The organism is Stenotrophomonas sp. P5_A8 (assembly GCF_056400545.1).
In genome coordinates, this window is sequence record NZ_JBFULB010000003.1 from 1 (window position 1) to 45,096 (window position 45,096).

The window sequence follows — 45,096 nt, forward strand, 5'->3', positions numbered from 1 at the left end:
TCGCCGGAAAGGGCATGGGCGCCCAGCGCCCGATCCACCGACCACCGCGCCTGGGAAGGGTCAAAGCGCGCTTCATGCTCGCCACGCGGAGGGCAGAAGAGCCATTCCATTGACCCCGCAGCCGAACAACCGTCGCTGCTACCCGGGCGCGTGGTGTCGTATGGTTGGGTCAGGTCTTTGATGGGTCTGCCTGCATGCGTAGTGCCGATTGCGATGCTCGAGTGCTGGCGGAACTCATCCGCGACGGATTCGAGGCCTACCATGCGCGCTTTGCGGCGGTGACGCGGCGGGCGCGGGTGCGCTTTGAAACGCGTGACTGGGCCGGCGCGCGCGGTGACGCGGTGGAGCGGATCGGGCTGTATGACCACTGTATCGCGCAGACCGTGGATGCGTTGCGGCGCGCCGCCGGCGATGCCATTGGTACGCGCGCGTTGTGGCTGCAGATACGTCAGGCCTACGCCGTGCTGCTCGATGCCCTGATCGATGCCGAGCTATACAAGACCTTCTACAACACCCTGGCGCGGCGGTTGTTCGCCACGAAGGGCGTGGATGCGGCGATCGAGTTCATGGCGATGGACGTGGAGCCCTCCGACGCGATTACCCATCCGGTGGCGCGGCACAGCTATACCGTGTCGGCCAGCCGCCCCGCCGAAGCGCTGCTGCGGGTGCTGGGCGACTATCGCTTCGATGTCCCCTATGCGCACCAGTTGCGCTGCGCGGCGGCGATCGCGGTGCGGCTGCAGGATGACCTGGCCCATTGGGGTGACTATCCGGTGCGCAGCATCGAGCTGCTGGACACGGTGTTCTACCGCGAACGTCGCGCCTATCTGGTCGGCCGGGTATTTGGCGAGCACCGTTTTTCCCCGTGCGTGATCGTGCTGGTCAACGATGGGCAGGGCCTGCGCGCGGAAGCGGTATTGACTGGCCGCCGCGATGTGGCGCATCTGTTCGGGGTCTCGCGCAGCTACTTCCAGGCCGACCTGGCCACGGTCGGCGACGCGGTGGTGTTCCTGCGCAGCCTGCTGCCGGCCAAGCCCATCGATGAGATCTACACCGTGCTGGGCCGCGCCAAGCAGGGCAAGACCGAGCGCTACCGCACTTTCTTCCGGCACTTCCAGGATCATCCGGGCGAGCAGCTGGTGCACGCCGATGGCACGCCCGGCATGGTCATGGCGGTGTTCACCCTGCCCAGTTATCCGCTGGTGTTCAAGCTGATCCGCGACCGGTTCGCCTGGCCCAAGACGATGACCCGCCACCAGGTCGAAGAGAAGTACGCCCTGGTGTTCAACCTGGATCGCGTCGGGCGCCTGCTCGATGCGCAGCCTTATCGCTACCTGCGCTTCCCGCGCGCGCGCTTTGCCCCGGCGCTGCTGGAGGAACTGCTGCACCAGTGCAGCGCCAGCGTCAGCGAAGACGGCGATGAGCTGGTGATCGCGCTGTGCTACGTGCAGCGCCGCTTCCGTCCGCTCAACCTGTACCTGCGCGAGCAGGGCGGCGATGGCCGGCGCAACGCCGCGCTGGACTATGCGCAGGCCATTACCGACATGGCGCGCAACAACATTTTCCCCGGCGACATGCTGCCCAAGAACTTCGGCGTGTCGCGCCATGGGCGCGCGGTGTTCTACGACTACGACGAGCTGTGCCTGGTCAGCGACTGCAACTTCCGCGCGTGGCCGACGCCGCGCAACGAAGAAGACGCCTTGGCCGACGAGCCGTGGTTCCAGATCGGGCCGCGGGATGTCTTCCCCGAGCGCTTCTGGATGTTCATGGGCTTGCCGGCAGCCGAGCTGGCCGCCGTGCGCGAGCGCTTCGGGCATCTGTTCGACCCGGCGTGGTGGCAGGGCCTGCAGGCGCGCTTCGCGACGGGCGATTTTCCCGATACCCCGCCTTATGCGGCCAGCCATAGGTTGGCATGATTGGCCGGCAGTGCCTGCCTGCGCTACGCTTCGGTGCATCCACAAGGAGCAGGTGCGATGCGTTCATTCCATATTCTTGCGCTGGCCCTCGCCGTCGGCGGTGTCGGTATGTCCATGGTCCCCGATGCAGCCTCGCAATCGCGGCGGGAGGTGCGTCAGCAAGCCGAGGCCAGCATGGTGCTCACTGGCCAGATCGATATCGGCACGGATGGCCAGGTCGAGGCGTTCCAGATCGACAAGCGCGGCCAGGTCAACGATGCCATCGCCCGGTTTGTCGAGGGCGCGGTGCAGGCCTGGCGGTTCCAGCCGGTGCTGGTCGATGGGCAGGCGGTCAAGGCGCGCAGCCCGGTCAGTCTTCGCCTGGGCGGCAGGATCAATCCCGATGGCGGCCAGCAGGTGACGCTGCTTGCCGCCAGTTTCCAGCAGTACGACCCCACCGCCACAGACGACGTGACCCGGCTGAAGATGCCCCCGCCGGCGTATCCGGAAGACGTCTATCGTGCCGGCGGACGCGGCGACGTTCTGTTGCTGGTACAGGTGGGCCGCGATGGCAAGGTCATGGACGTGGCGACAGAGCAGGTCAACCTGCGCGTGATTGCCAATGAGGCCGCCATGCGCCAGATGCGCGACAAGCTGTCCCGGGTCTCGATGGCGGCCGCGCGCAAATGGACCTTCAAGGCACCCACCACCGGGGAGCACAAGGAGGACGCGAGCTGGACCGTACGCGTGCCGGTCACCTTCGCCTTCCATGGTGAAGAGATGCGCTACGGCAAGTGGGATGCCTATATCCCTGGACCGCGCCAGCAGGCCCAGTGGCGCGCGGACAAGGCGCTGGGCGCCGATGCCAATGCCGATCTGCTGCCGGCCGGCGGCGTTTTCATGGCCGATGCCGCAAGCAAGGGCCCGCAACTGCTGACCCCGCTCGGCGGCTGATCCGACGGGATGCGGTCGGCATACGCATCGACTGGCGCCGCGTCGCTGTCGCAGAATTGACCGGCACGCTTTGCTAGGCTGGCCGTCCCATCAGGACAAGGAGTCATGAAGATGCAGTCATCATTGCGTTGGATGTTGGCCTTCGGGCTGGGCGTGGCGAGCGTGGCCGGCATGGTCGAGGGGGTCGTGGCAGCGCCAAGCATGCGGGCGCTGCAGGACCAGGTGGAATCGAGCATGCGCATCAAGGGCAGCCTGGACATCGGTGCCGACGGCCGGGTAGTTGCGGTGCGTCTGGACCAGCAGGACGCGATCCCCGCCGGCGTGGTCGGCTTCGTCAAGGAATCGATGGCCGGCTGGGAATTCGAGCCGACGCTGCAGGATGGAAAGGCGGTGCCCATCACCACGCCGGTCTCGCTGCGCGTGGTCGGCAAGGTCCAGGGCGATGGCAGTGCACGGATCGAGATCCGCAGCGCCAGTTTCATGGACTATCGGGAAGACGACCTGACCCGGCCGGCGCGGCTGAGCGGTTCGGTGCCGACCTATCCGGTGCGCACCGCCGGTCGCGGTGCCGCCGCCGACGTGTTCCTGCTGATCCAGGTGGGCCGCGATGGCAAGGTGCGCAATGTCGCCGCCGAGCAGGTCAACCTGCGCGTGCTGGTGCCACCGCGCCAGCTCGACACGGTCCGCACTGCATTTGCCAACAGTGCCATCCAGGCCGTCCGTGACTGGCAGTTCCGCATCCCCACGCAGGGCCCATTGGCCGATCGCGAGACCTGGGTGGTGCGGTTCCCGGTGCGCTACGCCGACCAGCGTCCCTCGGGTGACGTTCCCGCATGGGAACCGTACCTGCCCGGCCCGCGCCAGCGGGCGGCGTGGCAGCAGCCCGAGCGCGTGACGGTAGCGCCGGACGCGCTGGGTGACGGCGTGTATGTGGCCGGCGACACCCGCGGCCCGGTACTCAAGACGGTGCTCGGCCAGGGCTGAGCCGCCGTCGTCGGCGTCGCTGTGGATCAGCGGCGCCGAGGTGGCCCCGGCGCCGCCCGCATCCTCACGCTTGCGGGTACACCACCGTGCGGTTGCGGCCCTGTTCCTTGGCCATGTACAGCGCCTTGTCGGCAAGTCGCAGCGCCTGCAGCGGGTCGTCGTGGTAGCTGGGGTAGTGAGCCACGCCGAGTGACACCGTGACCGAGCCGACCTCTTCGAACACCTCGGCCGCCACCTGCCGGCGCAGGCGCTCGGCGATGCGTACCGAGGCCTCGGTGTCGATGCCCGGCAGCAGGATCAGGAATTCCTCGCCGCCGTTGCGGCACAGCAGGTCGGTATCGCGCGAATCGTCGCGCATCAGCTGCGCGATGCGCAGGATCACCGCGTCGCCCACCGCATGCCCGAAGCGGTCGTTGATGGTCTTGAAGCGGTCGATGTCCAGCGCGATGATCCCGAACGGCTGCCCGCGCGCCTGCCAGTCCTCCAGCCCCTGCTGCAGCCCGCGCCGGTTCTGCAGGCCGGTGAGCGGGTCGGTCATGCTGGCACGGTTGAGCTTGCCGATACGGTCCTGCAGCAGGTTGAAGCTGTACAGCAGCGCCTGCTTGAGCTGTGCCACTTCGTAGTACCAGGCGCGGATGCTGCTGACATGGCGGATGGCGATGCCGGTGTCGCGGTTCTGCACGTTGCGCGCCAGCTGCCACAGCGGCAGYGAGATGCGCCGGGCAAACCACCAGGTGATCAGCAGCGACAGCACGCCCAGCGGTATGGCGTTCCAGATCACCGCTGCCATCAGCGTGGACAGCGCCGACAGCGTCGCCTCGGTCGGACGCTGGGCAACCACACCCCAGCCGACGATCGGCACCGGCGCATAGCCGGCCAGCATCTGCACGCCGTGGCTGTTGCGCACATGCTGGGCGCCGGAGTGGCCCTTGCTGACCGCCTGCACCACCGGGTTTTCCATCGCGACCTGACCGACCCGGGCCGGCTCGATGTGGTACAGGATGCGGCCGTTGCGGTCGACCACGTACAGGTAGGAGCCATCGCGGTAGTAGTGCTTGCCCAGCAGCGTCTGCAGGATGCTGCGCTCGCGCAGGTAGATGGTGCCGCTGACGTAGCCCTTGTACTGGCCCTGCGCGCTGAAGATCGGGTGCGAGATCGCCACCAGCAGCCGTCCCGTGGCGGACTGGTAGGGATCGCTGATGAACGGCATGCGCCGCGCCAGCGCTTCCTTGTTGCCGCGGCTGTTGAGCACCACGCCCTGCAGGGCCAGGCTCTGCGGCGAGGTAGCCAGCACGGTGCCGGCCGGGTCCACGATCAGCACCGAATTGAAACTGTTGGTCTGCAGCTGCAGGCGCGCCGCCTCGGCTTCAAGTTCGCTGCGGTCGTGCGCGCGCTGGCCCAGCGTGGTGGCGCTGTAGGCCAGCTGCTGCTGCGCGGACTGGATGAAGTTCTGGGTGGTCTCGGCCAGCTTGCTGGCATACACCCGATTGGCTTCCAGGGTATTGCCGATCAACTGCTCGCGCTGCACCCGGTAACTGGCGTGCAGCGTGTTGGCCAGCGCGATCAGGGCACTGAGCAGGGCCAGGGCAAGGATCAGCTTGCCGAGGTTGAGGCGGGTCGAAAACGGGCGCATGGGGGCGTTCAGACTGGCAGGGTGCAGCGCCAGCCGAGGGACGGATGGAACGGCAACGGTGGAGCAATCAGGAGCGCACGATTTCCCCGCTCCCGGGCGGACTACGGTCACGGCGCGGATTATTGCGGATTCCGCAGCCGCGTGGGTGAAGCGGTTGCGTGTCGCAGCACTCAGCGCTCCAGGCGCTTGCGCAGCACGCTGCGCACGTTGCCGGCCGTGCTGGCATCCAGCGGTGCCAGCACGCCGCGCACGTGTGCGGGAATATGCGCGCGGGTTCCCTCGTCGGCCTCGAACACGTAGTGATCGAACATCTCCCGCCAGTGCGCGCGTTGCGTGGGTGGCAGCTCGCGCAGGGCCAACATCGCCAGCATCAGGGCATTCATCGGTGCATCCATCCACGCCGGTACCGGTCGCCACCAGGTGTTGACCAGAACGTTGAACGCCTCCAGGCCTTCCATGTGGTGCCACCACAACGAGGGAATGAACACCGCATCGCCCGGGCCCAGCTCGGCGACCTGGGCCTGTGCGAGCGCCTGGGGGAAGCGCGGGAAGCGCTGCAGGTCCGGCGCGGCGAAGTCGACCAGGCTGACCGCCTGGCCGGCCGGGGTGAAGTCCAGCGGCCCGATGTACAGGTTGTCGATCTGCCCGGGTGGGAACAGCGTCACCCGGCGCCGCCCGGCCGCCACGCAGGCCAGGTTGTCCGGCACGTCCTGGTGGGCGGCGATGCGCGAGCGGTTGCCGATCCAGATGCTGGTCAATGGATCGTGCACGCCGAGCGCGAGCGGATTGGCCGCCGCGAAGCCGGGCAGGAAACTGTCGAGCGTGGTGGAGGCGACGTAGATGGTGGGCGGGGCCGCTTCGCCCTGGTATTTGAGCAGCGTGTCCAGCACTACCTTCAGCGCGATCTGCTCGCGGCGGAAGTTGAAGCCGCTCATGTCCGCGTTGTAGAAGATCCGGCCCTGCGCCTGCGGTGCGGCCGTGGTGGCGGTGACCGGCATCTGGCCATGGTCGAACTGCTTGAGATGGCCCACCGCGGACGCCGCCGAGTCACGCGCGGCGGCCACCATCGGCCAGTGGGCGACCAGTCCGCGCAGCACCTTCGGGGTGGTCCACGACGGCAGCAGCGCGGGCAGTTGCGCCGGATCCAGATCCGGGATCTCGTCGATCGGGCCGGGCAGGGTGGACATGGACATCCTCGGGGGATGGAGGGGATGGCGCCCACCGTAGCGCACGGCAGGCGCGTGAAGCGACCGATCGCAAGGCGGAGCGGCCGCTCGTATGGAGCGGCCGACCGACGGGCGGCCCGGGTGGGATCAGAACTTGTAGCGCACGCCGAACATGTAACGCGGGCCGGTCTGGGTGGCGTAGCGCAGCATGTTGGTGTGGCGCGAGTAAGTGCGCATGGTTTCGTCGGTGAGGTTGATCGCTTCCACGCTCAGGGTGAGCTGGTCGCTGACCGCGTAGCTGATGTTCAGATCCAGCTGGCCATAGGCATCTGTGTAGTTGGGGTTCGGGCCCTGGCCACCGATGCCGTTGAGGAACGTGTCGCGCCAGTTGTAGGCCGCACGCACCTGCCAGTTGTACTTCTCGTAGAACAGCACCAGGTTGGCCGAATCGCTCAGGCCGATCATCGGGTACTGGTCGCCCAGGCTCAGGTTGTCGAAGGTCAGCCCGGACTTCACCTTGGTGTAGTTGGCGGCCAGGCCGAAACCGGTCTGCCCGAACAACTGCTGCACGCTGAGTTCCCAGCCGTCCAGGTGGTCCGAACGCTGGTTGGCCGGCACGGTGATGTCGAACCCGGCCACCGGGTCGCCGGGCTGGCCGACGATGGTGCCGGTGCGCTGCCCGGCCGAGTTGGTGCCGGTGGCAGTCACGCCCGGATCGCCGTCGTGGTTGGCAAAGATGTAATCGCGGATGCACGGCATGTCGGTGACGCCGCAGCCCGATGCCAATGCCTCGTTCCAGTAGGTGCCGCCCACCGGCGTATGCAGCCCGGCGCTGTTGTCGCGCACGATGGTGTTGCTGATGAAGTTCTTGATGTTCTTGCGGAAGAAGCCGACCGAGGCGTAACTGGATTGGCCGTAGTACCACTCCAGCGACAGGTCGAAGTTGTCCGACAGCAGCGGCTCCAGGGCCGGGTTGCCGCGTGAGCCGGTGCCGCCCTGGGTGCGCACGATGTTGTCGAAGCGCCGACCGCTGTCGATCTGGGTCCAGCCGGGCCGGCCGATGCTGCGGCTGTAGCTGCCGCGCAGCGCGAGTGTTTCGGACAGGTCCAGCTTCAGGTCCACGTTGGGCAGCACGTAGTCGTACTTGCCCTTGCCGCCGATGAAGGTGCCCTCGGCGGCGTAGCCCAGGTTGAACTCATTGGCCGAGCCCCAGTTGATGCTGGTCGGTACGCGCACCAGCGCGGTCGATTCCACCTCGGTCTGCTCGTAGCGCACGCCGGCGGCCACATGCAGCGGCATCGACCCGTCGACGGTGGTGCGGTACTGCAGGTAGGCGCTCTTGGAGGTTTCGGTGGTGCGGATGTCTTCGGTGTACTCGGTGGGCGCCAGGTAGCAGGTGGGGCAGGGCGGCTCGCCGTTGGCGGCGACCTGGCCGGCGCGCTCGCGCAGGCGGTCGAAGTCGAATACCAGGAACTGCCCGGTCAGGCGCGGATCGCTGTGGCCGGAGAACGCATCGAAGTACCTGGCCATGTCATCGGCGTACAAGATGTTGTCATCGTAGTCGGCCGGACTGCCCAGGCCGCCCCACGTGTCGCGCTGCATGATCGCCGAGGCCGAGCGGTTTTCCACCTTGGTGTGGCCTACGCCGAAGTCCAGCGCGGAATAGTCGGCGAACTTGAACGTACCGCGGCCCTGGTACTGCTGCACCTTGGATTTGTTGTAGCTGTTCTGGAACACCGAACCGGTGACCAGCGCATCGGCGGCCTGCACGCCGCCCGGCGGCAGCGCGATGTTGATGATCGGCAGGTCGCCGCTGTAATCCACCGTGGTCTTGCCGCGCACGAAGGCGGCCACGCCGAGTACGCCAGCAGAGCCGTACGGGCCGTCCGGCTGGGATTCGGCGGTGGAGTTGTGGACGTCGAAGGACAGGTCCAGCGCGTCGTTCACTTCCCAGTCCACGTTGAAGCCGAGCGAGTCCATGGTGTTCTTGGTGGCCAGCTTCATGCCGCCCATCGACACGTCCGAGTTGGTCATGTCCTCGCTGTAGATGATCGGCGCCGATATCGGGCCGTTGGTCCAGGTGCTGTCGCCGGGCCCGTAGTTGAACCACACCGAGAGTTCGCTGCGCTGCTGCTGCACCTTGTTTTCCACGTAGGTGTAATCGAGCGTGGTGGTGATGTTGTCCGCTGGCTTCCACTGCAAGGTTGCCTGGCCGTTGGTGCGCTGGCGCTGCACGCCATTGACGTTGTAGGCGGTGTTCTGCGGGCGCGCGTACACATCGGTGGGGCCGGGGCGGTTCTGGATGCGGTCCGCGTAGCCTTGGCCCGGCTGCGGCAGGGCGCGCCAGTCGCTGCTTTCATTGCCGTAGAAGGTGGCCCAGCCTTCGGCCACGGTGGCCTGGTTGAAGCCGGAGTCGCGCTCCTGGTAGCTACCGCTCAGGGTCACGCCGAAGCGGTCGTCGGCGTAGCGCTGGCTGAAGATGCCCGACAGTTCGCCGGTGACGCTGGAGCCCTGCAGGGTACGCGGCAGGTTGTCGTTGGAGCTGTCGTTGACCGCCTTCAGGCCGAGGCTGATCACCGGCTCGGATTCCAGCGGACGCATCGTCTTGATGTCGATGGTGGCGCCGATGCCGCCGGTGGGATTGTCGGCGCAGGTGGTCTTGTACACCTCCACCGCCGAGATCGACTCGGAGGCGATGTTGGCGAAGTCGAACGAGCGCGAGCCGGACAGTCCGCCACCGCCGTTGCCGAGGTTGGAGGACGGCATCTGGCGGCCGTTGAGCAGCACCAGGTTGAAGTCCGGGCCGATGCCGCGCACGGTCACCTTGGAGCCTTCGCCGCTGGAGGTGCGGTCGATCGATACGCCGCTGATGCGCTGCAGCGATTCGGCCAGGTTGGTATCGGGGAACTTGCCGATGTCTTCGGCGACGATACCGTCGACCACGCCCTGGCTGTCGCGCTTGAGGTTCATCGACGAGGTGAGGCTGCCGCGGATGCCGGTGACCTGCACCGCGTCCAGCGTGGCCGGGTCGGGCGCCTCCCCCGTGGCCGGGCGGGTCGGATCCTGCGCCCAGGCAGGGCTGGCCAGCACGGCCAGCAGCGCGGAAGTGAGCATCGCCTTGCGGGGTACGACCTTGTACGTCTTCATGAAAGCTCCCTCCCCAGGGAAATCGATAATGGCGTCCTACGGCGTGATGGCACGGTTCAACCGCACACGGGCCGGATTGGGGGCCATCGTTGACAGCGTTGTCAACAAACGACCCTGCCATTGCGGATCCGCCCGGCACGGGCGCCACGTCCAGCGCTGTCATCCGGGCCGTATCGACCACCGGTAAAGCACCGTGGCGCAGGGCCTGCGGTGTGTTTCCTGCGGTATCCCGTGCGGCCGCTGCAGCATGCAGGCCGCGTTGTGCAGTGCAGAACGAAACTGCGCGGATGCCCGAAGCAGGCCGCCTTTGCCGCCCATGTCCCGTCCGGTGACAGCGCTGGACAATCGATGACGAAGCGGGTTCCATGTGTGGCCGCCGAATGGCTGGCATACCCTTCAACAAGGACATGCAATGGACAACCCTGCTGCAGTGCGTGGGCAACACGTGCAAAGCAACCGCGTGGCGCTGACGGTGGTCACCGCGATCTTCTTCATGTGGGGCTTCCTGACCTGCCTCAACGACATCCTCATTCCGCACCTCAAGGCCGCCTTCGCGCTCACCTGGGTGCAGGCGATGCTGGTGCAGTTCACGTTCTTTGGTGCGTACTTCCTGATGTCGCTGCCGGCAGGGCGGTTGGTCGCGGCGGTGGGCTACAAGCGCGGCATCGTGGCCGGGCTGGCCATTGCCGGCGTGGGCGCGCTGCTGTTCTGGCCGGCTGCGCATGCGCATGTGTACGGGTTGTTCCTGGCGGCGTTGTTCGTGCTCGCCACCGGCATCACCGTGCTGCAGGTAGCGGCCAACCCGTACGTGGCGCTGCTGGGACCGGAGCAGACCGCGTCCAGCCGGCTGACGCTGGCGCAGTCGATGAATGCACTGGGCACCACGCTGGCGCCGCTGTTTGGCGGTCTGCTGATCCTGTCGGCCGAACCGCGCACCGATGAAGCCCTGGCGCTGCTGCCGCAGGCAGAGGCGCTGGCTTACCGCGCCGCCGAAGCGCAGTCGGTGCAACTGCCGTACTTCGGCCTGGCGGTGGCGCTGTTCGTGCTGGCCGCAGCCATCTGGATGTTCCGCCTGCCGGCCATCCCGGGCGTGGAAGAAGGCGCCACCGGYGGGCGCATCCGCGACGCGCTGCGGCATCCGCACCTGCGCTACGGCGTGCTGGCGATCTTCTTCTACGTGGGCGCCGAGGTATCCATCGGCAGCGTGCTGGTCAACTTCCTGTCGATGCCGGGCATCGGCGAAGGGCTCACCGAACAGGAAGCCACCCGGTATGTGTCGTTGTACTGGGGCGGTGCGCTGGTGGGGCGCCTGGTCGGCACCGTGCTGCTGGCACGGCTCGACCCGCGCCGCCTGCTGGGCATCTTCGCGCTGGTGGTGATGGCGCTGCTGGCGGTCACCATGCTGGCCGGTGGCGGGTTGGCCAAGTGGGCGGTGGTCAGCATCGGGCTGTTCAACTCGATCATGTTCCCGACCATCTTCGCGCTCGCCATCGCGCGGCTGGGCGCGTTGACCGGCAAGGGCTCCAGCCTGCTGGTGATGGCCATCGTGGGCGGTGCGGTGGTTCCGCTGGCGATGGGCTGGGTGGCCGACCACCACGGCCTGCAGCTGTCGTTCCTGCTGCCGATGCTGTGCTACCTGTACATCGTCTTTTACGCGTGGCGGGGTTCGCGCCTTTCCCCCTAGCGGTGCCGCACTGCTCAGCGGCGGCGCGGTGCGTGGGTGGATTCACGCACGAGCACCGCATGGTCCACGGTGACCATGCGGCCGCCGTCCGGGCTGCGGATGCGCTCGATCAGCTGCTCGGTAGCCAGCGTGCCCATGCGTGAGGTGGGCTGCCGCACGGTGGTCAGCGCCGGGTAGATGTGCCCGGCAATGGGCGTGTCGTCGAAGCCGCAGACCGACAGGTCCCTGGGGACGCGCAGGCCCCGTTGGCCGGCCACGCGATAGACCGCGGCCGCCATGTCGTCGTTGGCGGCGAAGATCGCCGTCGGTGGTTGCGGCAGGTCGAGCAGCGCGTTGGCCGCCTCGATGCCGGATTCGAACGAGAACTGCCCGCTGGCCACCAGCGCCGGGTCGTAGGCGATGCCATGTTCGCGCAGTGCCTGGCGATAGCCGGCCAGGCGCCACTGGCAGGCGCCGTGCGCGCGCGGCCCCTTGATATGCGCAATGCGGCGGTGGCCTTGTGCAACCAGATGGCCGATCAGCTCGACCACGGCGGTGGTCTCGTCCATGCGCACGCCGATGCGGCCTTCCGGATGGCGCGGGGCAATGCTGGCGAACGGGATCTCGTGCTCTTCCAGGTAGGCCAGCACCACCGCATCGTCGGTCAGCGGCGGGATCAGCACCACGCCATCGGGACGCGAGTTCTCGAACAGCGCCGCCAGGTCGGGCAGGGTGCTGCGGCCGACGCCCACCGGCCCCAGTATCAGGTTGTAGTGGCTGGCGTGGCAGGCTTCCAGCATGCCGTTCTGGATTTCCATCAGGTAATTGCGCGAGGGATTGTTGTAAACCAGCGCCAATGCGTAGGAGCGCTGCCCGGCCAGGCTGCGCGCGGACAGGTTGGGCTTGTAGCCCAACCGCGCCACTGCCGCGGCCACGCGCTCGCGGGTTTCGGTGCGCACGTTGGGCTCGTTGTTGAGCACGCGGGACACGGTCTTGATCGAAACGCCCGCAACCGCGGCGACATCCTCGATTCGACTACGCATGGTGCGGTGGATCCTATGTGGGAGCAGGTCGGCAGAGGCCGATGGTAGTGCGGCGGTGTCGAAACGGTGTTGCCGATGCAGGCGGATGTTGCCATGCCGCGATGGCTTGTGGCGCACCCGTCGATTTCGTGCGGCATCGCAACACTGACAGCCTGATCCACGCATGCGTTTGAGCGCCAGCCCCTGCTGGTGCGGGACCGACGTCGCCATGGCGACGCTGCGCGGTTGACAGCAATGGCCGTGCTTTGTATGACAGCGCTGTCAGCCAGGGGCGTTGAACCGATCCAAATGTTGTCGACACGACGTGCTGCGCGCCGCGCAGCGCGGCCGACGGCGGCAGCGCCGACCCCGATCGCGCGTCATTCCCACCGGAGGTAGATGTCAGTGAACAGCCCCAACAAGACCATCCTTGGTACCTGCCTGCTGTTGGCCCTGGCCGCATCGGTCGCCGCCGCGCCTGCCACTGGCGAGACGCTCAAGGACTGGCCGCGGGTGACCAGCGCGATCACGCCGGATGCCGCCATCGAAGCGCGCGTGCAGCAGATCCTGGCGCAGATGACCCTGGCGCAGAAGATCGGGCAGATGACCCAGGCCGAGATCAAGACCATCACCCCCGAGCAGGTCCGCCAGTACTACATCGGCTCGGTGCTCAACGGCGGCGGCTCGTGGCCGGGCATGGACAAGCACGCCACGGTGGCGCAGTGGCTGCAGCTGGCCGATGCCTACCGCGCGGCCTCGCTGGCCACCGACGCACGCACGCCGGTTCCGGTGATCTGGGGCACCGATGCGGTGCATGGGCACAACAACGTCTACGGCGCGACGCTGTTCCCGCACAACATCGGCCTGGGCGCGGCCGGCGATGCCGAGCTGGTCGAGCGCATCGGCCAGGCCACCGCACGCGCCACCCGCGCCACCGGCATCGACTGGGTGTTCGCGCCCACCCTGGCCGTGGCCCACGACCCACGCTGGGGCCGCACCTACGAGAGCTTCTCCTCCGATCCCGCCGTGGTGCGCGAGTACGCGCGTGCCTACGTCAAGGGCGCGCAGGGTCGCTTCGCCGACGATGCCAACGTAGTGGCGACGGCCAAGCATTACATCGGCGATGGCGCCACCGACAACGGCCGCGACCAGGGCGAAGCACTGCTCGACAAGGCGGCCATGATCAACGTGCACGGCCAGGGGTATTACGGTGCGCTCGGTGAAGGCGTGCAGACGGTGATGGCCTCGTTCAACAGCTGGAATGACCGTGCCGGCCGCGTCGACTACGGCAAGATGCACGGCAGCAAGGCACTGCTCACCGATGCGTTGAAGGGCAAGATGGGCTTCGACGGGTTCGTGGTGTCCGACTGGAACGGCATCGCGCAGGTACCCGGCTGCCGCAACGACAGCTGCGCCCAGGCGATCAATGCCGGCATCGACATGGTGATGGTGCCCGACGACTGGAAGGCGTTCATCGCCAACACCACCGCGCAGGTGCAGCGCGGTGAGATTCCGATGGCACGCATCGACGATGCGGTCACCCGCATCCTGCGGGTGAAGCTGCGCGCCGGATTGTTCGAGCACAAACCCTCGGACAGCCGCCATGCCGGGGATGCCAACGCCGTGCAGGACCGTGCATTGGCGCGCCGCGCGGTGCGCGAGTCGCTGGTGCTGCTGAAGAACCAGGACAAGGTGCTGCCGCTGCGCCGCGATGCGCGGGTGCTGGTGGTGGGCAAGAGCGCCGACAGCCTGTCCGACCAGGCCGGTGGCTGGTCGCTGACCTGGCAGGGCACGGAGAACACCAACGCCGATTTCCCGAATGCCGATTCGGTACTCGGTGGGTTGCGTGCCGCGCTGGGCGCGCAGCAGGTGACCTACAGCGCCGATGGCACCGGGCTGGATGCCGGGCAGTTCGACGTCGTGGTCGCGGTGGTCGGGGAGACACCGTATGCGGAAACCAATGGTGACATCCTGTCCTCCGATTCGGTCAGCCACAGCCGCGTCTACCCGCAGGATCTGGCCGTGCTGCGCGCGGCCACGGCGACCGGCAAGCCGGTGGTGACCGTGTATTTCTCCGGCCGCCCGATGTACACCAACGACCTGCTCAACCTGTCGCAGGCCTTCGTGGCAGCATGGCTGCCCGGCACCGAGGGCAAGGGCGTCACCGACGTGCTGGTGGCCGGCAAGGACGGCAAGGCGGCGCATGATTTCCGTGGCCGGCTGAGCTTCCCGTGGCCGGGCGTGCCGTGCCCGGCGCCGATCGACCGACCGGATCCCAAGCAGCCGCCGCTGTTCACGCTGGGCTATGGCCTGCATTACGGTGCGTCAGGGAATGTCGCGCGCCTGCCCGAAGCCAACCCGGACAACTGCGGCGACGTGACGACGCTGCCGATCTTCAACCGCGCCGACACGCCGCCGTTCTCGCTGCACGTTGCCGCCGCCGGCGCCACCCAGCCGCTGGGCAATGATCTCAATGCCACGCTGCGGTGGCCGACCGCAGCGCCCGTGGTGCAAGTGCGCACCGTGCAGGTGAACACCCAGCAGGACGCCAAGGAGATCACGTGGCTGGCGCCGGCGCAGCTCATCGCCCGCAGTACCTCGCGCCGCAACCTCGGCGCACTGGCGCGCAACCACGGCGCGTTGCAGTTCGATGTGCAGCTGGTGCAGCGGCCGGCCTTGCCGGTGAAGGTGACCATGCAGTGCGGTACCGGCTGCGAGGGCGGGGTGGATATCGCGCCGCTGCTGGCCAAACTGATGCCGGGGCAGAAGCAGACGGTGACCGTGCCGCTGGCGTGCTTCGCCAAATACGGCGTGGACCTGGGCGCGGTGGAAGCCCCGTTCGTGGTGAGTGCGGACAAACCGTTTGCTGCAGCGTTCACCCAGGTGCGGGTGTCGGTGGATGCGGACAAGGTGGAGGGCGCGGTCAGCTGCCCGTGAAGCAACGGTAGAGCCGAGCCATGCTCGGCTGGCGGCCCAGGATGGCCTCTGCACCACCGGCGTTTCATGCCGGATCGGAGAGCAGCCGAGCATGGCTCGGCTCTACCCTGGTTCGTTTCGTGCCGGATCGGAGAGCAGCCGAGCATGGCTCGGCTCTACCCCGGTTGGTTTCATGCCGGATGGGAGAGCAGCCGAGCATGGCTCGGCTCTACCCCGCGCGACGAAAAAGGCCCCGCAGTGCGGGGCCTTTTTCTATCTCGATGCCGCGCCGATCAGCGCTTCATCGAACCGAAGAACTCGTCGTTGGACTTGGTGTTCTTCATCTTGTCGAGCAGGAATTCCATTGCCGCCATTTCATCCATCGGATGCAACAGCTTGCGCAGGATCCAGATCTTCTGCAGCAGTTCCGGTTCGATCAGCAGGTCTTCGCGACGGGTGCCCGAGCGGTTGATGTCGATCGCCGGGAACACGCGCTTTTCAGAGATGCGACGGCTCAGGTGCACTTCGCTGTTGCCGGTGCCCTTGAACTCTTCGTAGATCACCTCGTCCATCTTGCTGCCGGTATCGACCAGCGCGGTGGCGATGATGGTCAGGCTGCCGCCTTCCTCCACGTTACGCGCCGCGCCGAAGAAGCGCTTCGGACGGTGCAGGGCGTTGGCGTCCACACCACCGGTAAGCACCTTGCCGGAGCTGGGCACCACGTTGTTGTAGGCACGTGCCAGGCGGGTGATCGAGTCGAGCAGGATCACCACGTCTTTCTTGTGCTCGACCAGGCGCTTGGCACGCTCGATCACCATTTCGGCGACCTGCACGTGACGGGCGGCCGGCTCGTCGAAGGTGGAGCTGATGACTTCGCCGCGCACTGTGCGCTGCATTTCGGTCACTTCTTCCGGGCGCTCGTCGATCAGCAGCACGATCAGGTGCACGTCCGGATGATTGGTGGTGATCGCCGTGGCCACCTGCTGCATCATCATCGTCTTACCGGCCTTGGGCTGGGAGACGATCAGCGAACGCTGACCCTTGCCCTGCGGTGCCATCAGATCGAGGATGCGGCCGGTGATGTCTTCGGACGAACCGTTGCCACGTTCCAGGGTGAAGCGCTTGCGCGGGAACAGCGGGGTGAGGTTCTCGAACAGCACCTTGTTCTTGGACGCTTCCAGCGGCTCACCGTTGATGGTGTCCACGATCGACAGCGCGAAGTAACGCTCGCCATCCTTCGGGAAGCGGATGCGGCCGGACAGGTGGTCGCCGGTACGCAGGTTGAAGCGGCGGATCTGGCTGGGCGAAATGTAGGTATCGTCCGGGCCGGCCAGGTAGCTGGCTTCGGCCGCGCGCAGGAAGCCGAAGCCGTCGGGCAGGATTTCCAGCACGCCGTCGGCGGCGACGCCGTCGCCGTGGCGGGTGAGCACCTTGAGCAGGGCGAAGATCACGTCCTGCTTGCGGGCACGCGCCACGCCTTCGGAGATCTGCAGCTGCTCGGCGATTTCCAGCAGCTTCTGCGCCGGCATCCGCTTGAGGTCGCTCAGCGAATAGACCGGGAAGCCTTCAGGCACGTTGGCCTGCTGGCTGCGCACGAACGGCTGCTGCGGTTCGTTGTTGTCCTGCGGCATGCCGTCATCGTTGTAGCGATCGCCACCGCGGCTGCGGTCACGGCGATTGCGGAAACGGTCGCGGCGGTTGCCCTGGCCCTGACCTTGGCCTTGGCCCTGGTTCTGACCTTGGCCTTGACCCTGGTACGGGTTCTGCCCGCCCTTGGGCGCGTTGTTGCCGTTGCCGTTGCCGTTGTGGTTGCGCTGGCCACCGTCGCCGGTGTCCTGCTGCGCACCGCCCTGGCCGGACGAGGATTCGCCAGCGTGGGGGGCAGGTGCCTGCTGCGGTGCCGACGGCGCGGCGACCGGCGCCGGCGCGTCAGGCGCGGCAGCCAGGGGCAGGGCGGATTGATGCGTGGGAGAAGAACCGGTTTCGGCAGCGGTGTTGGCGGCGGCCTTGGCGACGCGCGGCTTGCGCACGCGCTTCTCGGCAGGCGCGTCGGCGCTCCCGGGTTCGGAAGTAGTGATATCGGACAAGTGCTGGATTCCTCGCTAGAAGGTGCGAGCGCCCGGCAGGGCGGCGAACGTTGGGAAAGGATCTGGAAGGAAACAACGTCCAGAAGATGCGGCGCGCGAATGCGGCCGGATATGCCGACACTAACACCGGCTCGCGGCAGCGCGCAAGCCGGGCGGGGCAGGGTCATTCATGCGGGCGCAGGCCCGCGTGGCAGCCGGAGGGGGCCGGCTGCCTGCCAGGGTCAGGCCAGGGCCTTGTCCAGCATGCCGGCGAGCTGGGCCTTGCCCACCGCGCCAACCTGCTGCGCCTGGACTTCGCCGTTCTTGAAGACCAGCAGCATCGGGATCGAGCGCACGTGGTACTTGGCGGCCAGTTCGCGCTGTTCGTCGACGTTGACCTTGGCGATCTTGGCGCGCCCGTTGTAAGCGTCGGCCAGCTCGTCCAGCGCCGGGGCGATCATCTTGCAGGGGCCACACCATTCGGCCCAGAAATCGACCAGCACCGGCTCTTTGGAATCCAGTACTGCGCTTTGGAAGTCAGCGGTGCTGACATGTACAACCTTGTCGCTCATCTTGGTCTCTCGTCTGGAAATRCACCCGGCCGGGCCGGAGGAGGTTGAAGTTGGACGCCACCGACCGGTGCCGTCCGCGTCTGCTGCCTCGTGACCGCACAGGCGGTCAGCGGTGCGCCAGGTGGATGCCTGGTCGCTCACGGCGGGCAGTGTACCGCTAACGTCGCAGGCGGGCAGGGGAGGGGTGGAACCAAGCATCCTGTGATTGGCGTCCCGGTTTAATCGGGCAACTGAAGAGGATATGTGGGTACTGGAGAGGCAGTACCAGCGGAAGCGCGCGTCCCGTTCAACTGGCGGCAGGCGCGGTGAAACCAGTGAGAAGTGCCCTCTTGGGCCCGATCAGCCACGGCCAGGTCCGGTCCCGGTGCCGCTGTCTCGCAGCCGGCTGCGACGGCAGAGCCCGGTTTGGCGCCGACATTGCGCTAAACTGCCTCACTGTGCGGCGCCCCAGGACCCGATGGTCCGGCCCCGCCGACCCCGGCGCAGGGCCCGCAATGGCGACGGTGCCCCCCAAGATTGCAAGCCTCCCGCGCACCGCTGCCGGGCAGGCCTTACCAAGACGGACACATGAGCGACAAACCGCTGACCGATTTGACCTTTTCCTCCTTCGAGCTGCATCCGGCCCTGCAGGCCGGCCTTGAAGGAGCCGGATTCACCCGTTGCACGCCCATCCAGGCGCTGACCCTGCCGGTCGCACTGCCCGGCGGCGACGTCGCCGGCCAGGCACAGACCGGTACCGGCAAGACGCTGGCCTTCCTGGTCGCGGTGGTGAACCGCCTGCTGACCCGCCCGGCACTGGCCGACCGCAAGCCCGAAGACCCGCGCGCGCTGATCCTGGCCCCGACCCGCGAACTGGCCATCCAGATCCACAAGGATGCGGTCAAGTTCGGTTCGGACCTGGGCCTGCGCTTTGCGCTGGTCTACGGCGGCGTGGATTACGACAAGCAGCGCGAGATCCTGCAGCAGGGCGTGGACGTGATCATCGCCACCCCGGGCCGCCTGATCGACTACGTCAAGCAGCACAAGGTGGTCTCGCTGCACGCCTGCGAAATCTGCGTGCTCGATGAAGCCGACCGCATGTTCGACCTGGGCTTCATCAAGGACATCCGCTTCCTGCTGCGGCGCATGCCCGAGCGCTCCACGCGCCAGACGCTGCTGTTCAGCGCCACGCTCAGCCACCGCGTGCTGGAGCTGGCCTACGAGCACATGAACGAGCCGCAGAAGCTGGTGGTGGAGAGCGAGTCGATCACCGCCGCCCGCGTGCGCCAGCGCATCTACTTCCCGGCCGACGAAGAGAAGATCCCGCTGCTGCTGGGCCTGCTGTCGCGCAGCGAAGGCGCGCGCACGATGGTCTTCGTCAACACCAAGGTGTTCGTCGAGCGTGTTGCCCGGTCGCTGGAAAAGGCCGGCTACCGCGTCGGCGTGCTGTCCGGCGATGTGCCGCAGAAGAAGCGTGAGAGCCTGCTAAACCGCTTCCAGAAGGGCCAGCTGGAAATCCTGGTGGCCACCGACGTGGCCGCGCGCGGCCTGCACATCGACGGCATCAAGTACGTCTACAACTACGACCTGCCCTTCGACGCCGAAGACTACGTGCACCGCATCGGCCGTACCGCACGCCTGGGCGAGGAAGGCGATGCGATCAGCTTCGCCTGCGAGCGCTATGCGATGGGCCTGCCGGACATCGAGGCCTACATCGAGCAGAAGATCCCGGTCGAGCCGGTGACCAGCGAGATCCTGACCTCGCTGCCGCGCGCCGCACGCGCACCCGCCGCGCCGGGCGAGGAAGGCGACGACGAGAACGAGAGCGTTGGCCAGATCTTCCGTGAAGCGCGCGAAGCGCGTGCGGCGGAAGAACAGCGTCGTGGCGGTGGCAGCAGCAGCGGCCGCGGCGGCAAGCCGGCCGCCGGCCGTGGCGAGYGCCGCGCGCCCGGTGAGCGCAGTGCCGATGGCAAGCCGCGCCGTGAGCGCAAGCCGCGCGTGGAAGGTGAGGCACCGGTCGTCGTGGCCGATGCCGAGGCCGCGCCGCAGGTTGCGCCGACTGCGGCCCCGACCGCTGCCCCGACTGCCGAAGGCAGTCCGGCCGTGGACGGTGAGCGCGCGCCGCGCAAGCGTCGTCGTCGTCGCAACGGCCGTCCGGTCGAAGGCGCCGAGGGTGCGGCAGCGACCGGCCCGGTGACGCCGGTGCAGGTGGCGGCCAAGCCGATGCGCGGCACGCCGGCGGCCGATCCGAGCGCGTCCTTCCTGACCCGCATCGGTCGCAAGATCCGCCGGATGCTGTCCGGTTCGTAAGACCTGACGCCTGACCTGCGCGGTCCGAGGTCCCGCCCCCTTGGTAGGGGGGCTGTCGCGAAGCGACGGGGATCCGGTGCTGATACTGCGGGGCCCACGGTTGGCGCAGCCAACCGTGGGGCGACAGCGCCAATGCGATGTCGCGTCCCCCGGCCAATGGCCGGCACGACCGATGCATCCCCACCTGCACGTCGTCACCCTCGTCCTGCATAATCAGGGGATGAGCGTCCTGCGTTTTGACAATGTCAGCAAACAGTATGCCGGCGGCCACCAGGCCCTGGTCGACGTCAGCTTTGATGTCGCCCCCGGCGAAATGCTGTTCGTCACCGGTCACTCCGGTGCGGGCAAGAGCACCCTGCTCAAGTTGATCCACCTCGACGAGCGGCCCAGCCGTGGCGCGGTGATCTTCGATGAGCGCAACCTGCTGAAGGTGCGGGGTGGCAATATTCCGCGGCACCGGCGGCAGGTGGGGGCGGTCTACCAGGACCACCGCCTGCTGATGGACCGCAGCATCGCCGAGAACGTGGCGTTGCCGCTGATCCTGCGCGGCACCCGCCGCGCCGACATCGGCAAGCGCGTGCGCTCGGTGCTTGAACGCATGGGCCTGGGCCACCGCGAAAAGGCACTGCCCTCGCAGCTGTCGGCTGGCGAGCAGCAGCGCGTCGGCATCGCCCGCGCGATTGTCAGCGAGCCCAAGCTGCTGGTTGCCGACGAACCCACCGGCAATCTCGATCCGACCCTGGCGGCGGAAATCATGGCGCTGTTCGCCGAGCTGCCCGATCGCGGCACCAGCGTGCTGGTCGTCAGCCATGACCTGGCGCTGCTGCGGCACATGCGCAAGCGCGTGCTGATCCTGGACCACGGCAAGCTGATCGACGACATCTCGCCGCAGGACCTGGCCGAATGAACGCACCCCTCAACAAGGAAGCCGCGGCGCCGTCGCGCCTGGGCGTGTGGTTGCACCACCATGGCCACAGCGTGGTGTTCAGCCTGGGCCGCGCCTGGCGCAAGCCGTGGGCGACGCTGCTCACCATCATGGTGATGGCGCTGGCCCTGGCGTTGCCGCTGGGCCTGTCGATCGCGCTGGACAACCTCACGCATTTCGCCGGCAGCGTGCAGCAGTCGCGCGACATCAACCTGTTCCTCAAGCCGGACGTTGCCGCAGCGGCGGCCGGGCAGGTGGCCGATTCGCTGCGCGGTCGTGCCGACGTGGCCAACGTCACCGTGCAGACCCCCGAGCAGGGGCTGCAGGAACTGCGTGAAGGGGCCGGGCTGGGTGAGGCGATCGATGCGCTGCACGACAATCCTCTGCCTACCCTGCTGATCGTGACCCCGACCGCCGGCACCGATGATGCGCGCCTGGCCACCTCGCTGGAGGGCCTGCCACAGGCCGACCTGGTCCAGCACGATGCGCTGTGGCGCAGGCGCCTGGACGCCTGGCTGGGCTTTGGCACGCGGCTGGTGCAGGTGCTGTCGGTGCTGCTGGGCCTGGGCGCGGCGCTGGTGGTGGGCAATACCGTGCGGCTGGACATCCAGGCGCGCCGCGACGAGATCGGCGTGCTGCAGCTGCTGGGCGCCAGCGATGGCTTCATCCGCCGCCCGTTCCTGTACCTGGGCGCGTGGTACGGACTGGGCGCCGGTGCACTGGCGTTGGGCCTGATCGGCGTGGCCGGGCTGGCGCTGCGCCCGCCGCTGGCCGCGTTGTCGGAAAGTTATGCCAGCCCGTTCGTGCTGCATGGGTTGGACCTGCTGCATTCATCGTTCGTGCTGGTCGGCACCGTGGTGCTGGGCTGGCTGGGCGCGTGGCTGGTGACGGGGCATTTCCTGCGCCAGACCCGACCGACCGAAACCTGAGGCCCGCATGCGCCCGCAAGCCCTGAAGCACCTGGTCGACGATGCACCGCGCGTGATGGTGGTCGACGGTTCCAAGCTGGTCCGCAAGTTGATTGCCGATGTGCTGCAACGCGAACTGCCGGACGTGGACGTGGTGGGCTGCGCAAGCATCGAAGAGGCGCGCAGCGCGCTGGCGGCCGGGCCGGTGAACCTGGTCACCACCTCGCTCACGCTCAGCGACGGCGATGGCCTGGCGCTGGCACGTCTGGTGCGCGAAACCGCCGGGCAGGCCTATGTGCCGGTGATCGTGGTGTCCGGCGATGCGCAGCAGCACCTGGAGCAACGCCGCTTCACCGAATACGTCACCGACTATTTCGACAAGGCACTGGGGCATGAAGCGCTGGCCACCTTCATCCGTGGCTACGTGCAGCCGGAGACCATTCCCGGCGCGACCATCCTGTATGTCGAGGACAGCCGCGTGGTTGCCGAGGCGACCAAGCGCATGCTCGAACGCCAGGGCCTGCGCGTGCTGCACGTGATGACCGCCGAAGAGGCCTTCGCGCTGCTCACCGCCGAATCGCTCGGGCGCAGCAGCCACCGCATCGACCTGGTGCTTACCGACGTCACCCTCAAGGGTGAGCTCAGCGGCCTGGATGTTGTCGAGCGCGTGCGCGTGGACTTCGGCTACGGCAAGCGCCGCCTGCCGGTGCTGGTGATGACCGGCGACGGCAACCCGCTCAACCAGTCCGGCCTGCTGCAGGCCGGTGCCAACGATCTGGTGCAGAAGCCGATCGAAGAACGCCTGCTGGTGACCAAGGTGCTGTTCCAGCTGCGCCTGGCCCGGCTCAACGACAAACCCGTGGTGCGATGAACGACGAGGCAACCTCGAGCATCCAGCTCGAACCGAGCTGGAAGGCCCGTATTGGCGCGTGGCTGCTGCGTCCGGRGATGCGTGAGCTGTCCAGCTTCCTGCGCCAGCGCAAGGCGTCCGGTGCGCATGTATTCCCGCCCGGCCCGCAGATATTCGCGGCCTTTGACGCCACCCCGTTCGAGCAGGTCAAGGTGGTGATTCTCGGCCAGGATCCGTATCACGGTGTTGGGCAGGCCCATGGCCTGAGTTTCTCGGTGATGCCCGGCGTGCCGGTGCCGCCGTCGCTGCTCAACATCTACAAGGAACTGGAGGCCGACCTGGGCATCCCGCGCCCGGACCACGGGTGTCTGCTGCCGTGGGCGCGCCAGGGTGTACTGCTGCTCAATGCGGTGCTCACCGTGGAAGAGGGGCAGGCCGGCGCGCACCAGAAGCGCGGCTGGGAAGGGTTCACCGACCACGTCGTGGACACCCTCAACCGCGAGCGCGAGGGCCTGGTGTTCATGCTGTGGGGCAGTTACGCGCAGCAGAAGGGCAAGGTGATCGACACCGGTCGCCACCGCGTGCTCAAGGCGCCGCATCCGTCGCCGCTGTCGGCGCACCGCGGCTTCCTCGGCTGCCATCACTTCTCGATGGCCAACGCGTACCTGCAGCGCCGTGGGCAGACCGCGATCGACTGGTCCTTGCCGCCGCGCGCGGCGCTGTAACCCGCGCTGGCCCCCGGCCGACGGCCGTGATGCGCGGCGATCACCACGCCGCGACGATTATCTCAATCGGTCAGCATTTCCATGATCGCGCGCGCCACCTGGCGTTTGCGCGCCGGCATCCGTCGCAGCAGCGAGAGAATCTCGGTTTCCTGGACGGTGCGTGCCGCCTCCACCGGCACCGGCTCGGGGAGCGGCAGTTCGGCGCCATCGTCGGGACGGCCGGGACCGCGCCCTGTGGCCAACCATTCAAAATGGACTTGCGTCACAATTGCGACGCGTGAAAGATGTTGGACGCTCGGGGATGTGCCGCCTTCCCGTTCCCATTGCGCCACGGCGCTACGGCGCACGCCGGTTTCCAACGCCAACTGTGTCTGGGACAGGCCAGCCGTTAATCGGGCCCGCCGGATTCTGTCGCACATCGCCTGCATTTACTGCCCCCTTTCCCTGTTAGGTAAGCACGGCTTCCCTGAAAGCAATTCTTTTGTCCTGTGTACAGAACTGCTTCCGCTTGCTGCTGCAGCAGGGGGAATGGTTGGACGCTGACCCGCCGGCAAGCGTCGCTTCCCCCGTGTTTCACGCCGCCTTGATTTGACGGGCTTTTAGTTACCCCGCATTAATCGTCCCGAACCGGACATAAACGGATTCCCAAGCGGGAAACGACACCGGCAGCTGACGATCAGAACGGCGACGGAATAAATCCATCGCCACGGTCGGCCGCTGCTCAAAATCGGCGGGGACGCACGTATGGTTAATGTGAAAGGCGTGAAAGTTTCGTCATTGCGATGGCAGGCATGGGTGCTGATCGCAATACTGGCGGTGCTTTCATGCCTGGGCCGTGCGCAGGCGCAGTCCGCCTGTACGGCCGGTGCCTGCGTCAGCGCCGGGCCCCGGCTGGCCTCGGTCGATTCGACCCAGAGCCCTGTTCTCAATCTGTTGTTCGGCGCGCTGCTGCCGGGCACGACGGTCAACCTGAGCGTGGCCGACTGGAACAACCTGGCCGGCGCCAGAATCAACCTCAACGCGCTGCTGACCCAGCTCAACGGCGGCGTGGTGGTCAGCGATCCCAGCCAGGTGCTCAACGCCAGCATCAGCCTGGGCCAGTTGCGCGCGGCGATGGTGCAGGTGCTGCAGGCCGACGGCCAGACCGCGGCGGCCAACGTCCTCAACGCGCTGCCGCTGGGCGTGGCCGGTACCTCCGGCAGCATCCGCCTGGCCGACCTGCTGCAGATCGCGTTGCCCACCGGCTCGCTGGCCACGGTGAACTTGAACGTGCTCGACCTGCTGACCGGCGGCGTGCAGCTGTACAACTTCCGCAACGTGTTGACCACGCCCACGCCGATCACCGTCAACACCGCCGCGCTCGGCCTCAATGGCGTGGCCAACGTGCGGTTGTGGCTGCAGGTGGTGGAGCCGCCGGTCTACACCTGCGGCGCGGTCGGTGCGGCATTCCACAGCGCGGCGATCCGCATCAAGCTCGACCTCGACCTTGTGCAGGGCCTGAACACCGGCACCCTCAGCGCCGCGCTCAGCGGGCTCAATCTGCTGGGGGTGTCGTTGTCCAACACCAGCATCAGCGCCAGCGTGCTGCACCTGCAGGTGTACGCCGACGTGGCCCGGGCCGAAGGCTCGATCTCGGCGATCAACCTGGTGGGCAATGCGGTCACGCTGCAGGCGCGCCCCGGTTTGGTGAACCTGTATGTCGGTCAGATCAGCGATGCGACCTTCTTCAACCGCAGCACGGTGCTGACCTCGACCGCGCTGAGCGCGGCGACGCTGACCTCGCTGAGCGTGAGCGTGCGGGTGTCGGCCAACGTCCTCGGCATCCTGACCCCCATCGCCGACGTGACCGTGCCACTGACGGTGACCATCCGCAGTTACGCCACCGCGACGCCGGGCCTGCAGAGCGCGAGCTTCACCGGCCCGTACCCACAGACCCGCACGCTCACCGCCGGGACGGTCAGCGCCGCGACGATGGTCTCCACGCTGGTCAACTCGCTGAGCATCCAGGTGACCAGCGGCAATCCGACGGTGACGCTGCTGGCCGGCATCGCCTTGCCGCTGCCGGTGGCCGACCTGGTCAACGGCATCGTCAACGCGCTGCTGACGCCGATCCGCACGCAGGTCAACGCCCTGGTCACCCCCGTGCTGACCGCACTGCTGGGCGGGCTGGTGGACAACCTGCTGGCGCTGCTGGGCATCCGTATCGGCCAGGCGGTGTTCACTGTGGAAGGCGTGACCCAGGCGTGCGCGGCCACCCTGCAGCTGGTCAAAGACCTGCAGCCGACCAGCGACACCGGGCGCTTCAACCTGTCCATCTCCTACAACGGCAGCACCGTCGGCTCTGCGAGCAACGTCGGCAACAACGGTGCCACTGCCGCGGTCATCACCGTACCCGGCGGCAGCTACGCGCTGGCCGAGGCGGCGGCTGCCGGCACCACGCTCACGCGCTACGCCAGCAGTTGGCAGTGCCTGGACCAGAACAACGCGGTGGTGTCCTCCGGCACCGGCGGCAGCTTCACCCTGCAGGCGCCGGCGATGACCGCCACCGCGGTCACCCTGGTGTGCCGCATCACCAATCGAACGCGGCAGGCCGATCTGTCGATCACCAAAAGCGATGGCAGCGGTAGCTACACGCCGGGTGGCACGGCGACCTACACGCTGCTGGTGAGCAATGGCGGTCCCGATGCGGTCACCAATGCGGTGGTCACCGACACCCTGCCCAACGGCACCACGCTGCGTGGCGCGTGGACCTGCAGTGCCTCCACCGGCAGCGCCTGCGCGGTGGCCACGGGTGGGGCGGTGGGCGATGGCGCGGTCAACGTCGGGGTGAACCTGATCAATGGCGGGCAGGCAACGATCAGTGTGCCGGTGAGTTTCAGCAGCAACCCGGGCGCGTACTGACGCGCGCGGTGGCAGTGCAGTGGGCGCGGGGATGACCTCGCGCTGGGGATGGACAGGATCATCGTGACCGACCGGCCCGCAAGGGCAGGGCGAACGCTTTCGAGGATGAGCGCATGGCAGCAACCGGCAAGCAGGGCAGGGCAGGCAGGGCATCGGCCCGCATCGCATGCGCGATGGCCCTGTTGATGGTGCTGCTGCCGCCGCCGCTACTGGCGCAGGGTTACCCCAACCCACTCAACAACACGGCCAGCGTGACGGCGCCGACGGATGTGTCCGATCCCACGCCGGGCAACAACAGCGCCACCGATACCAACGCACTGGCGCTGCAGGCGCAGTTGAGCGTGACCAAGACGCTGCTCAGCGCCAGCCCGGTCGCCGCGGGCGGGGCCGTGCAGTACCGCATCCAGATCAACAACGCCGGGCCGTCGGCAGCGTCGGCCGTCGGCGTGGTCGACAACGTGTCCGCGTTGCTCACCAATGTCGGCTGGACCTGCCAGGGCGCCACTGCGGCATCGTCATGCGCGCAGTCCAACGGCACCGGCAACGCGATCAACGTGCAGGTCAACGTGGCCGTGGGGGACAGCGTGGTGCTGCTGGTCAATGCCACCGCACCGACCGCCACGCCGGCCACGGTGCCGGCCAACAGCGTGGCGCTGGTGCTGCCGCCAGGCACGACCRATCCGACCCCGGGCGACAACACCGCCACCACGCCGGCGGTGCCGGTGCAGCCCAACGCGCTGGTGGCCAACAACGATACCTTCGCCACGCCCATCTCCTCGACCACCGGCGGCAACACGCCGACGGTGCTGGCCAACGACACGCTCAACGGCGCGCCGGTGAACGGTGCCAACCTGATCATCTCGCTGCAGAATGCGCCGGCCGGCTTCACCATCAACGGCGCCGGTGTGATTGCGGTACCCGCGGGGGCGACGGCGGGCGCGACCAGCCTGACCTACCAGATCTGCGAGAACGCCTCGCCGTCCAACTGCGCCACCGCCATCGCCAGTGTCGTCATCGGTCCCACGGCGGCGAACGACAGCTTCAACGCCACCGGTGGCGCGCCGTCGTTGAGCGGCACCGTGGCCGGCAACGACAACGCACCGGCCGGTGCGCAGTTCAGCGTGACCGGTACGCCGCCGGCCGGGCTCACCCTCAACAGCGACGGCAGCTTCGCCTATGCACCTGCCGGCGGCATCGCCGCGGCAACCTCCTTCCAGTACCAGGTCTGCCTGCCGGCACCGAACGGTGGCGTGTGCGCGACGGCGACCGCGTCGATCGTGGTCAATGCCAATGCGCTGGTCGCGGTCGATGACACCTTCGCCACGCCGATCCCGCCCGGCGCCGGTGGCATCACCCCGAGCGTGCTCGGCAACGACACCTTCAATGGCGGTGCGGTGCCCACCGCGCAGGTCACGCTGAGCCTGGTCGGTGCGCCGGCCGGTGTTGCGATCAACCCCAACGGCACGATCCAGGTGCCGGCCACGGCGGCCGCCGGTCCTCTGGCGCTGACCTACCGCTTCTGCGAGATCGCGCTGCCGGCCAACTGCGCCACCGCCGCCGCCACTCTGGTCATCAGCCCCGATGCGGTGAACGACACGGTCACCACGCCGGGCGGCGGTCAGCCGGCGACTGGCAGCCTGGCCGGCAACGACACCATCGCCAGCGGTTCCACCTACACGCTCGGCATCGCACCGACGCGCGGCACGGCCGTGGTCAATGCCGATGGTACCTTCACCTACACCCCCACCAACGCCAACACCGGGCCGGACAGCTTCACCTACCAGGTGTGTCTGCCGGCACCGAACAACAGCGTGTGCGATACCGCCACGGTCAGCGTCAACGTGCAGGGCAACGTGATCGTCGCGGTGAACGACACCTTCGCCACGCCGCTGCAGCCCGGTGCGACCAGCCCGGCCAGTCTGCTGGCCAATGACACCCTCAACGGTGCGGCGGTGGTGCCGGGCACGGTCAGCCTGGTGCTCACCGGTGCGCCGGCCGGCTACACCGTCAACGCCGCTGGACAGGTCGTGATTCCGGGCGGCGCGGCGGCCGGCGAGGTGACCTTCAGTTACCAGCTCTGCGAACAGGCCACGCCGGGCAACTGCGCCACGGCCAATGTGCAGTTGGTGATCGCCCCCGATGCGGTCGATGACACGTTCGCTGCCACGGCGGGCATCGCGTTGACCGGCACCGTGGCCGGCAATGACAACGTGCCTGCCGGTGCGCAGTTCAGCCTGCTGGCCGGGGCCGCGCATGGCAGCGTGGGCGTCAACGCCGATGGCAGCTTCAGCTATACCGCGCAGTCGGCCTACACCGGGCCGGACAGCTTCCGTTACCAGGTGTGCCTGCCGGCACCGGATGCGTCGGTCTGCGACGCCGCGTCGGTGACGATCAACGTCAGCCCCGGCGCGATCGTCGCCGGCAACGATGACTTCAGCAGCGCGCCGCTGACCGGTGCAGGTGGGCTGACCGCCAGCGTGCTGGCCAACGACACCCTCAACGGCGTCGCCATCCTGCCGGCGCAGGCCACGCTGTCGTTGATCAATGCACCGCCGGCCGGTTACACGCTCGAACCCAACGGCCAGTTGCAGGTGCCCGCCGGTGCGCCGGCCGGCCCCGTCGGCCTGACCTACCAGCTGTGCCAGGCCGGCACCGGCAACTGCACCACCGCGACCATCGCCGTGGTGATCGCCCCCGATGCGGTGGCCGATGCATTCACCACGCAAGTGGGTACAGCGCTCAACGGCACTGTGGCGGTCAATGACAACATCGCTGCCGGTACCACCTTCGCCACCACCGGCGCAGTGCCGCCGGGCCTGGTGTTCAACACCGATGGCAGCTTCACCTATACGCCGCCAGCGCAGTACACCGGTACCACCACGTTCCTCTATCAGGCGTGCCTGGCCGMGCCGCTGGCGGGTGTCTGCGATAGCGCCACGGTCACCCTCAACGTCAACGCCGGCACCCTGGTGGCCAACGATGACGATTTCCGCGCGGCGATCAWCAACCCGGCCAGCGGCGGCACCACCAACAGCGTGCTGGGCAACGACACCCTCAATGGCGCGATTCCGCCTGCGCCTGCCGATGTGATCCTGTCCCTCATCGGTGCGCCGGCGGGGTATGTGCTCAACAGCAACGGCACGATTTCGGTACCCGGCGGTGCGGCGGCCGGCGCGGTCGATTTCTCCTATCAGTTGTGCGAAGCCGCGCTGCCCGGCAACTGCACTACGGCGGCGGTGCGCCTGCTGCTGGCGCCGGTTGCGGTCAACGACACCTTCAGTACGCCGGTGGGTGTTGCACTGACCGGCAGCGTGGCCGGCAACGACAACGTGCCTGCCAATGCCACCTTCAGCCTCAGCGGCACCGCCCCGGCCGGGCTGGTGTTCAATCCCACCGGTGGCTTCACCTACACGCCGCCGGCGGGCATCCAGGGCGCGGTCACCTTCGCCTACCAGGCCTGCCTGCCGGCGCCTGACACCAGCGTGTGCGCCGGGGCCACGGTCACCGTCAACGTCAACGCCGGCACCCTGGTCGCCAACGACGATGACGTCCGCGCCACGCCGATCAATCCCGCCACGGGCGGCAGCACCGCATCGGTCCTCAACAACGACAGCCTCAACGGCACCGTGCCGCCGGCCTCGGCCGACGTCCTGCTGAGCCTGGTAGGCGCGCCATCGGGCTACACCCTGGCGGCCGATGGCACATTGACCATCGCCAGCGGCGTGCCGGCCGGTGCGGTCACGCTGACCTATCAGCTGTGCGAGGCTGCGTTGCCGACCAATTGCGATTCGGCGCAGATGCGCCTGGTGGTCTCCCCGTCGGCAGCCGCCGACGTGTTCTCCACGCCGGCCGGGCAGTTGCTGGCCGGCAATGTCGGCAGCAACGACAATGCGCCGGCCGGTGCGGTCTTCAGTGTCACCGGTGCCGTTCCGGCGGGCCTGCAGTTCGGCCCGGATGGCACGTTCCTGTACACCCCACCGGCTGGCGTTACCGGGCCGGTCGGTTTCACCTACCAGGTGTGTCTGCCTGCGCCGGACAACGCCCAGTGCAGCACGGCCAGCGCCACCATCAACGTCAACGCCGGCACCCTGGTGGCACGGGACGATGATTTCACCGCCACCCCGCTCACGCCCGGCAATAGCAGCGGCACCAGCGTGCTGCTCAACGACACCCTCGATGGCGTCACCCCGCCAGCGGCCAGCAGCGTGATCCTGAGTCTGGTCGGTGCGCCGGCGGGCTACGCGCTGGATGCCAACGGCCTGCTGCAGGTGCCTGCCGGTGCGGTCGGCGGCGCCACCGTGTTGGCCTACCAGGTCTGCCAGAGCGTGCTGCCGAGCAACTGCGCCAGCGCGACCATCCGCCTGGTCGTGACCCCGTCGGCGAGCAACGACACCTATTCCACCGCGGCCGGGCAGGCGCTCAACGGCAACGTGGGCGACAACGACAACGTGCCCGCCGGCGCACTGTTCACCGTGACCAGCGCCGCGCCGCCCGGGCTGACCTTCAGCGCGTCGGGCAGCTTCAGCTATGTGCCGCCGGTCGGCACCACCGGCGCGGTGGGCTTCGATTACCAGGTCTGCCTGCCGGCACCGAATGCGGCGCTGTGCGCGACCGCGCGCGCCACCCTCAACGTCACCGCCGGCACGCTCGCGGCGATCAACGATGACTTCAGCAGTACCCCGATCAATCCGGTCAGCGGTGGCAGCACCCCCTCGGTGCTGGCCAACGATTCGCTCAACGGCACCATCCCGCCGGCGGCGGCCGATGTGCTGCTGACCCTGCAGGGCGCGCCGGCCGGGCTGGGCATCACCCCCGAAGGCGCGGTGACAGTGGCGGCCGGTACCGCGGCCGGGGTGAAGAACCTGATCTACCAGCTGTGCGAAGCAGCGGCACCGGCCAACTGCACCACCGCCACGATCCGCCTGCTGGTGGCGCCCTCGGCAGTGGACGACGCGCTGTCTACGCCGGCCGGGCAGGTGCTCAACAGCTCGGTGGCCACCAACGACAACGCACCGGTCGGTGCGCGCTTCGAGGTGGTGGGCACCGTGCCGACCGGCCTGGTGCTGGCCACCGACGGCACGCTGACCTATACGCCGCCGGCCGGCTTCAGCGGCGCGGTGAGCTTCACCTATCAGGTCTGCCTGCCTGCGCCGGATGCGGGCGTCTGCGCCACCGCCACGGCCACGCTCAACGTCAACAGCGGCACGCTGGTGGCCGTCGACGACACCTTCCCCACGCCGATCGCGCCGGGCGCGCCTTCGCCGAGCGTCCTTGGCAACGACACCCTCAACGGCACCACGCCGCTGGCCACCGAGGTGGTGCTGTCGCTGGTCGGCGCGCCGACCGGCTTCAGCATCGCCGGCGATGGCACGGTGAGCGTGTCTGCCGGGACCGCCGCCGGTGCGACCACGCTCACCTACCAGATCTGCGAGGCGGCCGCGTCGACCAACTGCGATACCGCCAGCATCGCGCTGATCGTCGCCCCGGCACCGGTCAATGATGCCTTCGCCGTGCAGGCCGGGCAGACCGTCAGTGGCAGCGTCGCCGCCAACGACAACCTGCCGATCGGCGCGCTCTACACGGTGCAGGGCACGTTGCCGGCCGGGGTGACGCTCAATGGCGATGGCAGCTTCAGCTATACGCCGCCGGCCGGCACGACCAGCCCGGCCAGCTTCGACTATCGCGCCTGCCTGCCTGCACCGAACGCGGCGGTCTGCGGCACGGCGACGGTGACGTTGAACATCAACAACGGGACGCTGGTCGCCAACGACGACAGCTTCCTACCGATCGCACCCGGCAGCAGCACGCCCAGCGTGCTGGGCAACGACGCGCTCAACGGCGTGAGCCCGCCGGCGCCGGCGAATGTGTCGCTGTCGCTGGTCGGTGCGCCGACCGGCTTCACGATCAATCCCAACGGCACGGTAGCGGTGGCCGCCAGCGCGCCCACCGGTGCGATCACGCTGACCTACCAGCTCTGCGAAACGGCGGCGGCCAACAACTGCGACACCGCCAGCATCGCGCTGGTGGTGCGTCCGGCCCCGGTGGACGATGTGATTGCCGTGCAGGCCGGACAAGCCAATACCGGCACCGTGTCCGGCAACGACAACATGCCGGCCGGCTCGACCTGGAACGTGGTATCGCCGCCACAGGGGCTGGCCTTCAACAGCAACGGCAGCTTCACCTACACCCCGCCGGTCGGCACCATCGGCCCGGTCACCTTCACCTACCAGGCCTGCCTGCCGGCACCGGATACCACCGTGTGCGGCACAGCCACCGCAACGTTGAACATCGCCGTCACCGCCATCGTGGCCAATGACGATACGTTCGCTACGCCGATCTCCACCGGTTCGGCCACGCCCAGCGTGCTGGTCAACGATGCGCTCAATGGGGTGACCCCGCCGGCGGCGGCGAGCGTGCAGCTGCTGCTGGTCGGCGCACCGGCCGGCTTCGTGATCAACAACGATGGCACCGTGCAGGTGCCGGCCGGGGTCATCGCCGGTGCCACCACGCTGACCTATCAGCTGTGCGAGGCCGCCTCGCCGATCAACTGCGCCACGGCCACGATCCGGCTGGTGGTCACGCCCGCGCCGCAGAACGATGCGTTCGCCGTGCAGGCCGGCGGCACCCTCGCCAACGGCAGCGTAGCGGGCAATGACAGCATGCCCGCCGGCTCGACCTGGGCGGTGCAGGGCACCCCGCCAGCCGGGTTGCTGTTCAATCCCAATGGCACCTTCACCTATACCCCGCCGGTGAACACCACCGGGGCAGTCACCTTCACCTACCAGACCTGCCTGCCCGCACCCGACGCCGGTGTGTGTGGCATCGCGACGGCGACGTTGAACGTCAACCTGGGCACGCTGACCGCCGGCGATGACAGCTTCACCGGCATTGCAGCCGGTGGCACCACGCCGAGCGTACTGGGCAACGATGCGCTCAATGGCGTCAGCCCGCCGGCCCCGGCCAGCGTGCAGCTCACCCTGGTCGGTGCGCCGACCGGCTACGCCATCGCCGCCGATGGCACGATCAGCGTGCCGGCCGGCGTGACCGCAGGGGCGGCCACGCTCACCTATCAAATCTGCGAGACCGCCGCGTCGACCAACTGCGATACCGCCACGGTGGCGCTGGTGATCACCCCGACACCGCAGAACGATGCATATTCGGTGCAGGCCGGCGGCACGATCAGCAATGGCAACGTCGCGGCCAATGACGACATGCCTGCGGGGTCCAGCTGGGCCGTGCAGGGCACCGCCCCGGCGGGGCTGATCTTCAACGCCGATGGCACCTTCACCTACACCCCGGCGGTGGGCACGACCAGCCCGGTGAGCTTCACCTACCAGGCCTGCCTGCCGACCCCGAACGCGGCGCTGTGCGGCGTCGCCAGCGTCACCCTCAACATCAACGCCGGCACGCTGGCGGCGGTCGATGACACCCTCAGCGGCGTTGCCGCCGGGACCACCTCGGCAGCCAGCGTGCTGGCCAACGACACGCTCAACGGCACCCGTCCGCCGCTGCCGGGCGATGTGGTGCTCAGCCTGGTCGGCGCGCCGGCCGGCTTCGCCATCACCGCCACCGGCACCATCAGCGTGGCCACCGGCGTGGTCTCCGGGCCCACCGCGATCACCTACCAGATCTGCGAAGCCGCCGCGCCGACCAACTGCGATACCGCCACCGTCACCGTCATCGTGACCCCGACGCCGCAGAACGACGCCTTTACCGTGCAGGCCGGGCAGACGCTGAGCACCAGCGTGGYCGGCAACGACACCATGCCCGCCGGTGCGGTCTACACGTTGCAGGGCACGGCGCCCGCCGGCCTGTCCTTCACCGGCAGCGGTGCGTTCACCTATACCCCGCCGACCGGCACGCCAAGCCCGGTCAACTTCACTTACCAGGCCTGCCTGCCGGCACCGAACGCGGCGCTGTGCGGCACCGCCAGCGTGTCCATCAGCATTGGCACCGGCACGCTGCTGGCCGGCAACGACACGCTCAGCGGCGTCGCCCCCGGGACCGCCTCGGCGGCCAGCGTGCTCGCCAACGACAGCCTCAACGGCGTGTCGCCGCCGGCCGCCGGCAGCGTGCTGTTGAGCCTGGTCGGTGCACCGGGTGGCTTTGCGATCACACCCAACGGCACGATCAGTGTGTCCACCGGCGTCAGCGCCGGCCCCACCACGCTCACCTACCAGATCTGCGAAGCCGCCGCGCCGGGCAACTGCGCTACCGCCACGGTGACGGTGATCGTCAGCCCGACGCCACAGAACGACGCGTTCGCGGTGCAGGCCGGGCAGACGCTGAGCAACAGCGTGGCCAGCAACGACAGCATGCCGGCCGGGTCGAGCTGGGCCGTGCAGGGCATGCCCCCGGCGGGGCTGTCGTTCAATCCCGATGGCAGCTTCACCTATACGCCGCCCGTCGGCACTGCCAGCCCGGTCGCCTTCGTCTACCGCGCGTGCCTGCCGGCACCCGACAACAACGTGTGCGGCACCGCCACGGTCACGCTCAACATCAACAACGGCACCCTGAGTGCCGGGGATGACACGTTGGTGGGTGTACTGCCGGGTGCCACCACCGGCGCCAGCGTGCTGGCCAACGACAGCCTCAACGGCGTATCGCCGCCGGCCGCGGCCGACGTGCTGCTGACCCTGGTCGGTGCGCCGGGCGGCTTCACCCTCAACCCCGATGGCACCATCAGCGTGGGCGCAGGCGTCACCTCCGGCGCCACCACCGTGACCTACCAGATCTGCGAAGCCGCCGCGCCGAGCAACTGCGATACCGCCAGCGTCACCGTGGTGGTCACCCCGGCACCGCAGAACGACGCCTTCGCCGTGCAGGCCGGGCAGACCGTGTCCAACACCGTCGCAGCCAACGACAACACGCCGGCCGGCGCGGTCTTCACCCTGCAGGACAGCGCGCCGGCAGGACTGACCTTCAACAGCAACGGCACGTTCACCTATACGCCGGCCACCGGCGTGGTCGGTGCGGTCAGCGTCGCCTACCAGGTGTGCCTGCCGGCGCCGAATGCCAGCCTGTGCGGCCGCGCGATCCTCACCCTCAACATCAACAATGGCCTGCTGGTGGCCGGCGATGACACGCTCACCGGGGTCGCACCCGGCACCACGTCCGGTGCCAGCGTGCTGGCCAACGACAGCCTCAACGGCGTGTCCCCGCCCGCGCCGGCCGACGTGCTGCTCACGCTGGTCGGTGCACCGGCAGGTTTCAGCATCACCCCGGCCGGCACCCTCAGCGTGTCCAGCGGCGTCACCTCCGGCGCAACCCCGCTCACCTACCAGATCTGCGAAGCGGCCGCGCCCGCCAACTGCGATACCGCCAGCATCACCGTGGTCGTCAGCCCGGCGCCGCAGAACGATGCCTTCAACGTGCAGGTCGGGCAGACGCTGAGCAACAGCGTGGCCAGCAACGACAGCATGCCGGCCGGTGCGGTCTACACGGTGCAGGGCACGGCGCCGACCGGGCTGGCCTTCACCAGCAGCGGTGCGTTTACCTATACCCCGCCAGCCGGCACGCCCAGCCCGGTCGGCTTCACTTACCAGGCGTGCCTGCCCGCACCTTATGGGGCGGTGTGCGGCACCGCCACGGCGACCATCAACATCAACAACGGCACCCTGGTAGCCGGTGATGACGTGCTCACCGGCGTGGCAACCGGTTCGACCTCCAGCGTCAGCGTGCTCGCCAACGACCGCCTCAACGGGGTCAGCCCGCCGCTACCGGCCACCGTGCTGCTCAGCCTGGTCGGCGCGCCGTCCGGCTTCACCATCACTTCCGATGGCACCATCAACGTGGGCACCGGCGTCACCTCTGGCGCTACCACGCTCACCTACCAGATCTGCGAAGCCGCCGCGCCGGGCAACTGCGCTACGGCCACCGCCACCGTGGTGGTCACCCCGGCACCGCAGAACGACAGCTACACGATCCCCGCCGGCCAGCCGGGCACCGGCAACGTATCGCTCAACGACAACGTCCCGGCCGGTGCGCTCTACACGCTGACCAGCGGTGCGGTCGCCGGGCTGGTGTTCAACGCCGATGGCAGCTTCAGCTACACCCCACCGTCGGGCACCACCGGGCCGGTGAACTTCACCTATCGGGTCTGCCTGCCGGCGCCGTATGCCACCCAGTGCGGCGATGCCAGCGTCACCCTGACTCTGTCCGGCTCAGCCAACGTGGTGCTGGCGGTCAACGACGACTTCACCAGCACACCGGTGGACCCGGCGGTGGGCGGCACCATCGCCCGCTCGGTGCTGGACAACGACAGCTTCAACAACGTTTCCCCGCCGCCGGTGGGCAGCGTGGTCGCCAGCCTGACCGGCAGCACGCCGGGGTACACCATGAACAACCAGGGCCAGATCATGGTCGCCGCCGGCGTGCAGCCGGGCCAGGTGCAGTTGGCCTACCAGCTGTGCGAAAACGGCGTGCCCACCAACTGCACCACTGCCATTGCGACCGTGCGCGTGCAGGGCGCGGTCGGTGCACTGTTGGCGGTGGACGACAGCGGCGGCCCGGTCGGCCCTGCGGGTCAGACGCGCCTGTTGAACGTGTTCACCAACGATACGTTCAACACCGCACCGCTGGACCCGGCACAGGTCAGCTTCGCCCCGGTGGCCACCAACGCGCTGAGCGTCAGCGCCGACGGCTGGGTGGACGTCGCCGCCGGCCTGGCCGCTGGCAGCTACAGCACCTCCTACACGATCTGCCTGCTCAACCAGCCCACCGTGTGCGACACCGCGACCGTGAGCGTGACCGTCATCGCCGCCGCACCGGGCGTGGACGCCGAAGATGACCGCGTCCAGCTGCCCCAGGATGGCGTGATCGAGATTGACGTGCTGGGCAATGACCGGGTCAATGGCACCCCGATCGATCCGGATACCGTCACCGTGACCATCACCGCGCCGCCGCCGTACGGCACCGCCACGGTGATGCCGCGTGCGCGCATCCGCTTCGCCGCACTGGCCAATTTCTCCGGCGTGCAGGGCTTTGACTACCAGGTCTGCGATATTGCCGATCCGGCGATGTGCGCCTCGGCCACGGTGACCGTCACCGTTGATCCGAACGTGCTGACCCTGGTGGACGATGCGGTGACCGCGCAGACATCCGGGCCGGTGAAGATCGATGTAATGGCCAACGACAGCGCCCGCACCGCGGTGCTGGACCGGAGCTCACTGCAGGTGATCACCGCGCCGGCGCATGGCAGCGTGCAGTGCACCAATGGTCTGTGTATCTACACACCCGCCGCCAACTTCGCCGGTACCGACAGCTTCCGCTATCGGGTCTGCGACATGTCCATCCCCACCGCGCTGTGCGCCGAGGCCAACGTCGCGGTCACCGTGGCCGGCCAGCAGGCCGTGCTGCGCCTGACCAAGGTGGCGGCCAAGCGCAGCGCGCAGATCGGCGACCTTGTGCGCTACACCGTCACCATCGACAACGTCGGCGAGGTCGACGCCAACGGCGCCACGCTGCTGGATACGCTCCCGCCTGGCTTCGCTTTCGTCAGCGGCGGTTTCGCGGTGCAGGATGCCGACAACGATGCGCGCACCAGCGGCGTGCAGCCGCTGCGCATCGACGGCATCGACGTGCCGGTGGGCGAACGTGCCACCGTGGTGTACTACCTGCGCGTCGGCGCGGGCACCGGCACCGGCGTGCATACCAACCGCATCACCGCCATCGACGGCGAAAACCGCAGCATCGGCAACGTCGCCTCGGCCGAGGTGGATGTCACCACCGATCCGCTGCTGGATGAAAGCCTGATCGTCGGCAGCGTGTTCGATGACCGCAACGGCAATGGCATCCAGGATGCAGGCGAACGCGGCATTCCCGGCGTGCGCGTGGCGGCGGTGGAAGGCCTGCTGATGGAAACCGATGCGTTCGGTCGCTACCACCTGGTCGGCATCCTCGGCGGCCAGGCACGTGGGCGCAACTTCATCCTCAAGGTCGATCCGTCCACGCTGCCGGCCGGGGCGATGTTCACCACGCCCAACCCGCTGGTCCGCCGTATCACCCCCGGGCTGCCGGCGCGCTTCGACTTCGGCGTGCGCATGCCCGACGGCGTGCTGAGCACGGCGGCACCGTCCCAGACGGCAACGCCCCGACCGGCGCGGATCGAACTGGGCCAGGCGCTGTTCGCGCCGGGGAGTGCGCAGCTGGCGGCCGACCGTGCCCCGGTGCTGGACACCGCCGCTCAGGCGCTGGTCGCACGCGGTGGCGGCAGGCTGCTGCTCACCGCCGCACGCGGTGAGGAAGCACTGGCCGGCCAACGCGCCCATGCGCTGCAGGTTGCACTGGCCGCGCGCGTGCCGGCTGCGGTGGCGCACGCAACCCGCATCGAGGTGCTGGCCGCTGACGGCAGCGTGCTGCAGCAGCTGCGGCTGGACGATCCCCCCGAGCTCCCTGCCAACACCGATTCTGCCCGCAGGGAGGACCGCTGACCCATGGACATGACCCTGAGCCAGACACCGCTTCGCACCCTGTTGCTTCGTCATGCCGGCGCCGGTGTGGCGGCCGTGCTGCTGACCCTTGCGCCGGCGATGGCGCAAACGGCATCACCGCCTGCCAGCATCCAGTGCGACGCGGAGAGCTGCCGCAACGCCGACGGCCTGCTGCTGCGCATCGCCGACGACGCCGAAGCCCCGGTCCTGCCGTTGCCCGGTCGTCTCGCTCCGGCGCCAGCCGAGCCGGTGCCGCTGACGCCAGCGACCACGGCCGATGTGGCGGCACCGGGCGGCCAGTTCATGGCCGAGCTGCCCAACGGTGGCGTGGTGTGGGCCACCGAAGATCCCACCATGGTGCCGCCCAGCCTGAGCGTGCAGGCGGCAGCGACGGTACCGTTCGAGAACGGCCGGGTGATCCGCCCGCTGCGTTTCCACAGCTACAACAACTACGCCTCCTTCATCCAGAAACTGGAGGTCACCCTGTACCGCGGCACCGATACCGACCTGGTCACGCCGCTGGCGCGTATCACGCTGCCGTCGGACTATGTCGGCGATGCCGAATGGAACGGCGAGATGCCGGGCAACATCAAGCTGCGCACCGGTGATGAGCTGATCTACGTCGCGCGCGCCTACGGCGCTGGCGGGTCCTTCGATGAAACCCGCATCCAGCGCATCCAGCTGGTGACTCCGGCCGACTTCGACCGTGGCCTGCAGATCACCCGCGAGAACGTGCAGAAGACCCTGGGCCAGGCACTGGACGGCGACAGTGCGCAGGACCTGCAGCTGAGCAACAGCATCTACGGACAGAGCACGCTGCGCCTGCAGAACATTCCCATCCACGGCTCGCGCGTGCGCCTGTACGGCCGCAACCTCGAACCGAACAGCCGGGTGCGCATCAACGGCCAGGACTTCCCGGTCGACCTGGAGCAGAAGTTCGCCGCCGAGTTCCTTGAGCCCGTCGGTCAGCATCGCTACGACGTCAGCGTGGAATCGCGCGATGCGCCGTCGGCCCAGCGACAGCTGGACGTGGATGTCACCGGTCGCTATCTGTTCCTGGTCGCCATCGCCGATGTCACCGTCTCCAAAAACAGCGCCAGCGGCAACCTGCAGCCACTGGCCGCCGATGATCGCGACGACGACGGCTTCCTCAGCGAGGGGCGGCTGGCGTTCTACCTCAAGGGCAAGATGCGCGGCAAATACCTGGTGACCGCACAGGCCGATACCCAGGACCGCGAGCTCAAGTACCTGTTCCGCGATTTCACCCAGGCCGACGCGCAGGACGTGTTCCGCCGCCTCGACCCGGACCTGTATTACCCGGTGTACGGCGACGATTCCACCACCTACCGCGACGTGGACACGCAGGGGCGCCTGTACCTGCGCGTGGACTGGGACCAGAGCCAGGCGCTGTGGGGCAACTACGCCACCGGCATCACCGGCACCGAATATGGCCAGTACGTGCGCTCGCTGTACGGCGGTGCGTTGAACTGGCGCTCGCTGGCCGCCACCCCGCTGGGTGATGCGCGCTCGCAGCTGAAGCTGTTCGGCTCCGAGGCGCAGTCCGCGCCGGGCCACAGCGAGTTCCTCGGCACCGGCGGCAGCCTCTACTACCTGCGCCACACCGACGTGCTGCCCGGCTCGGAGCAGGTGGTGCTGGAAGTACGCGACCGTACCACCGGCCGCACCGAAACCCGCGCCAGCCTGCAGGAAGGCGTGGACTACGAAATCGACAACCTGCAGGGCCGCCTGATCCTGACCCGCCCGCTGGCCCAGCTCACCCGCGAGAATGTCCGCAGCATCACCCGCGACATGCCGCTGGATGGCTACGACCAGCTGCTGCTGGTGGATTACGAATACGTGCCGCTGGGCTTCAGCAGCGACGATGTCACCTACGGTGCGCGCGGGCGGCAGTGGATCGGCGACCACGTGGCGATCGGCGGCACCTGGATCGACGAGAACCGCAGCGGTGAGAACTACAGCCTCAAGGGCGCCGACCTGACCCTGCAGGCCGGGCGTGGCACCTACCTGAAGGTCGAGCAGACCCGCACCGACGCCACCGCCGCACCGGTGTTCTACTCGGACAACGGCGGCCTGAGCTTCATCCGCCGCAACCCGTACGAAGGTCGGCGCTCGGGCACGGCCAGCGCGGTGGAAGCGCGCGCCAACCTGCGCGAACTGGGCTGGACCGCCCGCGACTGGAGCGTGGGCGCGTGGTGGCGCGACGTGGATGCCGGCTTCTCGGTAGCCCGCCAGGACACCGGCCAGCCGATCCAGGAATACGGTGCGGAATTCCTGGGCTACCTCACCGACGATCTCAGCCTGTATGGCCGGCATACCCGCACCGAGCAGGGTGACCTTGCGCTGGAGCAGAGCCAGCTCACCGCCGAGTGGCGGCTGGGCAACGACGGCCAGCTCACCGGCGAACTGCGCCGCGTGCGCGAAGAGCAGGAACGGCAGGACGTGTCCGCGCTGCTCGCGGCGATCGGGTATCGGCAGCGCTTCGGCTCGTCATGGGAGCTGTACGGCACCGGCCAGGTGACCCTGGATGACGACGGCGGCGCGTACGAGAAGAACGACCTGCTCACCCTCGGCGCGCGTTATCTGTTTGGCGACCGCAGCAGCGTGGGGGCCGAAGTCAGTGGTGGCAGCCGTGGCCATGGCGCCAAGGTCGATGCCGAATACCGCATGGCCCCGGACCACAGCCTGTACGGCAGCTACAGCTACAGCACCGATCGCACCGGCACCGATCCGTTGTTCGATACTGGCCTGCAGAGCGGCTGGACGCTGGGCCAGCGCTGGCGGTTGAGCAACCAGGTCAACGTCTACAACGAAAGCCAGTACCTCAAGGATCGCCGCCAGGACAACGCCGGGCTGGTGCACACCTTCGGCATGGACTTCTATCCCGCGCAGGGCTGGAACCTGGGCTTCACCGTCATGGATGGCGAACTGGATTCGACCGTCGGCCGTATCGACCGCCGCGCCTACAGCGTCAGTGGCGGGCGTACCGATGCGGTGGCGCAGTGGAGCAGCAAGCTGGAGTACCGCCGCGACAGCGGTGCCGAGCAGCGCGAGCAGTGGGTGACCACCAACCGCCTGCTGTACAAGCTCAACGAAGACTGGCGTTTCGCGCTGCGGGCCAACTATGCCGACACCGACGACCGCATCAATCCGCTGGCCGATGCCAAGCTGGTGGAAACCAACGTGGGCTTCGCCTGGCGTCCGCACGACAGCACCGGCTGGGCGGGCTTCGGCAAGTTCACCTATCTCTACGACGTGGCCTCGCTGGGCCAGGAAGGCGGCAACCTGTATGACCAGCGTTCGCAGGTGCTGTCGCTGGAAGGCATCCGCCAGCTCGGCGCGCGCTGGGAACTGGCCGGCAAGCTGGCCTCGCGCTGGGGCGACTACCGCACCGGTCGCGGCGAGGGCGCCTGGCTGGACAGCCGCGCCGACTTCGCCGCCCTGCAGCTGCGCTATCGCCTGTTCGAGAAGTGGGAAGGGTTGGCCGAACACCGCTGGTTGAAGGTGCGCGACGGTGGCGTGCGCAAGGGCTGGCTGGTGGGGCTGGATCGACGGGTAGGGGAGAACTTCAAGGTCGGAGTGGGCTACAACTTCACCGAGTTCAGCGATGACATGACCGAGCTGCGGTATGACCAGAAGGGGTTCTTCTTGAATATGGCGGGGTATTACTAGGCGTCGGTGGGCTGTCGGTAGAGCCGGGCCATGCCCGGCTGGGCCGCCGACTCACCATGCCTCGGTCAATCACGTTGGCGTGGATCCCGGCCATGCCGGGCTGGGCTTCTGACCCACCTGGCGTTGGCTGGCTTGCCATGCATGTGGCTTCGGCATTGTCTGGCCTGCCACGCATCCATCTTCGGCATTGACTGGCCTGCCACGCATGGCGTGGCACTACCGGAGATGGCGGCTTCGGCGGTCGGTTTCGGTTTGCTGTCGGTAGAGCCGGGCCATGCCCGGCTGGGGCCACCGAACCACCATGCCTCGGTCAATCACGTTGGGGTGTGGATCGGGCCATGCCTGGCGCGCTTCTGACCCACCTGGCGTTGGCCGGCTTGCCATGCATGTGGCTTCGGCATTGTCTGGCCTGCCACGTATCCATCTTCGGCATTGCCTGGCCTGCCACGCATGGCGTGGCACTACCGGAGATGGCGGCTTCGGCGGTCGGCTTCGGTTTGCTGTCGGTAGAGCCGGGCCATGCCCGGCTGGGGCCACCGACCCATCGTCCCCGTTCGGCCACGTCGTGGGTAGAGCCGGGCCATGCCCGGCTGGGGCCACCGACCCATCGTCCCCGTTCGGCCACGTCGTGGGTAGAGCCGGGCCATGCCCGGCTGGGGCCACCGACCATGACTGCATCGCCTCGGGCCTTCGGAGGCGGCGTGCCTGAACATCGGGCAACCTTTTCCGGCTGAATGGGTGACGGCGGCGAGCCCGTTCAGCCAGAAAACACGCTCCATCGTCTCATTAAACAGATCAAACTATTGATTTAAAAGGATTGTTTTCCCAATCCACCCCCTCTCGCCACTGTCATCATTTCGCGGTACGTTAGACGAGTGATCAGTGCCAGCGTCCCATGAACAGAACGCTGGAACTTCTTTCCCCTTTAGCAGTCCAAATGCCGGACTGCTAAGATGAGTGCTATGAGCCAGAACACCTCTACTGCCCTTGTGGCAAACAATCTCCCGATTCCCAGTGCGCTCGGTTCGCTGGACGCCTACATCGGTGCCGTGCACCAGATCCCGGTGCTGTCGGTCGATGACGAGCAGGATCTGGCCCGTCGCTTCCGCGACGAGCTGGATCTGGACGCCGCGCGCGAACTGGTCCATTCCCACCTGCGCTTCGTGGTGCACGTGGCCCGTGGCTACAACGGCTACGGCCTTGCGCTGGGCGACCTCATCCAGGAAGGCAACATCGGCCTGATGAAGGCCGTGAAGCGTTTCGACCCGGACATGGGCGTGCGCCTGGTGTCGTTCGCGGTGCACTGGATCCGTGCGGAAATGCACGAGTTCATCCTCAAGAACTGGCGCATCGTCAAGGTCGCCACCACCAAGGCGCAGCGCAAGCTGTTCTTCAACCTGCGCAAGTCCAAGACCCGCCTGGGCTGGATGAACGCGGCCGAAGTGCGCGCGGTGGCCAAGGACCTGAACGTCTCCGAGCGCGAAGTGCTGGAAATGGAATCGCGCCTGTCCGGTCGCGATATCGGTTTCGACGCGCCCAGCGATGAAGACAACGAAAACGCGCCGCCGTCGCCGGCCGCCTACCTGGTGGCCGACGCGGAAGACCCGTCGATGGCCTACGAGCGCGCCGACAGCGAAGACAACAAGCTGCAGCTGCTGCGCGAAGGCATGGCCGAACTGGATGCGCGCTCGCGCGACATCATCCGCCGTCGCTGGCTGGACGCGGACAGCAAGGTGACGCTGCAGGAGCTGGCCGACGAGTACGGCGTGTCGGCCGAACGCATCCGCCAGGTTGAAGCGAACGCGCTGAAGAAGATGAAGGCGCTGTTTACCGCTTGAGCGAGTGAGTCGTTGACTAACGTTAAATAATTTCAGCAACGTGATAATACGTGTCACGTTCGCTGATGTGATTCACGATCCGATGCCAGTTCTATGGCATCGGATTTTTTTTGCTTAGCCGAATTCGAAGCAGCCTTCTAACGATAGAGAAACCCGACTGACTGCTCCGGCATTCCAATCGTCTTGGTACTCGTGGCCGCGTGACGGGAATGCCTTGCAGACCTGCTTGTTGCGAGCTACGCGCCTGTCATCTTTGTGATATGAAATCGGAGCCTCAGGCGGAGGCTCTTTCAGGGAATGGAAAGGATGGCAGGATTTAACAATGGCGGCGACGACTTCGTCTTTGCGAGCCATGGGAAAAATAAGGTTCTTCACCCAACTCCGGGGAAGGCCGCCCGGATCTTCAGGAAGAAGTACGCGTCGTCTCGGTATCCGTAGGCGACGCGCTTGATGACCTTGATCTTGTTATTGATGCCTTCCACCAGGTTCGTCCCGAGAGGCCACCGGCAGTGGGCCAGGAT

Annotated in this window: 22 protein-coding genes; 14 read left to right on the forward strand and 8 right to left on the reverse strand. The window is 67.8% G+C overall.

Annotated features, from left to right (window positions below):
• The first annotated feature begins 194 nt into the window (after positions 1–194).
• The 3 genes from aceK (at position 195) to AC1DQP_RS00360 (ending at position 3,833) form a co-directional block, all read left to right on the forward strand.
• On the forward strand, positions 195–1,916 hold the full coding sequence (gene aceK / locus AC1DQP_RS00350) for a bifunctional isocitrate dehydrogenase kinase/phosphatase (protein WP_478050922.1): 1,722 nt from the start codon (positions 195–197) through the stop codon (positions 1,914–1,916).
• A gap of 57 nt (positions 1,917–1,973) precedes the next feature.
• Positions 1,974–2,849, forward strand: coding sequence for an energy transducer TonB (locus AC1DQP_RS00355; RefSeq protein ID WP_457320793.1), 876 nt, complete (start codon positions 1,974–1,976; stop codon positions 2,847–2,849).
• A 111-nt stretch (positions 2,850–2,960) separates the two neighbouring features.
• Positions 2,961–3,833: an energy transducer TonB gene (locus AC1DQP_RS00360; RefSeq protein WP_457320795.1), complete on the forward strand. Its 873-nt coding sequence runs from the start codon at positions 2,961–2,963 to the stop codon at positions 3,831–3,833.
• Between the two features lie 64 nt (positions 3,834–3,897).
• On the opposite strand, the gene AC1DQP_RS00365 is transcribed toward AC1DQP_RS00360, so the two are convergent.
• From AC1DQP_RS00365 to AC1DQP_RS00375, 3 genes are all read right to left on the reverse strand, one after another.
• The gene (locus tag AC1DQP_RS00365; protein WP_457320797.1) at positions 3,898–5,466 is read right to left on the reverse strand and encodes a sensor domain-containing diguanylate cyclase; all 1,569 of its coding nucleotides are present in this window, start codon (positions 5,464–5,466) and stop codon (positions 3,898–3,900) included.
• A 170-nt stretch (positions 5,467–5,636) separates the two neighbouring features.
• On the reverse strand, positions 5,637–6,653 hold the full coding sequence (locus tag AC1DQP_RS00370; protein ID WP_478050923.1) for a cupin-like domain-containing protein: 1,017 nt from the start codon (positions 6,651–6,653) through the stop codon (positions 5,637–5,639).
• Between the two features lie 126 nt (positions 6,654–6,779).
• On the reverse strand, positions 6,780–9,779 hold the full coding sequence (locus tag AC1DQP_RS00375) for a TonB-dependent receptor (protein ID WP_478050924.1): 3,000 nt from the start codon (positions 9,777–9,779) through the stop codon (positions 6,780–6,782).
• 412 nt (positions 9,780–10,191) lie between these two features.
• On the opposite strand from AC1DQP_RS00375, the gene AC1DQP_RS00380 reads away from it, so the two are divergent.
• Complete coding sequence (locus AC1DQP_RS00380; RefSeq protein WP_256776687.1) at positions 10,192–11,463, forward strand: sugar MFS transporter; 1,272 nt, start codon at positions 10,192–10,194, stop codon at positions 11,461–11,463.
• A gap of 14 nt (positions 11,464–11,477) precedes the next feature.
• Here AC1DQP_RS00380 and AC1DQP_RS00385 read toward each other — a convergent pair whose 3' ends face one another.
• Positions 11,478–12,485 (reverse strand): LacI family DNA-binding transcriptional regulator, encoded by a 1,008-nt coding sequence (locus tag AC1DQP_RS00385; RefSeq protein ID WP_256776686.1) that lies wholly within the window; start codon positions 12,483–12,485, stop codon positions 11,478–11,480.
• Between the two features lie 378 nt (positions 12,486–12,863).
• Between AC1DQP_RS00385 and AC1DQP_RS00390 the strand changes: the two genes are divergently transcribed.
• On the forward strand, positions 12,864–15,401 hold the full coding sequence (locus AC1DQP_RS00390) for a glycoside hydrolase family 3 protein (RefSeq protein WP_457320179.1): 2,538 nt from the start codon (positions 12,864–12,866) through the stop codon (positions 15,399–15,401).
• A 272-nt stretch (positions 15,402–15,673) separates the two neighbouring features.
• Here the strand turns inward: AC1DQP_RS00390 and rho are convergent, their stop codons facing one another.
• Both rho and trxA read right to left on the reverse strand, forming a co-directional pair.
• Positions 15,674–17,467: a transcription termination factor Rho gene (gene rho / locus AC1DQP_RS00395; RefSeq protein WP_256776684.1), complete on the reverse strand. Its 1,794-nt coding sequence runs from the start codon at positions 17,465–17,467 to the stop codon at positions 15,674–15,676.
• A gap of 221 nt (positions 17,468–17,688) precedes the next feature.
• Positions 17,689–18,018: a thioredoxin gene (trxA, locus tag AC1DQP_RS00400; protein WP_256776683.1), complete on the reverse strand. Its 330-nt coding sequence runs from the start codon at positions 18,016–18,018 to the stop codon at positions 17,689–17,691.
• 567 nt (positions 18,019–18,585) lie between these two features.
• Here trxA and rhlB point away from each other — a divergent pair.
• From rhlB to ung, 5 genes are all read left to right on the forward strand, one after another.
• On the forward strand, positions 18,586–20,307 hold the full coding sequence (rhlB, locus tag AC1DQP_RS00405; RefSeq protein WP_478050925.1) for an ATP-dependent RNA helicase RhlB: 1,722 nt from the start codon (positions 18,586–18,588) through the stop codon (positions 20,305–20,307).
• A 220-nt stretch (positions 20,308–20,527) separates the two neighbouring features.
• Positions 20,528–21,214, forward strand: a complete 687-nt coding sequence (gene ftsE / locus AC1DQP_RS00410) for a cell division ATP-binding protein FtsE (protein WP_256776681.1) — start codon at positions 20,528–20,530, stop codon at positions 21,212–21,214.
• A complete protein-coding gene (gene ftsX / locus AC1DQP_RS00415; RefSeq protein ID WP_457317933.1) occupies positions 21,211–22,161 on the forward strand; it encodes a permease-like cell division protein FtsX in 951 nt (316 codons plus the stop codon). Before ftsE ends, ftsX begins: the two co-directional genes overlap by 4 nt.
• Positions 22,162–22,168: 7 nt before the next feature.
• Entirely contained in the window at positions 22,169–23,011 is an 843-nt protein-coding gene (locus AC1DQP_RS00420) for a response regulator (protein ID WP_256776679.1), read from the forward strand.
• Positions 23,008–23,715, forward strand: coding sequence for a uracil-DNA glycosylase (gene ung, locus AC1DQP_RS00425; protein WP_478050926.1), 708 nt, complete (start codon positions 23,008–23,010; stop codon positions 23,713–23,715). Before AC1DQP_RS00420 ends, ung begins: the two co-directional genes overlap by 4 nt.
• Before the next feature lie 62 nt (positions 23,716–23,777).
• Here the strand turns inward: ung and AC1DQP_RS00430 are convergent, their stop codons facing one another.
• A complete protein-coding gene (locus AC1DQP_RS00430; protein WP_457317935.1) occupies positions 23,778–24,143 on the reverse strand; it encodes a helix-turn-helix domain-containing protein in 366 nt (121 codons plus the stop codon).
• A gap of 367 nt (positions 24,144–24,510) precedes the next feature.
• Here AC1DQP_RS00430 and AC1DQP_RS00435 point away from each other — a divergent pair, with 367 nt between their 5' ends.
• The 4 genes from AC1DQP_RS00435 to rpoH all read left to right on the forward strand — a co-directional run bounded on the left by AC1DQP_RS00435 (position 24,511) and on the right by rpoH (position 44,575).
• Positions 24,511–26,616 carry a hypothetical protein gene (locus tag AC1DQP_RS00435; protein WP_457317936.1) on the forward strand — a complete coding sequence of 702 codons (2,106 nt, stop codon included), beginning with the start codon at positions 24,511–24,513 and terminating at the stop codon, positions 26,614–26,616.
• Positions 26,617–26,729: 113 nt separating this feature from the next.
• Complete coding sequence (locus AC1DQP_RS00440; RefSeq protein ID WP_478050927.1) at positions 26,730–39,047, forward strand: beta strand repeat-containing protein; 12,318 nt, start codon at positions 26,730–26,732, stop codon at positions 39,045–39,047.
• A gap of 3 nt (positions 39,048–39,050) precedes the next feature.
• Entirely contained in the window at positions 39,051–42,737 is a 3,687-nt protein-coding gene (locus AC1DQP_RS00445) for a TonB-dependent receptor (RefSeq protein WP_478050928.1), read from the forward strand.
• A 962-nt stretch (positions 42,738–43,699) separates the two neighbouring features.
• Entirely contained in the window at positions 43,700–44,575 is an 876-nt protein-coding gene (gene rpoH, locus AC1DQP_RS00450; RefSeq protein ID WP_038685839.1) for an RNA polymerase sigma factor RpoH, read from the forward strand.
• A 371-nt stretch (positions 44,576–44,946) separates the two neighbouring features.
• On the opposite strand, the gene AC1DQP_RS00455 is transcribed toward rpoH, so the two are convergent.
• A partial coding sequence (locus AC1DQP_RS00455) for a transposase (RefSeq protein WP_478050929.1) occupies positions 44,947–45,096 on the reverse strand: 150 nt, incomplete at its 5' end.

What these genes read in the sequence shown, in the direction of transcription:
- aceK (WP_478050922.1), top strand. Translation starts at nt 195, where the DNA reads ATGCGTAGTGCCGATTGCGATGCTCGAGTGCTGGCGGAACTCATCCGC.
- AC1DQP_RS00355 (WP_457320793.1), top strand. Translation starts at nt 1,974, where the DNA reads ATGCGTTCATTCCATATTCTTGCGCTGGCCCTCGCCGTCGGCGGTGTC.
- AC1DQP_RS00360 (WP_457320795.1), top strand. Translation starts at nt 2,961, where the DNA reads ATGCAGTCATCATTGCGTTGGATGTTGGCCTTCGGGCTGGGCGTGGCG.
- AC1DQP_RS00370 (WP_478050923.1), bottom strand. Translation starts at nt 6,653, where the DNA reads ATGTCCACCCTGCCCGGCCCGATCGACGAGATCCCGGATCTGGATCCG.
- AC1DQP_RS00375 (WP_478050924.1), bottom strand. Translation starts at nt 9,779, where the DNA reads ATGAAGACGTACAAGGTCGTACCCCGCAAGGCGATGCTCACTTCCGCG.
- AC1DQP_RS00385 (WP_256776686.1), bottom strand. Translation starts at nt 12,485, where the DNA reads ATGCGTAGTCGAATCGAGGATGTCGCCGCGGTTGCGGGCGTTTCGATC.
- AC1DQP_RS00390 (WP_457320179.1), top strand. Translation starts at nt 12,864, where the DNA reads ATGTCAGTGAACAGCCCCAACAAGACCATCCTTGGTACCTGCCTGCTG.
- trxA (WP_256776683.1), bottom strand. Translation starts at nt 18,018, where the DNA reads ATGAGCGACAAGGTTGTACATGTCAGCACCGCTGACTTCCAAAGCGCA.
- ftsE (WP_256776681.1), top strand. Translation starts at nt 20,528, where the DNA reads ATGAGCGTCCTGCGTTTTGACAATGTCAGCAAACAGTATGCCGGCGGC.
- ftsX (WP_457317933.1), top strand. Translation starts at nt 21,211, where the DNA reads ATGAACGCACCCCTCAACAAGGAAGCCGCGGCGCCGTCGCGCCTGGGC.
- AC1DQP_RS00420 (WP_256776679.1), top strand. Translation starts at nt 22,169, where the DNA reads ATGCGCCCGCAAGCCCTGAAGCACCTGGTCGACGATGCACCGCGCGTG.
- AC1DQP_RS00430 (WP_457317935.1), bottom strand. Translation starts at nt 24,143, where the DNA reads ATGCAGGCGATGTGCGACAGAATCCGGCGGGCCCGATTAACGGCTGGC.
- AC1DQP_RS00445 (WP_478050928.1), top strand. Translation starts at nt 39,051, where the DNA reads ATGGACATGACCCTGAGCCAGACACCGCTTCGCACCCTGTTGCTTCGT.
- rpoH (WP_038685839.1), top strand. Translation starts at nt 43,700, where the DNA reads ATGAGCCAGAACACCTCTACTGCCCTTGTGGCAAACAATCTCCCGATT.